General features: G+C 70.9%; 52 protein-coding genes (1 of these 52 only partly in view). 27 read left to right on the top strand and 25 right to left on the bottom strand.

The annotated features are described in order from the left end of the window. The coding region (locus WDW90_RS01600; protein ID WP_336485753.1) for a hypothetical protein at window positions 1–103 on the top strand (103 nt) is incomplete at its 5' end. 13 nt (window positions 104–116) lie between these two features. On the opposite strand, the gene WDW90_RS01605 is transcribed toward WDW90_RS01600, so the two are convergent. The 3 genes from WDW90_RS01605 to WDW90_RS01615 form a co-directional block, all read right to left on the bottom strand. Continuing rightward, window positions 117–1,598, bottom strand: a complete 1,482-nt coding sequence (locus WDW90_RS01605) for a glycosyltransferase (RefSeq protein ID WP_336485514.1) — start codon at window positions 1,596–1,598, stop codon at window positions 117–119. Between the two features lie 37 nt (window positions 1,599–1,635). Beyond that, on the bottom strand, window positions 1,636–4,716 hold the full coding sequence (locus tag WDW90_RS01610; protein WP_336485515.1) for a rhamnan synthesis F family protein: 3,081 nt from the start codon (window positions 4,714–4,716) through the stop codon (window positions 1,636–1,638). A gap of 568 nt (window positions 4,717–5,284) precedes the next feature. Further along, window positions 5,285–5,599, bottom strand: a complete 315-nt coding sequence (locus WDW90_RS01615; RefSeq protein ID WP_336485516.1) for a helix-turn-helix domain-containing protein — start codon at window positions 5,597–5,599, stop codon at window positions 5,285–5,287. A 741-nt stretch (window positions 5,600–6,340) separates the two neighbouring features. Between WDW90_RS01615 and WDW90_RS01620 the strand changes: the two genes are divergently transcribed. From WDW90_RS01620 to WDW90_RS01635, 4 genes are all read left to right on the top strand, one after another. Beyond that, window positions 6,341–8,095, top strand: a complete 1,755-nt coding sequence (locus tag WDW90_RS01620; RefSeq protein WP_336485517.1) for a type I secretion system permease/ATPase — start codon at window positions 6,341–6,343, stop codon at window positions 8,093–8,095. Window positions 8,096–8,112: 17 nt separating this feature from the next. Continuing rightward, window positions 8,113–9,537 (top strand): HlyD family type I secretion periplasmic adaptor subunit, encoded by a 1,425-nt coding sequence (locus WDW90_RS01625; protein WP_336485518.1) that lies wholly within the window; start codon window positions 8,113–8,115, stop codon window positions 9,535–9,537. A 217-nt stretch (window positions 9,538–9,754) separates the two neighbouring features. Next, window positions 9,755–10,408 (top strand): ABC transporter ATP-binding protein, encoded by a 654-nt coding sequence (locus WDW90_RS01630; protein WP_336485519.1) that lies wholly within the window; start codon window positions 9,755–9,757, stop codon window positions 10,406–10,408. Between the two features lie 82 nt (window positions 10,409–10,490). Continuing rightward, window positions 10,491–11,732 (top strand): KpsE/RkpR family capsule polysaccharide export protein, encoded by a 1,242-nt coding sequence (locus WDW90_RS01635; protein WP_336485520.1) that lies wholly within the window; start codon window positions 10,491–10,493, stop codon window positions 11,730–11,732. A gap of 106 nt (window positions 11,733–11,838) precedes the next feature. On the opposite strand, the gene WDW90_RS01640 is transcribed toward WDW90_RS01635, so the two are convergent. Further along, entirely contained in the window at window positions 11,839–12,576 is a 738-nt protein-coding gene (locus WDW90_RS01640) for a hypothetical protein (RefSeq protein ID WP_336485521.1), read from the bottom strand. A gap of 37 nt (window positions 12,577–12,613) precedes the next feature. Then, a complete protein-coding gene (locus WDW90_RS01645; protein WP_336485522.1) occupies window positions 12,614–12,973 on the bottom strand; it encodes a hypothetical protein in 360 nt (119 codons plus the stop codon). A 160-nt stretch (window positions 12,974–13,133) separates the two neighbouring features. Between WDW90_RS01645 and flhA the strand changes: the two genes are divergently transcribed. Continuing rightward, complete coding sequence (gene flhA, locus WDW90_RS01650) at window positions 13,134–15,284, top strand: flagellar biosynthesis protein FlhA (RefSeq protein WP_336485523.1); 2,151 nt, start codon at window positions 13,134–13,136, stop codon at window positions 15,282–15,284. A gap of 119 nt (window positions 15,285–15,403) precedes the next feature. Here flhA and WDW90_RS01655 read toward each other — a convergent pair whose 3' ends face one another. The 3 genes from WDW90_RS01655 to fliI all read right to left on the bottom strand — a co-directional run bounded on the left by WDW90_RS01655 (window position 15,404) and on the right by fliI (window position 18,453). Then, window positions 15,404–16,474 carry a lysylphosphatidylglycerol synthase domain-containing protein gene (locus WDW90_RS01655; RefSeq protein WP_336485524.1) on the bottom strand — a complete coding sequence of 357 codons (1,071 nt, stop codon included), beginning with the start codon at window positions 16,472–16,474 and terminating at the stop codon, window positions 15,404–15,406. A 150-nt stretch (window positions 16,475–16,624) separates the two neighbouring features. Beyond that, window positions 16,625–17,032 carry a flagellar export protein FliJ gene (gene fliJ / locus WDW90_RS01660; protein WP_336485525.1) on the bottom strand — a complete coding sequence of 136 codons (408 nt, stop codon included), beginning with the start codon at window positions 17,030–17,032 and terminating at the stop codon, window positions 16,625–16,627. A gap of 65 nt (window positions 17,033–17,097) precedes the next feature. After that, window positions 17,098–18,453 carry a flagellar protein export ATPase FliI gene (gene fliI / locus WDW90_RS01665; protein WP_336485526.1) on the bottom strand — a complete coding sequence of 452 codons (1,356 nt, stop codon included), beginning with the start codon at window positions 18,451–18,453 and terminating at the stop codon, window positions 17,098–17,100. A gap of 419 nt (window positions 18,454–18,872) precedes the next feature. On the opposite strand from fliI, the gene ctrA reads away from it, so the two are divergent. Together ctrA and WDW90_RS01675 are read left to right on the top strand one after the other, a co-directional pair. Further along, a complete protein-coding gene (ctrA, locus tag WDW90_RS01670; RefSeq protein ID WP_336485527.1) occupies window positions 18,873–19,574 on the top strand; it encodes a response regulator transcription factor CtrA in 702 nt (233 codons plus the stop codon). A gap of 252 nt (window positions 19,575–19,826) precedes the next feature. Further along, window positions 19,827–20,072 carry a DUF6894 family protein gene (locus tag WDW90_RS01675; protein WP_336485528.1) on the top strand — a complete coding sequence of 82 codons (246 nt, stop codon included), beginning with the start codon at window positions 19,827–19,829 and terminating at the stop codon, window positions 20,070–20,072. 19 nt (window positions 20,073–20,091) lie between these two features. On the opposite strand, the gene WDW90_RS01680 is transcribed toward WDW90_RS01675, so the two are convergent. The 6 genes from WDW90_RS01680 to chpT all read right to left on the bottom strand — a co-directional run bounded on the left by WDW90_RS01680 (window position 20,092) and on the right by chpT (window position 26,900). Continuing rightward, window positions 20,092–20,982 (bottom strand): CheR family methyltransferase, encoded by an 891-nt coding sequence (locus WDW90_RS01680; RefSeq protein WP_336485529.1) that lies wholly within the window; start codon window positions 20,980–20,982, stop codon window positions 20,092–20,094. Continuing rightward, window positions 20,979–22,139 carry a protein-glutamate methylesterase/protein-glutamine glutaminase gene (locus WDW90_RS01685; protein WP_336485530.1) on the bottom strand — a complete coding sequence of 387 codons (1,161 nt, stop codon included), beginning with the start codon at window positions 22,137–22,139 and terminating at the stop codon, window positions 20,979–20,981. Before WDW90_RS01685 ends, WDW90_RS01680 begins: the two co-directional genes overlap by 4 nt. Window positions 22,140–22,226: 87 nt before the next feature. Further along, on the bottom strand, window positions 22,227–22,607 hold the full coding sequence (locus WDW90_RS01690; RefSeq protein ID WP_336485531.1) for a response regulator: 381 nt from the start codon (window positions 22,605–22,607) through the stop codon (window positions 22,227–22,229). A gap of 20 nt (window positions 22,608–22,627) precedes the next feature. After that, the gene (locus tag WDW90_RS01695) at window positions 22,628–23,119 is read right to left on the bottom strand and encodes a chemotaxis protein CheW (RefSeq protein WP_336485754.1); all 492 of its coding nucleotides are present in this window, start codon (window positions 23,117–23,119) and stop codon (window positions 22,628–22,630) included. 43 nt (window positions 23,120–23,162) lie between these two features. Further along, on the bottom strand, window positions 23,163–25,859 hold the full coding sequence (locus WDW90_RS01700; RefSeq protein WP_336485532.1) for a hybrid sensor histidine kinase/response regulator: 2,697 nt from the start codon (window positions 25,857–25,859) through the stop codon (window positions 23,163–23,165). Between the two features lie 306 nt (window positions 25,860–26,165). Next, window positions 26,166–26,900 carry a histidine phosphotransferase ChpT gene (gene chpT / locus WDW90_RS01705; protein ID WP_336485533.1) on the bottom strand — a complete coding sequence of 245 codons (735 nt, stop codon included), beginning with the start codon at window positions 26,898–26,900 and terminating at the stop codon, window positions 26,166–26,168. A 159-nt stretch (window positions 26,901–27,059) separates the two neighbouring features. Here chpT and WDW90_RS01710 point away from each other — a divergent pair, with 159 nt between their 5' ends. Then, on the top strand, window positions 27,060–27,947 hold the full coding sequence (locus WDW90_RS01710; RefSeq protein ID WP_336485534.1) for a 3'(2'),5'-bisphosphate nucleotidase CysQ family protein: 888 nt from the start codon (window positions 27,060–27,062) through the stop codon (window positions 27,945–27,947). Here WDW90_RS01710 and WDW90_RS01715 read toward each other — a convergent pair. Continuing rightward, the gene (locus WDW90_RS01715) at window positions 27,922–28,443 is read right to left on the bottom strand and encodes a YHS domain-containing (seleno)protein (RefSeq protein WP_336485535.1); all 522 of its coding nucleotides are present in this window, start codon (window positions 28,441–28,443) and stop codon (window positions 27,922–27,924) included. The two genes, WDW90_RS01710 and WDW90_RS01715, sit on opposite strands and share 26 nt — an antisense overlap. A gap of 251 nt (window positions 28,444–28,694) precedes the next feature. Here WDW90_RS01715 and WDW90_RS01720 point away from each other — a divergent pair, with 251 nt between their 5' ends. From WDW90_RS01720 to lysA, 5 genes are all read left to right on the top strand, one after another. Continuing rightward, window positions 28,695–29,321 carry a DUF1134 domain-containing protein gene (locus WDW90_RS01720; RefSeq protein WP_336485536.1) on the top strand — a complete coding sequence of 209 codons (627 nt, stop codon included), beginning with the start codon at window positions 28,695–28,697 and terminating at the stop codon, window positions 29,319–29,321. A gap of 218 nt (window positions 29,322–29,539) precedes the next feature. Then, entirely contained in the window at window positions 29,540–30,298 is a 759-nt protein-coding gene (locus WDW90_RS01725; protein WP_336485537.1) for a hypothetical protein, read from the top strand. A 151-nt stretch (window positions 30,299–30,449) separates the two neighbouring features. Then, window positions 30,450–30,725, top strand: coding sequence for a 3',5'-cyclic-nucleotide phosphodiesterase (locus tag WDW90_RS01730; protein WP_336485538.1), 276 nt, complete (start codon window positions 30,450–30,452; stop codon window positions 30,723–30,725). A gap of 128 nt (window positions 30,726–30,853) precedes the next feature. Then, window positions 30,854–31,201: an LPS translocon maturation chaperone LptM gene (gene lptM / locus WDW90_RS01735; RefSeq protein ID WP_336485539.1), complete on the top strand. Its 348-nt coding sequence runs from the start codon at window positions 30,854–30,856 to the stop codon at window positions 31,199–31,201. An 18-nt stretch (window positions 31,202–31,219) separates the two neighbouring features. Further along, a complete protein-coding gene (gene lysA, locus WDW90_RS01740; RefSeq protein ID WP_336485540.1) occupies window positions 31,220–32,488 on the top strand; it encodes a diaminopimelate decarboxylase in 1,269 nt (422 codons plus the stop codon). A 132-nt stretch (window positions 32,489–32,620) separates the two neighbouring features. Here the strand turns inward: lysA and WDW90_RS01745 are convergent, their stop codons facing one another. Both WDW90_RS01745 and WDW90_RS01750 read right to left on the bottom strand, forming a co-directional pair. After that, window positions 32,621–33,670: a threonine aldolase family protein gene (locus WDW90_RS01745; RefSeq protein ID WP_336485541.1), complete on the bottom strand. Its 1,050-nt coding sequence runs from the start codon at window positions 33,668–33,670 to the stop codon at window positions 32,621–32,623. A 123-nt stretch (window positions 33,671–33,793) separates the two neighbouring features. Further along, entirely contained in the window at window positions 33,794–34,024 is a 231-nt protein-coding gene (locus WDW90_RS01750) for a hypothetical protein (RefSeq protein ID WP_336485542.1), read from the bottom strand. A 172-nt stretch (window positions 34,025–34,196) separates the two neighbouring features. Between WDW90_RS01750 and WDW90_RS01755 the strand changes: the two genes are divergently transcribed. From WDW90_RS01755 to WDW90_RS01785, 7 genes are all read left to right on the top strand, one after another. Then, window positions 34,197–36,869: a TIGR02302 family protein gene (locus WDW90_RS01755; RefSeq protein ID WP_431310949.1), complete on the top strand. Its 2,673-nt coding sequence runs from the start codon at window positions 34,197–34,199 to the stop codon at window positions 36,867–36,869. 78 nt (window positions 36,870–36,947) lie between these two features. Beyond that, window positions 36,948–37,133, top strand: a complete 186-nt coding sequence (locus WDW90_RS01760; RefSeq protein ID WP_336485544.1) for a twin transmembrane helix small protein — start codon at window positions 36,948–36,950, stop codon at window positions 37,131–37,133. A gap of 140 nt (window positions 37,134–37,273) precedes the next feature. After that, complete coding sequence (locus WDW90_RS01765; protein WP_336485545.1) at window positions 37,274–37,909, top strand: acyloxyacyl hydrolase; 636 nt, start codon at window positions 37,274–37,276, stop codon at window positions 37,907–37,909. A 24-nt stretch (window positions 37,910–37,933) separates the two neighbouring features. Then, window positions 37,934–38,506, top strand: a complete 573-nt coding sequence (locus WDW90_RS01770) for a cob(I)yrinic acid a,c-diamide adenosyltransferase (protein WP_336485546.1) — start codon at window positions 37,934–37,936, stop codon at window positions 38,504–38,506. Window positions 38,507–38,773: 267 nt separating this feature from the next. Continuing rightward, the gene (locus WDW90_RS01775) at window positions 38,774–39,523 is read left to right on the top strand and encodes an electron transfer flavoprotein subunit beta/FixA family protein (RefSeq protein WP_336485547.1); all 750 of its coding nucleotides are present in this window, start codon (window positions 38,774–38,776) and stop codon (window positions 39,521–39,523) included. Window positions 39,524–39,614: 91 nt separating this feature from the next. Further along, window positions 39,615–40,562: an electron transfer flavoprotein subunit alpha/FixB family protein gene (locus tag WDW90_RS01780; protein ID WP_336485548.1), complete on the top strand. Its 948-nt coding sequence runs from the start codon at window positions 39,615–39,617 to the stop codon at window positions 40,560–40,562. Window positions 40,563–40,735: 173 nt separating this feature from the next. Next, complete coding sequence (locus WDW90_RS01785; protein WP_336485549.1) at window positions 40,736–41,617, top strand: 3-hydroxybutyryl-CoA dehydrogenase; 882 nt, start codon at window positions 40,736–40,738, stop codon at window positions 41,615–41,617. A gap of 56 nt (window positions 41,618–41,673) precedes the next feature. Here the strand turns inward: WDW90_RS01785 and WDW90_RS01790 are convergent, their stop codons facing one another. The 7 genes from WDW90_RS01790 to WDW90_RS01820 all read right to left on the bottom strand — a co-directional run bounded on the left by WDW90_RS01790 (window position 41,674) and on the right by WDW90_RS01820 (window position 48,456). Then, window positions 41,674–41,973: a hypothetical protein gene (locus WDW90_RS01790; RefSeq protein ID WP_336485550.1), complete on the bottom strand. Its 300-nt coding sequence runs from the start codon at window positions 41,971–41,973 to the stop codon at window positions 41,674–41,676. Window positions 41,974–42,129: 156 nt separating this feature from the next. Beyond that, a complete protein-coding gene (locus WDW90_RS01795) occupies window positions 42,130–43,146 on the bottom strand; it encodes an NAD(P)H-quinone oxidoreductase (RefSeq protein ID WP_336485551.1) in 1,017 nt (338 codons plus the stop codon). A gap of 114 nt (window positions 43,147–43,260) precedes the next feature. Then, window positions 43,261–43,902, bottom strand: a complete 642-nt coding sequence (gene upp, locus WDW90_RS01800) for a uracil phosphoribosyltransferase (RefSeq protein ID WP_336485552.1) — start codon at window positions 43,900–43,902, stop codon at window positions 43,261–43,263. 156 nt (window positions 43,903–44,058) lie between these two features. Continuing rightward, on the bottom strand, window positions 44,059–44,529 hold the full coding sequence (locus WDW90_RS01805) for a DUF2852 domain-containing protein (RefSeq protein ID WP_336485553.1): 471 nt from the start codon (window positions 44,527–44,529) through the stop codon (window positions 44,059–44,061). A 93-nt stretch (window positions 44,530–44,622) separates the two neighbouring features. Beyond that, complete coding sequence (locus WDW90_RS01810) at window positions 44,623–45,249, bottom strand: TetR/AcrR family transcriptional regulator (RefSeq protein WP_336485554.1); 627 nt, start codon at window positions 45,247–45,249, stop codon at window positions 44,623–44,625. A 347-nt stretch (window positions 45,250–45,596) separates the two neighbouring features. After that, entirely contained in the window at window positions 45,597–46,823 is a 1,227-nt protein-coding gene (locus WDW90_RS01815) for a phosphopentomutase (protein WP_336485555.1), read from the bottom strand. Between the two features lie 4 nt (window positions 46,824–46,827). Continuing rightward, complete coding sequence (locus tag WDW90_RS01820) at window positions 46,828–48,456, bottom strand: ABC transporter ATP-binding protein (protein ID WP_336485556.1); 1,629 nt, start codon at window positions 48,454–48,456, stop codon at window positions 46,828–46,830. Between the two features lie 158 nt (window positions 48,457–48,614). Here WDW90_RS01820 and WDW90_RS01825 point away from each other — a divergent pair, with 158 nt between their 5' ends. The 4 genes from WDW90_RS01825 (at window position 48,615) to WDW90_RS01840 (ending at window position 52,960) form a co-directional block, all read left to right on the top strand. Beyond that, complete coding sequence (locus tag WDW90_RS01825; RefSeq protein ID WP_336485557.1) at window positions 48,615–49,601, top strand: lytic transglycosylase domain-containing protein; 987 nt, start codon at window positions 48,615–48,617, stop codon at window positions 49,599–49,601. A gap of 111 nt (window positions 49,602–49,712) precedes the next feature. Then, the gene (locus tag WDW90_RS01830) at window positions 49,713–50,621 is read left to right on the top strand and encodes an alpha/beta hydrolase (RefSeq protein ID WP_336485558.1); all 909 of its coding nucleotides are present in this window, start codon (window positions 49,713–49,715) and stop codon (window positions 50,619–50,621) included. A 375-nt stretch (window positions 50,622–50,996) separates the two neighbouring features. Beyond that, the gene (dctP, locus tag WDW90_RS01835; protein ID WP_336485755.1) at window positions 50,997–52,019 is read left to right on the top strand and encodes a TRAP transporter substrate-binding protein DctP; all 1,023 of its coding nucleotides are present in this window, start codon (window positions 50,997–50,999) and stop codon (window positions 52,017–52,019) included. Between the two features lie 464 nt (window positions 52,020–52,483). Next, a complete protein-coding gene (locus tag WDW90_RS01840; RefSeq protein WP_336485756.1) occupies window positions 52,484–52,960 on the top strand; it encodes a VOC family protein in 477 nt (158 codons plus the stop codon). Window positions 52,961–52,986: 26 nt separating this feature from the next. Here the strand turns inward: WDW90_RS01840 and WDW90_RS01845 are convergent, their stop codons facing one another. Continuing rightward, window positions 52,987–53,736 carry an AraC family ligand binding domain-containing protein gene (locus tag WDW90_RS01845; protein WP_336485559.1) on the bottom strand — a complete coding sequence of 250 codons (750 nt, stop codon included), beginning with the start codon at window positions 53,734–53,736 and terminating at the stop codon, window positions 52,987–52,989. A 106-nt stretch (window positions 53,737–53,842) separates the two neighbouring features. Here WDW90_RS01845 and WDW90_RS01850 point away from each other — a divergent pair, with 106 nt between their 5' ends. Together WDW90_RS01850 and WDW90_RS01855 are read left to right on the top strand one after the other, a co-directional pair. Then, window positions 53,843–55,039 carry an MFS transporter gene (locus tag WDW90_RS01850; protein WP_336485560.1) on the top strand — a complete coding sequence of 399 codons (1,197 nt, stop codon included), beginning with the start codon at window positions 53,843–53,845 and terminating at the stop codon, window positions 55,037–55,039. Window positions 55,040–55,176: 137 nt separating this feature from the next. Then, window positions 55,177–55,911: the 5' portion of an O-antigen ligase family protein gene (locus WDW90_RS01855; protein WP_336485561.1), read on the top strand. The gene runs 585 nt beyond the window's last position; 735 of the gene's 1,320 nt are visible here — the first part of the coding sequence; its start codon is at window positions 55,177–55,179; its stop codon lies beyond the right edge, outside the window.

A 55,911-nucleotide genomic window follows, 5' to 3' on the forward strand; every position in this document is an offset into this window, starting at 1 on the left:
CACCAACCCGGGCAAGATCCCGCTCGAGCTGATCGAGGTCCAGGTCGGATCCTACACCGGAGAAGACGATATCGTCCGCCTCGAAGACGTCTACGGACGATAAATCGCCAGCGCCGTCAGGCCGGCTTCGAGTTGCGGAGATCCTCGACCCAGCGCGTCGCGGAAGCGAAGGGCTTCAGGTCCCCGGTCTCGACCCGCAATTGCGGGTTGGAGCCAGGATCGTCGTAGAGGACGTCGCGCCAGCGTCGCACGAAGCGGGCGATCTCCGAGCCCGGCACCGGGACGTCGTCCGGAGCCGGGCGGACGAACTCCGCGAAGGGCGTGTAGACGGTCCGGTAGCCCAGAAGGCCCGTGCGCAGGCAGAGATCCGCCTCCGCGAGGAGACCCGAGAAGCCGGGATCGAAGCCGTTCGCCGCGTCCAGGACCGCCCGCCGGGTGGCGAGGATGCCGCCCCCGACCATCGCGCAGTCGCGCGGCAGCAATGCCCAGTCGCCGTAGGTCGGGGCGCTGGCGGGCTGCCCCCGCCACAACGCGCACAGCCCTTGCTCGGGATCACCGACGAGACCCGCCTGCACCACGCGGCCCGCTCGATCGATCGTGCGGGCGCCGACCACGCCGACGCTGCGGTCGGCCGCGTAGTTCACGAGCGCATCGAGCCAGTCGGGCGTGCCGGGCTCCAGGTCGTCGTCGAGAAAGACGATGAAGTCCGTCTCGGCTGCGCGCCAAAGGCCGTTCAGCCTCGCGGAGCTCGAGCGATCGGCGAGCGGGACCTCGCGCAGGCGGATCGGATCGCCGCGGCCCGGGGCGACGTCGGCTCCGTCGGCGACGAGAACCTCCAGGCGATCGGCCGGCCAGCGGCCTCGGCGGATCGCCTCCAGGATCCGGGCGAGCCCGAGCGCCTGATCCATCTCACGATGTTTGCCGGACACGATCAGCGTCACGTCCGGGTGATCGGCAAACCGGCGCTGCGTCCGCAGGGACGCCGGGACCCGCCCGGGCAGGAGCGCGACGTCCGCCTGCAGGCGGTCCATGCTCTTCACGAGCACCTTGCGACGGGCGGCGATCGGCGCTTCGCGGCGCGGGCCCGCGCAGGCCTGGAGCGTGCGCGGGATCCGGGCGACCGCCAGCCCGGCGGCCGCTGCCTGCAGGACGAGCTCGTACCACGCGCCCTCCCGCCGCCAGCCGACGGTGAGATCGATCGCCTTCAGGGCCGAGGCCCGCAGGATCAGCGGAAAGCCGATATAATCGGTGCTTTCGAGGAGCGCCCGGTTGAAGGCCGGCTTGCAGAACGTCGTGAGCGCATCGCCGGCCCCGATCAGGATCTCGTCCCCGTAGAAGATGGCCGCATCCGGTCTCTCTGCGAGGGCGCGCCGGACAACGTTCGCAATGTCCGGATGCAGGACGGCCTCGGCAGGCGCCACGAGGAGAATCCGCTCCGGGCCCTCCGCCATCGCGGTCAAGGCCGCTGGGTCGAGGGGACCGAGGCGCTCGTCGAGCGCGACGGGCACGAAATCGGGGGGCAACACGGCGCCGGACCAGCCTGGTCCGGCCGGACGATGCAGCGCTGGCTTCGTGAAGACGCGGTCGAGGAACGGCACGGAACGATCCTTCGTCGGCGCGCGGCGCGCGGGTCCTTCAGGCGAACAGGGCGCGGACATGGCGCTCGAGGCTGCGCCCGACCGTCTCGGCCGAGAGCTGCGCCCGGATCCGCCCGGCCGCCGCACGGCCGAGATCGCCCGGTCCGGCGGCTGCCTCGGCGGCGGCCGCGAGGGCGCGAGCGAGTTCCGCCTCGTCGACCTCGCCCCACAGGCTGCCGCTCCGGTAGGGCCCATTGTCCTCACCGAGCATGGTGACGGTCGCTCGCACGGGAAAGCCGCAGGCGGCATCGAGGACGTCGCGGCTCCCGCCGTAATCGGTCGCGACGACGACTTTCCCGAAAGCCATGGCCTCGGCGATGGTGAGGCCGAACCCCTCGGACGAATGGGGCGAGGCGTAGATGTCGGCGAGCCCGAGCAGGGTTTCGAGCTGATCCCGCGTCAGGGGACGGTCGATCAGCACGGTGTCGTGCTCCTCGCCGACGAGCCGCGTCAGGGCCTCGCCCTCGCTGCGCACGTGGAAGATGTGCTTGGTCTTGAGGACCAGCTGCCAGCCGCGGCGCGCGAGCCCCGCGGCCCGGAAGGCGCGGATCAGCGCGTAGGGGTTCTTGCGGGCGAGATAGCTCGACCCGTCGAAGATGTAGAGGACGATGCGCCGGTCCGGGTCGAGCCCGAAGGTCCTCCGAAGCCGCTTGGCGGCAGCGCGCGAGATCGGATCGGGGCGCTCCGGCTCGACGACGTAGGGCACGACATCGATGGGGCGGTCGGTATACTGCCGGAAGATGTCGGCGCAGAACGTGCTCGGCGCCAGGATCGCGTCGACCTCGCTCAAACCCCGCATCCAGTGGTCCGGCACGATCGAGGTTTCCCAGACGTACAATCCGACGCGCCGCGTCGCGGCCCCGATCTCCTGCCTCTGCCCGCCGGTCAGCATCACGTCCCAGGCTTCCGGGTTGAGATGCACCAGGGCGACGTCCGGGGGACCGGCGAAGTCGCGGGCCGTGCAGCTCGGCGCCGTGCGCTGATGCGTGCCCCAGGGCGGCTTGACCGGGTGGAAGGCGCAGGCGAGACCGGTTCGCCGCAGGGCCGAGACGTAGCTGCGGCTCGCCGCACCGAGACCGCTCGCGACGTTCCAGGGCCCGTAGAAGCCGACCCGGATGGGCTCGCGCGGCGCGGCCGCGACCGGCTCGAGGCGGCCCCAGACCTTCGGGTCGCTGCGCACCGCGGCATCGCGTGCGGTGCGGTCGATGCCCTGCGCCGCGACCCAGGCCTTCGCGGCCTCGCCGCCGAGATCCGCGTAAGCGCCCGCGACGAGAGAGGCCTTGATGAAGGGGAAGCCCTGCTCCGTCAGGCTCCTCCACGCGAACATCGAGCGGTTGCCGTCGCCGGGCGCGCTCGGGAACAGGGCCCGGCAGCGCAGGCCTGCCGCGCGCATCCGGCTCGCGAAGGCCAGCTCGTAGCGCTCGATGACCTCGGTCTTGTCGTCGAGGACGGCGATGTCGTGCAGGAAGCCTTGCAGGGCCCAGCTCGACAGGGCTCGCCGCTTCACGGCCAGGAAGAAGCTCTGAAGGTGCCAGCCATGCTCGTGGCTGTCGGTCGCCGCGACGATGTCGTCGTCCGATGCGCGGATCCGATCGAGCAGGCGCGGGAAGTCCGGTCCCGGCGCGGGGCCGAGCAGGCTGTCGTTGAGGAGATAGAGGATCGCGCTGTCGGACAGGCGCTCTTCCTCCTGCAGGACATGCGCCCAGGCCGCGAAGTCGAACCCAGCATTCTCGCGCAGGTAGACGGCGGAGCAGCGATCGAGCAGCGAGCGCGGGATGCCGGTGCTCGCCTGATCGGCTGCCACGACCAGCACCACGTCGATGCCGGCCGCTGCGAGCGCGGCGGCGTAAGGCTCGACATGGCCTTTGATCAGGCCGTTCGGCGCGTGCGTGACGAGGAGTGCGGCCTCGTCCGCGAAGGCCTCGGCGCGTCGCAGACAGACCATGCGGGCCCCCGCGGCCCGGCGCCGCGTCTCGAAGGCCGGGTCGAGGCTTCGGACGGCGCGCCCTTCGGAACGGCCCCGCTCGACGTAGTGTGCGAGTGGATTGTCCAGGCCGGGGCTCGCCTCCTCCGCCGGCTCGTACCGGAGCGCGTCGAAGTGGACCGAGGGGCTCGTGCGCGCGCCGCCCTGGTCCAGAAAATGCCGAAGCAGGCCGCCACGCGACGGCGGCACGGCGGCGGCGTCCGGATAGGAGGCGCGATACCACGCGGGATCGAACAGCGGAGAGGGCCGCAGGTCCGAGGCAAGGCCGCGGGCGATGTAGTGCCGGAGCGGATTCATGCCCGCCCGAACCGATTCGGGGTAAGATCGCGTGTACCAGTCGGTATCGAAGACCGGATTCGGGCGGTGGCCCGCCGCCGCGCCGCGGGTCACGAAATGCCTCAGAGCATCGCCGGTCCCCGTCACGGCCTCGGGATAGCGCGCGGCGTACCATGCCGCGTCGAACAGGCCGGATTCCCGGATGATCTCCATCGTCCGACGCAACGCACGATCCGGCATCCGACCGGCGCCATCCGTGTCCCCTGCCTGTGTTTGCCGGAAGCGATGCTCCAGGGCCGACATGCCCGCCGGGACCGCGTCGCGATTCTCGGCCAGGTAGCCCGCAAGATCGAAATTCTCCGACGGGCTGAGGCGTGTCCCGCCGTGGCGGGCATAATGGACGAGCGGGTCGGCGGCTGCCTCCGCGTCGCCCGAATTGGCGCGCGCGTACCAGGTGGGATCGAACAGCGGGTTCGGCCGCCGCCCCTCGCCGACACCGTGATCGAGATAGTGAAGCAGCGGGTTCGCGCCGGCGGCCTCCACGTCCGGGTACGCGGCGAGGTACCAGTCGGCGTGGAACAAGGGATGCGGCCAGCGACCCTCCCGCGCACCCCAGAGACAGAAATGGCGGAGCGGGTCGAGCCCGGCGGTCCGCACGTCCTCGTAGCGCTCGAGGTACCAAGCGGCATCGAACAGCCCGGATCGCGCCACGCGCTCGCACTCGGCCGCGCGCAGCCTGGCCCGCCGCTTCGCCGCGGCCGGCGCGGCGAGCCGCGCGACGGCCGCGGCGGCGGGGGATCGGCGAACCCGGATCGGCATGCGCGCTTCGGTTACCTTCCGCTCGCGGAGCCGACAGGTCGAACCACGCGGGCGGCCATGCCGGCACGGCGAGGCCGGCGTCCGCTTGGCCCGTCAACGTGCAGCGCGCTCGTATCGGATCCGGCAGCGATGTCCCGGAATTCCCGGAATCCGGGGTTCATCCTGCGTGACGCCCGCACCTGTGGTGTCCCGTTCACGTCGAGGCGCCGGACCGGGGTGAGGCTTCGCGGCAGGTGAATGCGGCCGGCGCCACCCCGCACGGCCGACAACCGTTGCGCTGCCGCGACCTGTTTCGGCATCGTCGCGGCGAGGACGGGCTTCGGCGCGTCAGAGGCAATCATGGCCGACGCCGCGCCGTCGCGATCCGGACCGCAATGTCTGCCGATCGAGCAGAACGATGACCATGCGTCGCGCTGAGATCCCTCACCGGCTCTCGCCCATTTGCTCGGGGCGCCGGCAGAGTGATGTGCCCCGAATGCGAGATCGGGGCAACCGGCCCGTCGCGGTCCGACGACAGGAGATCGCGCAGCGAACCCCTCTCGGACCAGCGAAGGACCTGCTCGGCGATTCAGGCGCTTCTGGTCTCGGACTCCCCGAACAGGATCTCGTGCGTGACGGGATCGTAGAACTGCATCAGGGTCTGCACGAACTCGGCCGCGTCGAGACCGAGAGCTTCGGCCCAGATCCGATAGCGGTCCGGCGGGATGCGACCGCGGCCAGTCTCGAGCTGCGAGACGAAGGTATAGTATTCCGCTCCGATCAGCGCAGCCAATTGCCGCTGCGAGAGACCACGCGCCTCCCGCAACTCCCGAAGCCAGCGCCCGCCCTCGCGGCGCAGCCCTTGGACCTCTTCCGAGGCGAGCCGTTGCTGATGCGCGTACATGGATCTTCTAAGCCCGACACGGGCGGCGAGAAGCACACCCTCAAAACTGAACAGTGAAGCCTATACATCTTCTGCCGAGTGCGTCCAGTCCCAAGTGCCTTTCGCACCGACTTTCGCGCGCGGTCATCGTCGCTTAGACGATTGAAACGACTTGTCTTTATGCAATTTCGGGTTGTGTTCCCGATGCGCAATCCGGAACGCGCCGACGCGGTACACCCGCGCCGCCAGGCCCGATTCGTCGGAAGGGTACCGCGACGGCAGCGCCGCCACCCATGCCAACCGCAGAGCTGGACCGGAAGCCCATCGAGCGGCGCCGGCATAGTCGAAGCAAGAATCAACCGCTTGTTGCATTTTTCGACGAGCAGCCTAGCTGAAGGCAGCGCCGAACGGAGGGTCCGGCGGACCTGAACGGGCGAGGCGACCGCCCGCTGTTGCTCCTGAGAGACAAAGATCGAACCATGGCTACCAGGGCTGGCGGAAACGTGATCAAATCCCTGTGGGGTATGGTCATAAAGCGAACATTCTGTTAGGTCAGTCGACCCGACCGGCAGCCACTTTTCAAGGCTGCGGCTGCTTGTCGGCGCTCCGGAGAACTCAGTTTTTCGGTATCTGGCGAAGGAAAGATTGCAGTCCGGCCAAGCTTGTCCGTTTGTGCGTTCAGCAAACCTTAATCCTTCGTACACTCTGAATCCTTCGACGTGTCGTCGATCGCCATAGGTCCACAGAATGAGCACTAGGGGCATGGGCGCAGGACCTTCGATATTGAAGGACGGCATCAAGGCGACGCGGCCGGTCTTCGTCACCGCCATCGTATTCAGCTTCTTCATCAACTTGCTGATGTTCGTCAGCCCGTTGTACATGCTGCAGATCTACGATCGCGTGCTCGGCAGCCGCAACGAAACCACCTTGGTCGGCATCACGGTCATCGCTGCGTTCGCTCTTGTCGTCTATGCGCTTCTCGAAATGCTTCGCTCGCGCCTGCTCGTGCGCGGTGGCATCCTGTTCGACGAGAAGATCGCGAGCCCGATCTTCGGAGCGGTCCACCGGGGCAACCTGCGCAATCCCGAGGGCGGGCACGCCGTCGCGCTGCGCGATGTCGATGCGGTGCGCGAGTTCCTGACCGGCAGCGGCCTCCTCGCCTTCTGCGACGCGCCCTGGACGCCGATCTTCCTGCTGGCCTGCTTCATCCTGCATCCCTGGTTCGGCTGGATGGCGATCATCGGCGGCCTCGTGATCTTCGCTCTCACCATCCTCAACGAGGTCGTGACGAAGCGCGAGCTCGCGGCAGCAGGCCAAGCCTCGAACGCGGCCGGGCAATACGCGCAGGCGACCTTCCGCAACGGCGAGGTGCTGCAGGCCATGGGCATGCTCGGCGCGCTGCGCAGCCTCTGGGGCCATCGCCACCGCGAGGTTCTCGCCCTCCAGGCAGTGGCGAGCGATCGCGCCGGCCTGATCGTCGCGTCGACGAAGTTCGTCCGGATGTTCCTGCAGACGCTGATCCTCGGCGTCGGCGCCTACCTTGCGATCCACCGGGAGATCTCGCCGGGCTCCATGATCGCCGCCTCGATCATCATCGGGCGCGCGCTCGCGCCCGTCGAGCTGCTCGTGGCGAACTGGAAGGGCTTCACGGCGGTGCGGGCGAGCTACGGCCGCCTCGTGCGCCTGATCGAGCTCGCGGGGCCCGAGCCCGAGCGCATGAACCTGCCCCGGCCGAAGGGGCAGATCGACGCCGAGAACCTCGTGGTGACGGCGCCGGGCAAGCAGCAGGCGATCGTCCGCGGCGTCAGCTTCCGGCTGGCACCCGGCACGATCGTCGGCGTCGTCGGCCCGAGCGCGGCCGGCAAGTCGAGCCTCGCGCGCGCCGTCACGGGCGTCTGGCCGATCATCGGCGGATCGCTCCGGATCGACGGGTCCGACCTGTCGCACTGGGACCCGCAGGCGCTCGGCCGCCATATCGGCTACCTGCCCCAGGACGTGGAGCTCTTTGCGGGGACCGTCGCCCAGAACATCGCCCGCTTCGAGGAGATCGACGAGGCGGCGGTGATCGCGGTCGCCCAGAAGGCGGGCTGCCACGAGCTGATCCAGTCGCTGCCGGACGGCTACAACACCCAGATCGGCATCGGCGGGCAGGCGCTCTCCGGCGGCCAGCGCCAGCGCATCGCGCTCGCGCGCGCCATGTACGGCAACCCGAGCTTCATCGTGCTCGACGAGCCGAACGCGAGCCTCGACGCCGCGGGCGAGGAGGCACTGATGCAGGCGGTGCAGGAGCTCAAGCGCATGGGCACGACGATCATGATCGTGACCCACAAGGTGAACATCCTGACCGCGGTCGACGCCGTCCTGGTCATGAACAGCGGCACCGTGCAGGCCTACGGGCCCCGCGAGGAGATCCTCGGCCGCGTCGCCGGCCCGCGGGTCGTCCCGACGCCCGCACCGGCCGTTGCCGGAGCGCCGGCGGGACGGCTCGGCATGGAAGGCCAGCGGGCAGCAGGTTGAAGGCCAGGTAGACGGTGATGAAGATCAAGCTTCCGGCGAAGATTTCGCTCCCGAGCGTCGAGACCCTGAAAACCGCGATCGAGCGGGTGCGCGAGCCCGTCGGCGAGCCGGCCGGCTCCTCCGCGGCCGTTGCCAACGCGCTGCGCCAGCCGCCGCGCCTGACCACCTGGAAGCACCACGCCATCGCGGGCTACGCGCTGATCTTCTCGACCTTCGGGGTGATGGGCGCCTGGGCCGCGGTGGCGCGGCTCGACCGTGCCGTGGTGAGCCCGGGCACGATCACGGTCGAGAACAGCCGCAAGGTCGTCCAGCACTACGAGGGCGGCATGGTCCGGGAGATCCTGGTCAAGGAGGGGCAGACCGTCCAGCAGGGAGAGACGCTGCTCCGCCTCGACCCGGTTCAGTCACGGGCGAGCGTCGACCTGTTCCGGGGCCAGCTCGACGCGACTCTGGTTCTCGAAGCGCGTCTGATGGCGGAGCGGGACGGGGCTCGTGCGCCGGAACTGCCGCAAGAGATCGTCGCCCGCCGCGACGAGCCCTTCGTCGCTCGGGTGATCAGCGACCAGACGAACCAGTTCAAGGAGCGGCAGGCCTCCCTCAAGGGCCAGATCGAGCTGCTCGAAGCGCGCGTCACGCAGCTCAACACCGAGATCAAGGGCCTCGCGGTCGAGAAGGCCTCGGTGGAGGAGCAGGTCGGCTTCATCAACCAGGAGCTGACGGGCCTGCGCTCCCTGCGCGAGAAGAACCTCATCCCGCTCTCGCGCCTTCTCGTGATGGAGCGCGAGCGCACCCGGCTCGAGGGCGTGATCGGCCGCTCGATGGCCGACGCCGCCAAGGCGCAGAACGGCATCGGAGAGGCGGGCCTGCAGATCACGCAGATCAAGCAGAAGTTCCAGGAGGACGTGGCCGGCCAACTTCTCGAGGCGCGCCAGAAGATCTCGGAACTCCGCGAGAAGCTCTCCGTGGCGCAGGACGTGCTGAAGCGCCTCGAGGTGAAGGCGCCGCGCAGCGGCGTGGTGCAGGCGCTGAAGGTCTACACGGTCGGCCAGGTCATCCGCTCGGGCGAGCCCCTGATGGAGATCGTGCCGACCGATGACAAGCTCGTCGTGCACGTGCAGTTCGCGCCCAACGACCTCGAGACGGTGCATGCCGGCATGCCGGCCGAGATCAAGTTCCCGACCTTCCACTCGCGCCGGATCCCGACGATCCTGGGCAATCTCGAAACCGTCTCGCGCGATCGCCTGATCGACGAGACGACGCGGCAGCCGTACTTCCTGGGCATCGTCGAGATCAGCAAGCTGCAGATCCCCGACATGATGAAGGACCGCCTCGTGGCCGGCATGCCGGCCGAGGTCGTCATCACGACCGGCGAGCGCACCGCCCTGAGCTACATCGTCTCGCCGTTCTTCGAAGCGATGGGGCGCTCGTTCAACGAGCATTGAGGCCGTCGGCCGGCCGCATCGGAGATCGCGGGCGCCCGCAGACTGATGGGACGTCCCCTCGACGGCGTGCAGGGCCGGCGCAATCGGCGGCCCATCCCGCTCCGGGCACGACGCCGCCGGCACCTGTGCGGGGCCTCCCCCTCATCCTCAGATTCGCCGCTTTCGCCCGGCACTCGCTGCCTGGGGCGCCGGCGGCGCCGGGAGTGAGCTTGCGTCCGTGATCCGCTTCGAGAACGTCACCAAGATCTACCGGACGGACGGCCATCGCCGCACCATCCTGGAACGGGTCTCGCTGACGCTCAAACCCGGCATCAGCTACGGCATCCTGGGCATCAACGGCGCCGGCAAATCCACCACCATGCGGCTGATCGGCGGGACGGAGGAACCGACGAGCGGGCGCATCAAGCGGGGGCTGCGCGTATCGTGGCCGCTCGGCTTCGGCGGCGGCTTCCACCCGCAGATGACGGGGCGCGACAACGTGATCTTCGTGGCTCGCATCTACGGGGAGGATCCCCGGCGCGTGCTCGAATTCGTGGAGGATTTCGCCGAGCTCGGCAGCTACCTCGACGTGCCGATCCGAACCTACTCATCGGGCATGGGCGCGCGCCTCGCCTTCGGGATGAGCATGGCGATCCCCTTCGACTGCTACCTCATCGACGAGGTGACGGCTGTCGGCGACGCGCGCTTCGCCAAACGCTGCAACGAGGTCTTCGCCTCGCGACGCGAGACCGCGGACGTGATCATGGTCTCGCACGACATGGAGACGATCCGGTCCTGGTGCAGTCAGGGCATCGTGCTGCTCAACGGCCGCGCCATCATCTACGAGGACGTCAACGACGCGATCGAGGTGTATCGCCGCCTCAACGCGTGAGAACGGACACGGTTTTGCCGCGCGAGGGTGCCACAGGGCATCGAGGATGCCTGCCCCGCAGGCAACGGAACCACCAGGACCGATGACCGTCGAGATCCGCAATCCGCAGGGCCAGCCGCTCACTACCGCGGACCGGTCGGCAGCCGTGGCCGATTCCCTGCGCCAGATCGCGCGGCTGTCGCGCTTCGCCGACCGCAAGAAGGGCATCCGCTCCTATCCGAGCCACGTGAAGAGCGATCCCTGGGTCCCGATCCTGTTCGGGCTCTGCTTCGTCCTGCCCACGCTGATCGGCATGATCTATTACGGCCTGATCGCCTCGGACCGCTACGTGACGGAGGCGCGCTTCGCCCTGCGGCCGGCCATCGGCTCCGTCGAGAAGGCGAGCCCGGACTCGGTCGGCACCAACAGCGGCGTGCCCCACCAGATGGTCGCCCAGGACACCCTGATCACCTACAATTACATCCTGAGCCGGCCGATGATCGAGGCCGTATCGGGCGAGATGCCGCTCCGGGACATGTTCACCCGCGCGAGCATCGACTACCTGTCGCGCTTCAATCCTGAGAAGCCGATCGAGAAATTCCTGAAGTATTGGCGCAGCCGCGTCGACGTCGAGATCGAGCAGGGCTCGGGGATCATGACGCTCAGCGTCAACGCCTTCGACCCGGCGGAGTCGCTCGCGATCACGCGGGCGATCCTGAAGGAGAGCGAGCGCATGGTGAATGCGCTCAGCGCGACGGCGCGCAATGATGCGGTTGCCGAGAGCAACCGCGAGTTGAAGCTCGCCGAGGAGCGCCTGACCAAGATCCGCATCGCGACACGCGATCTGCGCAACCGCGAGGGCGTGCTCGACGCGCAGAAGACGAACGAGACCAACCTCAAAATCATCCAGGAGTTGCGCACGGCGCGGATCAACCTCGCGGTCCAGCTCACCCTGGCCCAGCGCGATCTCGGCCCCGAATCACGCCGCATCCTCGACCTGAAGACGCAGATCAAGGACCTCGACGACAACATCGCCCGGATCGAGCGCCAATCCGCCAGCCAGGATCCCGAGCAGAAGCGCCTCCTCTCCGATGCGCTGACCCGCTTCGAGACGCTGGAGAACGAGCGCAAGGACGCGGAGAAGTACTATGCCAAGGTGCTGGCCGCGAGCGAGCGGGCCCGTATCATCGCGGCCCGCCAGATCGAGTTCTTCAGCCTGATCGTGGAGCCTGTCCTGGCGCAGTCGGCCCAGCAGCCCCGCACGCTCCTGATGATCAGCCTGATCGCGGCGGGCTCGGCCGTGATCTTCGCCGGCGCCCTGTTCGCCCGCAAGCAGATGGTGTGAGAGCGGGGATACGGCGCCGAGACGGATCCCGTACCCCACCCGATCCGCGCTTTTGCGGGGCGCGCACCGGGAGCCGGGCGGCGCGCCGATGCTGTCCGCCGGTCGCTCAGCGCCCGGTCGGATCGAGCGTCCGCTTCGAGCCCGCGCTTCCCGGCATCCGCCCCTGGTCGGCCGGGAACAGGGTATGGCCGCTCTCGGTGTCGAGGCCGGTCGTGGTCGAGCCCGCCGCTCCGATCGCGGTCGATCCGATCTCCTCCGTTGCCGGCCGCGCCGTGCCGCCGGTCCAGCCCTGAGCGCGCCAGTTCTGGGCGCGCTCGTCGAGGTCGATCGAGCCGTGCTCGTTGAGGAGCGCCATGACCCTGTCGGCCCGCGCCTCGTCGGCCCGGACCGTGACGAGCGTGCCGCCCTGCCGGACGCCCTCCGCATAGGTCTCCGCCTCATGCTCGCTCAGGCCCGCTCCCGTGAGCGCGCCGAGGAGACCGCCGGTCGCCGCACCGACGCCCGCGCCGGTGACCGCGGCGACGAGCCAGCCCGCCGCCACCACCGGGCCGACCCCCGGGATGGCCAGGAGGCCGAGGCCCGCCAGGAGCCCGGCGCCCCCGCCCAGGACCGTGCCGAGGGTCGCACCCGTCCCGGCACCGTCGGCGGCGTCGCTCTCCTCGCCCAGGCCCGGGCGCGAGGGGGTGCCGACCTCATCCGTCAGGCGCCCGGCATGACGGTCCCCCTCGTTGCTCGCCACGATGCTGATGTCCCCGTGCGGGATGCCCTCGGCCTCGAGCTTGTCGACGGCGCGCGCGGCGTCGTCGTAATCGTCGAACAGGGCGGTGATGGCTCGTGTCGCCATGATGCGTTTCTCCAACTGATGCCTGGCTCGATCGGGGCTATTGCGCGGCGACGTTGCCCTTGTAGTCCATGCCGACGCTGACCTCCTTGCCGGCATGAACGGCCTTGCCGCGCCAGATGCCCTGATCGTCCTTCGTCAAGTTCTTGATCTCGCCGAAACCCATCTTCTCGAAGCGCGCCTTCACCTGGCCCTCGGTGAAGCTGTTGGCGCCGGGCTCGAGCTTCTGGCCGGCGGCGCCGTGCGGCGCGGCGTCGATGTTGGTGTCGGCCTTCGCATCCGCCTTGGCGTCGGGCGCCGTCGTGGTCGCCGTGCCCGTGGTCTGGCCGGTCGTCTGGGCAGCCGCGAACCCGCCCCCGGCGACGGTCAGGAAGGCGGCGAGTGCCAGAGACATGCGCATGGAAGGACCTCGATGCGGTTGCAGGATCGTGTCCGTTCAAGCGGCGGGGTCCGGCCCGGGTTCCAGCTTGAGCGGGGGCGGCTCCGGTTAACGCAACGCTAACCCTATGCCCGGCAAATCTTGCCGGGTCCTTGGTGTGCGTCGGCGGGATGCGAACCTGATGAGCGATACGGCAACGGTGCCGAGTTCCGGTCCGGGGCTCGCGGGTCCGAGGCTTGCAGGCCTCGGGGGCTTCGCGCTGCCGGGCCGCAGCGACCTTCAGGCCCTGACGAAGCGCACGGACCTGTTCTTCGCCACCGCCGTGATGGGCATCCTCGTGGTGCTCATCTTCCCATTGCCGGCGATCCTGCTCGACCTGCTGCTCGCCGTCTCGATCATCCTCTCGGTCCTGATCATGATGACGGGGCTGTTCATCGACAACCCGCTCGAGTTCACGGTCTTCCCGACGCTGCTGCTGATGGCGACCATGCTGCGGCTGGCGCTCAACCTCGCCTCGACGCGGCTCATCCTCGGGCACGGGCACGAGGGCACGGCCGCGGCCGGCCACGTCATCGAGGCATTCGGCAACTTCGTGATGGGGGGCAACTTCGTCATCGGGATCATCGTCTTCGCGATCCTGATCATCGTGAACTTCGTCGTGATCACGAAGGGCTCCGGCCGCATCGCCGAGGTCGCCGCGCGCTTCACCCTCGACGCGATGCCGGGCAAGCAGATGGCGATCGACGCCGATCTCTCGGCCGGCCTCATCGACGAGAAGACCGCCAAGGCCCGGCGCTCGGCGCTCGAGGAGGAATCCTCCTTCTTCGGCGCCATGGACGGCGCCTCGAAGTTCGTCCGCGGCGACGCGGTGGCCGCGCTGCTGATCACCTTCATCAACGTGGTGGGCGGCATCATCATCGGGGTGGCCCAGCAGGGCCTCGATTTCGGCGCGGCCGCCAAGAGCTACACGCTGCTCACGATCGGCGACGGCCTCGCGTCCCAGGTGCCCGCCCTGATCGTCTCGACGGCTGCCGGCATCCTCGTGTCGAAGGCGGGCGTGAAGGGATCGGCCGACAAGGCGCTCGGCAGGCAGCTCGCCAACTACCCGAAGGCGCTCGGCATGTCGTCGGGCGTCATGGTGCTGATCGCGCTGTTGCCCGGCATGCCGATGCTGCCCTTCCTGGCGCTGGCCGGCGGCTCCGGCTACGCCGCGTGGCGGATCGCCAAGACGAACCGCGAGGCGCCGCCCGCGAGCGAGGGCGCGTCGGTCGAGGCCGGGGGCGCGGCCGGGCCGAAGGAGGAGACGGTCACCGATCTCCTCAAGCTCGACGACCTCAAGCTCGAGATGGGCTACGCCCTGCTGGCCCTCGTCAACGGCGAGGGGCAGGACCGGCTCACCGACCAGATCAAGGCGCTGCGCCGCCAGCTCGCGGCCGAGCTCGGCTTCGTGATGCCCTCGGTGCGCATCCTCGACAACGTCCAGCTCGATTCGAACGCCTACGTGGTCCGGGTGAAGGAGATCGAGGCCGGTACCGGCCAGATCTTCCCCGGCCAGTTCATGGCGATGGACCCGATGGGCGGCCAGGTCCAGCTTCCCGGCCAGCACATGCTGGAGCCGACCTTCGGGCTGCCCGCGACCTGGATCGACGCCAGTCTGCGCGACCAGGCCCAGCTGAAGGGCTACACGGTGGTGGATGCCGCGACGGTGGTCTCGACGCACCTCACCGAGATCATCAAGGCGCATGTGTCGGAGCTCCTGAACCACGTCGAGGTGCAGAAGCTCCTCAAGGAACTCTCCAAGGAGCATGCCGATCTCCTCAAGGAGGTGGTGCCGAGCCAGATCTCGACGACCGGCATCCAGCGCGTGCTGCAGTTCCTGCTCTCCGAGCGGGTCTCGATCCGCGATCTCGGGTCGATCATCGAGGGCGTCGCGGAGGTCGCGGGCTCGGTGAAGAACCCGCGCGACATCGTCGAGCACGTGCGCGCCCGCCTCGGCCGCCAGATCTGCGCGCAGTACCAGGGCCCGGACGGCATGCTGCCGATCATCACCCTGTCGCCGGCCTGGGAGCAGGCCTTCCTCGAATCGATCGTCGGCGAGCGCGACGAGCGCTACCTCGCCATGCAGCCCTCGAAACTGTCCGAATTCGTCAACACGGTGCGGGACCGCTTCGAGACCGCCGCCCGCATGGGCGAGATGCCGGTTCTCGTCACGTCGGTGCAGGCCCGGCCCTTCGTGCGCTCGATCATCGAGCGCTTCCGCCGGGAGACGCCGGTGATGAGCCAGGCCGAGATCCACCCGCGGGCGCGGCTGCGCACGGTCGGCTCGGTGTGAAGGCGCCTCAGCGCGGCGGCGGGACCGCGATCGGGAAGGTCCGGACGCCCCGGTGACGGGGAAGCGCGGCGCGATCGGCTCTCACCGGCTCGAGCGCCGGCCGCAGGGGCCGGCCCTCCTCACACCGCCTTCTTCTCCAGCCGGTGCTCGATCTCGTGGGCATCGAGGCCCGGGACGACGACGGGCGGTTCGGGGACGTCGCCCTCCCGGCCGCCCTCCCGTCCGCTCCTGCCGATCGCCACGGCGAGCCGCGACCGCTCGTAGAGCAGCACCACCACGACCGAGACCAGAGCCGGGATCCAGAAGTAGAAGATCCGGAACACGATGACGGCGGCCACGACCGCGTCCTTCTGGGCGGCGTCGGTGATCTGCATCGCCGTGATGAAGACGATCTCGAACACGCCGAGCCCGCCCGGGGCGTGCGAGGCGAGCGCCAGCGAGAACGAGGCCAGAAAGATCGCCAGCACCGTGATGAATCCGGGATTCATCGCCTCCGGAAGGGCGAAGTAGATGATGCCGGCCGCGCCGAGCAGCTCGAGCGGCGCGGCCAGGAGCTGACGACCCATGATCTGAGGCCGCGGATATTCGAGCTTGAACGAGCGGATGTGCAGCGGCTTCAGGTGCAGGACCGAGCCCGCCACGTAGAGCGCCACGAAGCCGAGGAGCCCGATGCCGACGACGAGCGCCGTCTTCGGGTCGGTCAGGAAGCCCGGCAGCTTGCCTTCGAGCCGCGCCAGGAGATTCGGGTCGACGACGAGCACGACGCCGCCGAGGAGCACCGTGCCGAGGAAGAAGGTGAAGGAGCACAGCGCCACCAGGACGGCGACCTGGGCGGCCGAGAGGCCCTTGGCCGTGTAGGCCCGGTAGCGGACGAGCGCGCCGGAGAAGACCGAGGCGCCGATATTGTGCGAGAGCGCGTAGGTGGTGAAGGAGCAGACCGAGACGAAGAACCACGAGATGTGGCGGACGCCGAGGTGCAGCAGCGCGATCCGGTCGTACCAGGCGAGCGCCGCGTAGGCGACGAGGGTCGAGACCGCCGCCAGGACGATGCGGTGGGGCGGGATGGCGACGATGGCGGCCCAGATGGCGGAGAGAGAGGTGGTCTTGAGTTCCTGGTAGAGGAAGTAGCCGGAGACGGCCACGGCGGCGAGACCGATGACCGGCCAGATGAATTCGCTGATCTTCTTCATGGAACCCGGACGCACCCTTGGGCAGACGGCCCCTGATGCGCCAGGATCGGACGCACCGCAAGCGCGGCCAGCCGGCCCACCGAGGCGATGCGTCATGTCACCGGATCGTGACGGTTTCGTGCCGACGCCCTGCGGAGCGCTGCGAGCGCGTCAGGCCCGCGCCCGCGAGAGGCCGATGCCGTCCATCGCCGCCTGATCGCGCTGGGCTTCCGCCGCGCGCTCGGCGCTGCGCTCGCGGTCCTCCAGGATCTCGACCTTCTTCAGCTCCTCGAAGGCCTCGCCGAGCTCGGCCTTGGCCTCGGCGAGCTGGCCCTCGAGGGCGGCGGCCGACTGGCGCATGTTGTCCCTGCGGCCGGCGGCCGCGCGGGCATAAGTCGGGTAGGCGAAGTGGGAGGTGTCGGAGATGCCGGCACGGCCCTCCTCCTGGGCCACCTCGCGGTCGAGCTCGCTCGCCATCCGGAGGAAGTCGGCCATCATCATCTCGATCTGCGTCACGCGCCGACGCTTCTCGTCGACCTGGAAGCGACGCAGACGGATCAGCGTGTCACGCGATTTCATGGGGACGCTCACTCCACGCAACGCCAAAGGGCGGGCTCGGCGCGAGGCCGCGCCGGCAACGCCTCTCACGGCTCGCCCACGATCTGCGCGAGCCGTGCGTAACCATCGCCGATGGAGGTTGCTTCTTCCTTACCCTGCCCCAGAAAAGCCTCAAGGTCCGGCATCAGCGCCACCGCCTCGTCGACCTCCGGCGACGAGCCCGCCCGGTAGGCGCCGAGCCGGATCAGCTCCTCCATGTCCGCGTAGGTCGAGAGGACGCGGCGCGCCCGCCGAACCACGGGCAGGTAGGCCGGATCGCAGGAGCGCGGCATGGTGCGGGAGACCGAGCGGAGCACGTTGATCGCCGGGTAGCGCCCGCGCTCGGCGATGGCGCGCTCCATGACGATGTGACCGTCGAGGATGCCCCGGACCGCGTCCGCCACCGGCTCGTTGTGGTCGTCGCCCTCGACCAGCACCGTGAAGAGGGCCGAGATCGTCCCCTCCCCCACGCCGGGACCGGCCCGTTCGAGGAGGCGCGGCAATTCGCTGAACACGGTCGGGGTGTAGCCCTTGGCGGTCGGCGGCTCCCCGGCCGCGAGGCCGATGTCGCGCTGGGCCATGGCGAAGCGCGTGATCGAGTCGATCATGCACAGGACCCGTGCGCCCTGGTCGCGGAAATGCTCGGCCAGGGCCAGGGTGACGTAGGCGGCGTTCCGGCGCATGAGCGCCGGCTCGTCGGAGGTCGCCACCACCACGACCGAGCGGGCGAGGCCCTCCGCCCCGAGGTCGTCCTGCAGGAATTCCTGCACCTCGCGCCCGCGTTCTCCGACGAGGCCGATGACGGCGACGTCGGCGGCGGTGTAGCGGGCGAGCATCGAGAGCAGCACCGACTTGCCGACGCCCGAGCCCGCGAAGATGCCCATGCGCTGGCCCGCGCACATGGTCAGGAAGGTGTTGATGCAGCGGACCCCGAGATCGAGGGGCCGGCCGACGCGCCGGCGCGCATGGGCCGGCGGCGGATCGGCGCGCAGCGGGTAGATTTCGGGCCCGGCCGGCAACGGCCCGAGCCCGTCGACGGGCCGGCCCAGCGCGTCGACGACCCGCCCGAGCCAGGCGGCGGAGGGCCGGATCGCGCCGGCGGCCTCGTCGCGGACATAGGCCGGGCAGCCCCGGCGCACGCCCTCGAGCGAGCCGAACGGCATGGCGAGCGCCCGGTCCCCCTGGAAGCCGATGATCTCGCAGGGGACGAGGCCGGCGCGGCCCGCCCCCTCGATGTCGAGCCGCCCGCCGAGCCGCATGGCGGCGACCGGACCGGCGACCTCGACGAGCAGGCCGCGAATCGCGACGACCCGCCCGAAGGTCTCCAGCGTCTCGATACGCTCGAGGGCGGCGCGGGCCGCGGCCAGCGTCGTTCGCGCGGCTCCGCGCTGCTCGTCGGGCATCCGCGCCCCCTTCAACCCTTCATTTACCTCCCTCCTTAACACTGCGGTCATCGGGCTTGTAGCGGTCCGCTCACGTGTCGGATGAAGGCGTTCCTTCGAGCCTCCGAGACGCGGCGCGGACGTGTCTTCTGGGCCACAGAGCGCGCCGAATCATTGTGGGTGAAGGACTTGGCAAGGGGTGTGAGCAGGGTGCGCGAACGCGATCGGGGTCTTCGTGAGAACAGACCACCAACGATTTTCGCTTCGGCACTTCGTGAACACGCAACGAGCGCTTGCCAGCGAGAATCAGGTTTTGTTAACGATTAACGAATAGCGTTCCACGTCAATGACGAGGGTGCGCCCGTCCACAGGCCGGTGGCGGGTGTGTGGCGGGGACGTGTCCGAACGCTGAAACGGCCGGGCTGGGCTGGGGACCGACGATGCGGGTACTTCTGATCGAGGACGACAGCGCCACGGCGCAGAGCATCGAGCTGATGCTGAAGTCCGAGAACTTCAACACCTACACCACCGATCTCGGTGAGGAGGGCGTCGATCTCGGCAAGCTGTACGATTACGACATCATCCTGCTCGACCTGAACCTGCCCGACATGTCGGGCTACGAGGTGCTGCGTTCCTTGCGCGTCGCCAAGGTCAAGACGCCGATCCTGATTCTCTCCGGCATGGCCGGCATCGAGGACAAGGTGAAGGGTCTCGGCTTCGGCGCCGACGACTACCTGACGAAGCCCTTCCACAAGGACGAGCTCGTCGCCCGCATCCACGCCATCGTGCGACGCTCGAAGGGCCACGCCCAGTCGGTCATCACCACGGGCGACCTGATCGTGAACCTCGACCAGAAGACCGTCGAAGTCTCGGGCTCACGGGTCCACCTGACCGGCAAGGAGTACCAGATGCTGGAACTCCTCTCGCTCCGGAAGGGCACGACGCTCACGAAGGAGATGTTCCTCAACCACCTCTACGGCGGCATGGACGAACCCGAGCTGAAGATCATCGACGTCTTCATCTGCAAGCTGCGCAAGAAGCTCGCCAACGCCTCGTCCGGCAAGAACTACATCGAGACGGTCTGGGGCCGCGGCTACGTCCTGCGCGAGCCGCTCGACGGCGAGGAGCGGATCGCCGTCTGACCGTACCCGCGGCCGAGCCCCCTCCCCTCTCGCGAACAGGCCCCGCTCCGGCGGGGCTTTTTGCTGAAAGGGCGGCTTCGTCGGCCGGCGGCGCGAGGCGCTCTCCACGCGATGATCACACATCTGTGATCCGGGTTATTGCCGAGGCGCCGCGTTTGCCCCTAACGCGGTGAGATCCGGCCGAACCGACGGGGGCGTCAACGGCCGAGCGCCCGCGACGGGCTCCCTTACGATCGCCAGCGGAAGGCCGCGGTGCCGCGCTATTTCTTCGACATCGACGACGGTCGCCTGCTCGTGCACGACAGCGAGGGGACGGAATGCGCGAGCGTGCTGGAGGCCCGCGCCGAGGCGATCCAGGCGCTGGCCCAGATCATGAAGGACGACACGCCCGAGCGGGACAACGTCCGCTACAGCGTGACGGTGCGGCGGGCGGACGGTGCACCGGTCTATCGGACCAGTCTCTCGCTGGCGGGAACGTGGCTGCCTTTGCCGCGCTGACGCGGGATCGGCCGCGTCGTCAGCGCAGGGCGGCGACTCGCAGGGGGCGATGGCCCGTCGGCGCGAGGGCCGGGCCGGGCGTCGTGGCGCGGCCGAGTTCCGGCGGATGGCCGTAGAGGCCCCGGTGCTCCGGGTTCGGAGCGAGCTTGTCGGTCAGCCCGATCACCGTCTCGGCGGCGCCGAGGAGCAGCGCTCCGTCCGGCGCGAGGCTCGCGGCGAGGCGGGCCAGCACGTCGCCCTTCGTCGGCGCGTCGAAGTAGATCAGCACGTTGCGGCAATAGATGATGTCGAACTGACCCAGGGCCTCGAAGCCGTTGAGCAGGTTGAGCTGGCGGTAATCCACCATCGAGCGGATCGTGGGCGCGATGTGCCACTGCTCGCCGACCTGGGTGAAATACTTGAGCAGAAGTTGCACGGGCAGACCGCGCTGCACCTCGAAATGGCTGTAGAGGCCGAGCTTCGCCTTCTCGATCACCTCGGTGGAGAGATCGGTCGCCACGATATCGACGTGCCAGCCGGCGAGGCGCGGGGCGGCCTCCTGCAGCAGCATGGCGAGCGAGTACGGCTCCTGGCCCGTGCTCGAGGCCGCGCACCAGATCCGCAGGCGGCGCTGGGCCGCCCGCCGTGCCATCGCCTGCGGCAGGAGCACGTCGCGGAACAGGTCGAAGGGCGCACGGTCGCGGAAGAAGAAGGTCTCGTTGGTCGTCATCGCCTCGACCACCGCCCGCTCGATGCCGCTGTCTCGCGAGACCTTGAGGGCGCCGACGAGGTCGCGCAGCGAGGCGAGCCCGAACCGGCGGCAGACCGGGCCGAGGCGGCTCTCCACGAGGTAGCGCTTCTCCGCCGTCAGGGCGAGGCCCGAGCGCTGCTTGAGGTAGGCGCGCAGGAAGTCGAATTCGAGGTCGGTCATGCGCCGCTCCCCGCGATGAGGGTGCGGAGGGCCGGACCGATCTCGGGAAGCGGCAGGACGGCCTGCGCGAGCCCGGCCTTGGCGACGCTGCCGGGCATGCCCCAGACGGTGCTGGTCGCCTCGTCCTGGGCGAGGACGGCGCCCCCGGCCTCGACCAGGGCGCGGGCGCCGTTGGTGCCGTCCGAGCCCATCCCGGTGAGGATCACCGAGAGGGTCGCGCCGCCGTAGAGGGCGGCGGCATCCTGGAACAGCACGTCGACGGCGGGGCGGCAGAAATTGACCGCCGGCCCGTCGTCGAGGCGGATCGCGAGGTCGCGGCCGGGGCTGCCGGCGAGGCGCATGTGGCGGCCGCCCGGCGCCACGTAGATGCGGCCGGGCAGGACCGGCTCGTCCATCTTGCCCTCGGCCGCCGGGATGCCGGTGCGTGCGCCGAGATGCTCGGCGAAGACCGCCGTGAAGACGGGCGGCATGTGCTGGACGATCAGCACCGGCAGCTTGCGAAGCGTCGGCGCGCCGATCTTCTCCAGGACCTCCCCGACCGCGCGGGGCCCGCCCGTCGAGGATCCGATCAGGAGGACGCGCGGGGGCAGCCCGCCGCGCGGCTTCGGCCGGAGCGCCACCGGCGCCGCGGGCCGGGCCGCGGCGGGCGCGGGAACGGGAACCGCGCTCGGACCCGCGGGCGCGGGGCCGCGCCGGCGGGCGCGGGCCGCGCCGAAAACGCGCACCCGCTCCACGAGCTCGGAGCGGAACGCGTCGGAGGTGGTGACCCCGCGATTGCTCTCGGGCTTGGCGAGGTAGTCGACAGCGCCGAGGGCGAGGCATTTCAGGGAGATGTCGGCGTTGCGCGTCGTCAGTGTCGACATCATCACGACCTGGAGGCCGGGACTGCGCGCGAGCATCAGCGGCAGGGCCTGCGTCCCGTCGAGCTCGGGCATGTCGATGTCGAGGAGCACCACGTCCGGGTCGGAGCGGCCCATCATCTCGAGGGCGATGCGCCCGTTGGCGGCGGTGCCCACGACGTTGAAGCCCGCCTCGCCGATCCAGCGGGCGACGAGGCCGCGCACCACCGCGGAATCGTCGGCGATCAGGACCTTGATCCGGCCGGGGGCGCCGGCGGCAGCCCCGGAGGCCGGTGTGGTGGCGGTCGCTGCCAGCATGGGGTTACGCCTCGAATACGCGTCTTGGAACGGCCGGCCCGCGCCGCGGACCGGTGGGACTGGGATCCGGCGGGGCCGGGAGCGCGGTCAGGCCGCGCTCGCCTCGGCCAGCCCCACCTGCTCGAGCTTGGCCGTCAGGATATCCCGGTCGAAGGGCTTCATGATGTACTCGTCCGCCCCCGCGTGGAGGGCGCGCGCGATGGCGCCGACATCGTTCTCGGTGGTGCAGAACAGGACCTTCGGCCGGTCTCCGCCCGGCGCCTGGCGGAGGGCCCGGAGAAAGGCGTAGCCGTCCATGTTCGGCATGTTCCAGTCGAGCAGGATCACGTCGGGCATCGCCTCGGAGCACTGCTCCATGGCCTTGGCGCCGTCCTCGGCCTCGCGCACGTTCAGGTCGAGATTCTCGATGATGCGGCGCGCCACCTTCCGGATGACGGCGGAATCGTCGACGATGAGGCAGGTCTTCATGGCGTTCGACCGCGATCCGCTCAGGCCGCGCTGGCGCCGAGGCGGTCGGCCCCGAAGACCAGCAGCTTGTCGACGTCGAGCACGACGAGGAGGCGCCCGTCGAGGCGATGGACCCCCAGTGCGAGGTCGCGCCAGCGGGCATCGAGGTTGATCGGCACCGCCTCGTGGGTGTCGGCGCCGAGCTTGAGCACCTCGCCGACGCCGTCGACCACGAGCGCGAAGGTCTCGCCGCCCTGCTCGAGGCCGATCGCCATCTTGCTGCCCTCCCCCGCCGCCGGGGGCAGGCCGAGGCGGCGTCGCAGGCACAGGGCCGTGACGACGCGCCCGCGCAGGTTGAGGAGGCCGACGATCTCGGCCGGCGCCAGCGGCACCGGGGTGACGCCGGCCGGGATGAACACGTCGTGCACCCGGTTGATGGCGAGCCCGAACATGGTCTCGCCGACGAAGACCGTGACGTAGTCGGAGGTTGTGCCCGCGTCGGCGGGCGAGGCGTTGCTGTTGGCGGCCTGCATCATGGTGGCACTCCGGAGGGATCAGGCAGCGATCAGGCGGCGATCAGGCGGCCTGGGCGAGGGTGACGGTGTCGATCTCGGCGAGCGCCGCGATCAGGCCGCTGCGGTCGAACTTGGCGACGAGGTCGCTGATCGCCAGGGCCCGGGCCCGCTCGACGGCGTCGGCACCGACCGAGGCCGACAGGGCGACCACGGGCAGCCGGGCGAGGCGCTGGTCGGCGCCGCGCATGGCGGAGACGAGGTCGAAGCCGCTGCGGCCCGGCATCTCGAGGTCGGTCACCACCACGTCGATGCGGGGATTGGCCTGGAGGGCCGCCATCGCCTGCTCGGCGCTGGAGGCCGGGATCACCGCGTAGCCGGCGGCCTTCAGGACCGGTGTCAGCATGTCGCGGAAGAAGGCCGAATCGTCGACGAGGAGGAGCGTGGCGCCCTTCTTGTCGCCCTTGCGCGGGCCCCGTGCCCAATCGTCGTAGGCGAGCGGCAGGAAGTGGGCGATGTTGATGATGTCGGTCGCCCGGCCCCGCAGGACGGCCGATCCGATCAGGTCGGGCCGCTCGGCCGTGATCTCGATGTCGAGCTTGTCCTCGACGATGTCGACGATCTCGTCGACCACGAGGCCCATGGCGCGCTCGCCGTCGGAGAACACCACGAGGGCCTGCGTCCCCTCGCTGCGGATCGTGATCGCCTCGTCGGCCGGCACCAGCGGCATCAGGCGGCCGCGGTACTGGATGAGCGGGCGCCCGCCGAGCCACTCGACCTTGGCGGCGTCGATCTCCTCGAGCCGCGTGACGAGCGAGAGCGGCACCGCCTTGAAGGTGTTGTTGCCGCCCTTGAAGACGAGGAGCGTCGCCTTGGCGTCGGCGCTCTCCGTCTCCTCGACCTCGGCATCGACCGGGATCGAGCCTCCCTGCGAGCCCTGGCTGACCTGGCGCGCCACGCCGTTCGGATCGACAATGAGCACGACGGCGCCGTCGCCCAGGATCGTGTTGCCGGCAAAGAGCGGGATGTGGCGGAGCTTGGAGGACATCGGCTTCACGACGATCTCCTCCGTGTGGAAGACCTCGTCGACGAGGATGCCGAAGCGCTGGCGGCCGACCTGGGCCACCACCACGAAGCCGGTATCGGCCTCCGCGCCGTCGCCCTGGCCGAGCAGGCCCGTCAGCGTCACGATCGGCAGGAGGCGCTCGCGCAGGCGCAGGACCGGGGACCCGTTGATGCGCTCGACGCGCTGGCCCGTCGTCTTGTCCACCCGCACGAGCTCGAGCACGGCCACCTGGGGCACCGCGAAGCGGTGGTCGCCGGCCTTGACGATGAGGGCCGCGACGATCGCGAGCGTCAGCGGGATCTTGATCGTGAAGGTCGTGCCCTTGCCGAGCTGGGTGTTGATGTCGATGACGCCGCCGATCGTCTCGATGTTGGTCTTGACGACGTCCATGCCGACGCCGCGGCCCGAGACGGAGGTGACGGCCTTCGCGGTCGAGAAGCCGGCATGGAAGATGAACTTCGCCACCTGGGCGTCCGTCATCTTGTCGATCTCGGCCTGGGAGGCGACGCCGCGCTCCACCGCCTTGCGGCGGATCGCCGAGAGGTCGAGGCCCTTACCGTCGTCCGAGATCTCGATCGTGATCGTGCCGCCCTCGTGATAGGCGGCGAGCCGGATCGTGCCGCGGGCCGGCTTGCCGGCGGCCTTGCGCTCGGCCGCCCCCTCGATGCCGTGATCGGCCGAGTTGCGGACCATGTGGGTCAGCGGGTCCTTGATGACCTCCAGCACCTGACGGTCGAGTTCCGTCTCGGCGCCCTGCATCACGAGCTCGATCTGCTTGCCGAGCTCGGAGGAGAGATCGCGCACCACGCGCGGCAGCTTCTGCCAGGCGTTTCCGATCGGCTGCATGCGCGTCTTCATGACGCCCTCCTGCAGCTCGGCGGTGACGTGGCTGAGGCGCTGCAGCGGCACCTTGTAGCTGGTGTCGTCGTGCCGCCTGGCGATCTCGAGCAGCTGGTTGCGGGTCAGCACCAGCTCGGACACCATCGTCATCAGGTGCTCGAGGGTGTCGACGTTGACCCGGATCGTCTGAACCTTTGAGATGCCGCCCTCGCCCTCGCCGGACGAAGCCTCGGCCTTCTGGGCCGCGGGCGCGGCCGAGACGGGCGCCGGCGCCAGGACGGGCTCCGTCACGGGCGCGGGGACGGGCGGCGTGACGGGTGCGGGCTCGGGAGCGAAATCGTCGGGGCCGGGCGCGGCCAGGAAGGCGGCTTCAAGATCGTCCAGCGAAACCTCGCCGGGCTTCAGCTCGCGAAAGACCGGCTCCGGCAGGGCGGGCTCGGGCAGAGCGGGCACGGGGGCGGGTACGGCGGCCGCCTCGGCGGGGCCTTCCGACATGCGCTCGAGGGCGCCGATCAGGTCGTCGTCCGAGCCTGCGGGCTCCGAGCCCGTGGCCTCGAGGTCGGCCAGGATGGCCTTGAGGCGGTCGAGGGTCGCGAGGATCAGAGTCACCGAGTCCGCGGTCGCCGGAAGGCCGTCGCGAAACCGCCCCATCAGCGTCTCGGCCGCGTGCGCCAGCGCCTCGAGACGCGGCAGCCCGAGGAAGCCGCAGGTACCCTTGATGGTGTGGACGAGCCGGAAAATGTTGCGCAGGATCTGCTGGTTGTTCGGCTCCTGCTCGAAGCGGACCAGCTCGGTATCGACAGTGTCGAGATGCTCACTGCTCTCGGTCAGGAACTCACGCAGCAAGTCATCCATGACAGTTCTCGGTTCAGATCCGCACAAAGTCCGTGCTGAACCGACTGTGACCGGGATGGGTTAGGGAACCGTTGCCGCGGGATACCGCTCACCGGAATTTAGCCCTGTCCTCTGAACGTTTTCGCGCGTCCTTTTGCGCCGAAACCGCTCACCTGAAACGCGTCGAGAGGCCGCGTCCGAAGAGCGGTTCGGGCACACCGTCGAGCGCGGCCGCCCCGCGAAGCCGGCCGGATAACCCCGCCGGGACATGAACCATTTGCGCTCAGTGGCCGGAAGGCCGGCGAGGCGCCGGCCGGGGATTTCCGATCAGGCGAGCGCGGTGTCTGAGGATTCGCTGTCGGAGGGGCGCGCCTCCTCCGGGCTCGCCGGGGCGGCGGGCGCGGCCGGCTCGGCCGTGACGGCGTTCGGCTCGGAGCGGATCGTGACCTCGTCGCCCGAGATCGAGAAGCGCACGCCCATGCCGGCGGCCCGCGCCACCATGCCGGCATAGTAGGCCAGGATGCCGTGGGCGTCGACCGTGCCGCTCTCGGGCGCGCCGGCGAGAAGATCCTCGACATGGGGCGGGATGCGGGCATGCGAGCCCTTCGCCTTGAGGAGCAGGGTCGGCGCCTCGCCGTCGCCGCTGACCGCCACGTCGATCAGGCCGCCGCGCGGGATCGCGCTCGTGGCGATCATCACGAGGTTGAGGAGGAGCTTGACCTTGTTCTTCGGGAACAGCGCCTGGGGCGCGCTCCAGGTGAGCTGCGTCTTGTCGTCGGCGAACATCCCGCGCGAGACCTTCTCGGCGTCGGCGAGGTCGATCGAGGCGCCGGCCGATCCCGCCGCCCCGAAGGCGATGCGGGCGAATTGCAGCCGGGCCGAAGCCTGGCGGGCGCTCTTGCGGATCAGGTCGAGGGCGAACTCGCGCATGGAGGCGTCGTTGTCGTCCTCCAAGACCTCGAGGCCGTTCACGATCGCGCCCACCGGGCTGATCACGTCGTGGCAGACGCGCGAGCACAGGAGGGCCGAGAGATCCAGGGCGTCGAGGTTCACGGTGGTCATGGCGCGCTCCGCGCGAGGTTCATCGGAGGAGATCGAGGTCCGGGCGCATCCGCGCCGGCCAGGTCGGCACGGATAGACGCCGCGTCCCGCTTTGAAAAGGTTTCGGGCCGTCACGGTCCTCGGGTCGACAATCCCGAGGGCCTCGGGCATGACGGCCGGATGACACTCTCGGACACGCAGCGCGACCGCATCGCCGCGACTCTGGCGGAGATCGCCTGCGAGGCCGGAGAGATCCTGCGGGCCCACCACGGCGGCGACTGCCCGCACGTGCTCAAGCCCGACGGCTCGCCCTCGAGCGTCGCCGATCTCCAGGCCGAGCAGCTGATCCTGGCGGCGCTCGCACGGACCTGCCCCGGCATCCCGGTGGTCGCCGAGGAGACCTGCCACAACGTCCCGCCCGCCGACCTGTTCTTCCTCGTCGACCCCCTCGACGGCACCCGCGATTTCCTCGCCGGCGATCCGGAATACTCGGTCAATATCGGCCTCGTCGAGGGCAACCGGCCGGTGGCGGCGGCGCTCGCCGCGCCGGGGCTCGGACGGGTCTGGTACGCGGGCACCGGCGCCTTCGAGGCCCCGGTCCGCGCCGGACTGATGGAGGCGGCCCTCCCGATCCAGGCGCGCCCCGCCCCCGCCGCCGGGCTCGTGGCGCTGGTCAGCCGCCGTCACGGCGACAGCGAGACCGAGGCCTGCCTCGCGGCCCTCCCGATCGAATCCCGGCGCGGCGCCGCCTCGGCGCTCAAGTTCTGCCTGATCGCCTCGGGCGAGGCCGACATCTACGTGCGCTGCGGCCCGACCATGGAATGGGATACCGCCGCCGGCGACCACGTGCTGACGACGGCCGGCGGCTGCGTCGTGGCGCCCACGGGCCGGCCGATGATCTACGGGCGCCACGCCCTCTCCTACCGCAACGGCCCCTTCGCGGCGCTGGGCGACCCGGCCTTCGCCGAGCGCCTCGACCTGCCGGATCGCGGGCCGCAGACGCGCCCCCAGACGCGCCCCTTGGCCGACGAGGCCGACCGCCTCAATCCGGAGGCGCCGCATCCGTGAGCGTGCGCAGGCCCGGCCAGCGCGCCTCGGCCTGCCGGGTCAGATCCGGCTCGGACAGCGCCCGCGCCCGCCGCCCCGCGTCCCGGAACAGGTAGAGCCGGTCCCCGACGACCGCGAAGATCAGGGGATCGGCGTCGACCAGTCGGTTCTCGGCGACGCCGAGCGGATCGTATGCGCCGAGCCGGGGCGCGTAGGCTGCCGGGTCGCGCCGAAAGGCGTCGCGGTTGCCGGCCGTGGCGAAGCGCCAGACGCGACCGCGCCAGGACCATTCGAGCGACGCCTTGCCCGCGACGGGGCCGCCGGGCAGGCGGTAGCTCACCGCATCGAAGCCGCGCAGGGCGAGGAGGTCGGCCGGGGGCAGCCCGTCACGCTTCGGGGCGGCATTCCCCGGGACCTGCGGCGGCGCCGGCGGCGCGCCCTCCGCGCTGAGCGCCGCCGGGACCAGACACGTCAGTACGGTGGCGATCAGCCTGTGTTGAGGCGCCGTTAACCACATCCTGTGACTGTCCTCGCCAAAGTCAACGAATCGCGGGTGCGCCCGGCGAGCCCCGCGAGGGCCGTCTTCGAGCGCACCCGGCCCTGCAATGCAATCCCGGGGCTCGGGCCGAGCTCCGGATCTCTGGTTTGCCGCATTTCACCGGATGAGATGCGGGCGCTTCGCCGGAACGCTCAGGGTTTGTTCCGGTCGCCACCCCGGCCGACCGGCGCGACGGCGTCGGGCGGCCCCGACGCGGGCGAGGAGGAACGATGTCGAAGACCCACGCTGTCCAACGCGCCGCATCCCGGTGCCGCAACCTTCCCGCAGCGCTCGCGCTGAGCCTCGCGCTCGCCGTAGGGCTCGCCCTCGGCGGCGCAGCCGTCGCGCGCCCCGGGGACGATCCCGGCAACCCGGATTCCTTCCGCGCCTCCGAGATCGTCGATTCGGGCCACCGCTTCTTCGGCTCGGTCTCGCGCGGCCTCGCGCTCACCGTGCAGGAGGCGACCCGCCGCTGGGGCGAGCCGAACGGCTACATCCTGGGCCAGGAGGCGTCGGGCGCCATCGTGGGCGGCCTGCGCTACGGCGAGGGCACGCTCTACACCCGCAATGCCGGCCAGCGACGCGTCTACTGGCAGGGGCCGACCCTCGGCTTCGACGTCGGCGGCGAGGGCGCGCGCACCATGATGCTCGTCTACAACCTCACCTCGGTCGAGGACCTCTACCGCCGCTTCGGCGGCGTGGACGGCTCGGCCTATCTCATCGGCGGCTTCGGCATGACGGCGGCCACCGCCGACGGCATCGTGGTGGTGCCGATCCGCACGGGCGTCGGCGCGCGCCTCGGCATCAATGTCGGGTACCTCAAGTTCACGGGGCGCCCGACCTGGAACCCCTTCTGATCGGGGCGTGACGGGCGGAAAGCCGATGCCGGCATTCCTGCACGTGCCCGCGATGCCGGCGAGATCGGGCCGGCCAGGGCGGCCACGATCGACGCGAATGCAAAATTTGCCCAAGGGCCGCCAAGATGGGCTAAAGACGGGGATCGGCCGGAACGGGCGCGGCGGAGGCGGCCCCGTTCGCCCGCGCCCTGTCCGACCCGTTGGATGAGCATGCCCGCGTGATCGAAACCGTGATGATCTTCGCGCTCGGCTTCCTGGCCGCGAGCCTCGTCGCCCTGCTGATCCTGCCGGCGGTGGATGCCCGCGCGACGCGCCTCGCACGGCGCCGGACGGAGGCGATGTTCCCGCTCTCCGCGGCCGAGATCGCCGCCGAGAAGGATTTCCTGCGCGCCCAGTTCGCCGTGCAGCAGCGGCGGCTGGAGCGGACGGTCGAGACCGTGCGGTCCAGGCGCCATGCCGACATGGCCGAGATCGGCGCGCGCACCATGGAGATCGCCGCGCTCGCCCGCGACGTCGAGGCGCGTGACCGGACGCTGGCCGAGCGCGCGGCCGAGATCGCCGGCACCCTGGAAACGCTTGCCCGCGTCGAGGGCGATCTCGGAGCCGCGCGCGACGAGGGCGCGGCGAGCCTTGCCACCCTGCAGGCCCTGGAGGAGGCGCACGGCGAACTCCTCGATACGCTCGTTTCCACCCGCCGGGAGCGGGACGCGGCGCGCCTCGCGACGGAAGACGCGGCTCCTCCCGATGAGAACGAGCTCGGCGCGCAGCACGCGGCGCTGGTGGTCGAGCGCGAGGCCCTGCGGGCGAGCCTCGCGGCCGCGGAGGACGCGCTCGCGCAGGCACTCACCGACAGGGGCGAGAGCCTGCACCGCGAGAATGCCGAGTTGCGCCGCCGCATCACCGAGGTGGCCGACGCCCTCACGCACCGCGACCGCCTGCCCTCGGCCGATGCCTACGCGCTGACGGCCCGCAGCTGAGACGCGCGGCCCCGCGCGGCGGGCCGGGACCGGACGCTCGCGAATCGCGCCATCACCTGGGCTGTGCCTTGGGGCTATGCCTTGTTTCGACCACGCAAAGGCATCATCCGGTCGGCATCCTTCCATCCAGACAGAACGGAACACGAGATCCATGCCTCTGAAGCTGACGTCCCTTGTCCTCGCGCTCGGCGTCGCGGCGTCGCTCGCCGCGCCGGCCCTCGCCAATCCGGTGCCGCAGACGAAGCGCGGCAACGAGACCCTGAAGAAGTACTGCACCGGCGACTACCTCACCTATTGCGGCAACCTGGCGCCGGAGGATCCCGCCGTGGACGCCTGCTTCGAGACCAACTGGAAGAAGCTCTCGGAGAATTGCCGCCGCGCCATCGACGCCTACCAGCGCACGACGCCCCCCAGCAAACGGGGCTGAGGCCGTCCGCTCCGGAGGCGCGGGCGCCCGGCTCGGCTGTTGCGCGCCTGCGCTCGCCTCCTGTATCGGCAGGCGCTAGAGTGGGACGCCCGTCACGGGCCCCCGAATGCGTGCCGGACCCCGCGTCGATGCTGCCCTCCCGTTTCCTGAAGATCCTCGCCGCGGCCGGTCTCGTGGCGCTCGCGGTCTCGGCCTGCGGGCGGCGCGGCTCCCTCGAGCCGCCGAACGCGAGCACGAAAACGACGGCGGGCACCGCCGGCCCGCAAGGTCCGGCCAGCTCCCGCTCCCTGCCGGACAGCGTCGGCCTCGGCGGAGGCGCGCCATCCCCCGATCCGGCCGCGGTCCGGGCCGGGGACGAGCTGCCGCTCTCCGCCATCCCGCCCTTCGGGACCGATGCGCCGGTGCAGACCGAGCGCGGCGCGAAGCGCGGCTACACGATCCCGAAGCAGCCCTTCCTTCTCGATTCCATCCTTTAGGTCGCCGACCGTCACCCGATGCATCATTTCCACTACCGAGCGGGCCGCCTGCATGCCGAGGACGTCGACCTGACGCGCCTCGCCGAGGACGTCGGCACGCCACTCTACTGCTACGCCACGGCCACCCTCGAGCGGCATTACCGGGTCTTCGCCGACGCCTTCGCGGGCGACGGCGCGCTCGTGTGCTTCGCCATGAAGGCGAACTCGAACCAGGCCGTGCTGCGCACGCTCGCGCGCCAGGGCGCGGGCATGGACATCGTCTCGGAGGGCGAGCTGCGCCGGGCGCTCGCCGCCGGCGTCGATCCGCAGCGCATCGTGTTCTCGGGCGTCGGCAAGACCCGCGCCGAGATGGCGGCGGCGCTGGAGGCCGGCATCTACTGCTTCAACGTCGAGAGCGAGCCTGAACTTGCCGCCCTCTCGGAGGTCGCGACGAGCCTGAACCGGACGGCGCCGGTCTCGATCCGGGTGAACCCGGACGTCGATGCGGGCACGCACGCCAAGATCTCGACCGGCAAGTACGAGAACAAGTTCGGCATCCCGATCACCCGGGCGCGGGCCGTCTACGCGCAGGCCGCGCGCCTGCCGGGCCTGACCGTGTCCGGCGTCGACATGCATATCGGCAGCCAGATCACGGACCTGGCGCCCTTCGACAACGCGGCGCGGCTCCTGGCGGGTCTCGCCCGCGACCTGATGGCCGAGGGCCACGCGCTCCGTCACATCGATTTCGGCGGCGGTCTCGGCATACCCTACCGAGACGACAACGCGCCCCCGCCCGACCCGGTGGCGCTCGCCGCCGTGCTGCGCCCGCATTTCCAGCCCCTGAACCTGCGCCCCGTCTTCGAGATCGGCCGGATGATCGCCGGCAATGCCGGCATCCTGCTGACCCGGGTGATCTTCGTGAAGCACGCGGAGGGGCGGACCTTCGTGATCGTCGACGGGGCGATGAACGACCTGATCCGCCCGACCCTCTACGAGGCCTTCCATGCCCTTCGGCCGGTCGCCGAGCCCGCCGCGGACACGCCCCGCATCACGGCGGACGTGGTCGGACCCGTCTGCGAGAGCGGCGACTACCTGGCGCTGAACCGCGAGATGCCCGAGGTCGCCCCCGGCGACCTCATCGCCGTGATGACGGCAGGCGCCTACGGGGCGGTGCAGGCCGGCACCTACAACACCCGGCGCCTCGTGCCGGAAGTGCTGGTGCGCGGGGCCGAGGCCGCGATCGTGCGCCCGCGCCAGAGCTACGAGGAGCTGATCGGCCTCGACCGGATGCCGGGCTGGCTGGGCTGAGGGTCAGGACTCGGCATCCGTGCTCCCGTCGTCGCCCCGGGGGGCCGCGAGGCGGTGCCCGGGATCGAAAGCCGCCGACGGCGCCGGGCCCGGCATCGGCGCCGGATCCGGGTTCCGGGGCGCCCCGGTGCGTTACGCCGCACGATCGAGCGCCACGTGCCGCAGGTCCCGGATCAGTTCCGCGACGCGGTCCGCATCGGCGTCCCAGGCGAACATGAAGCGGGCCCCGCCGCCGATGAAGGTGTAGAAGCGCCAGCCACGCCGGCGCAGGGCCTCCATCCGGTCGGGCGGCATGCGCAGGAAGACGGCGTTCGCCTCGACCGGGAACATCAGCTCGACCCCGGGCAGGTCCGCGATCGCCGCCGCGAAGGTCCGGGCGCAGGCATTGCCGTGGGCCGCGTTCCTGAGCCAAGCGCCGCTCTCCAGCATGCCGACCCAGGGCGCGGCCAGGAACCGCATCTTGGACGCGAGCTGCCCCGCCTGCTTGCAGCGGTAGCCGAAATCCTCCGCGAAGTCGGGATCGAAGAACAGCACCGCCTCGCCCGCATGCATGCCGTTCTTGGTGCCGCCGAAGCAGAGCACGTCGATGCCGGCCTGCCACGTCATCTCGGCCGGGCTGCAGTTGAGGCTCGCGCAGGCATTGGCGAAGCGCGCCCCGTCCATGTGCAGGCTGAGCGCCTGCTCGCGACACGTGGCCGAGATCGCCCGGAGCTCGTCCAGGCTGTAGACCTGCCCCGTCTCCGTCGGCTGCGTGATCGTGACCACGCGGGGCTTCGGGAAATGGATGTCGCTGCGGTTCGTCGCGACGGCGCGGATCGCCTCCGGCGTGAGCTTGCCGCTCGAGGTGCGCACGGTGAGAAGCTTCGACCCGTTCGAGAAGAACTCGGGCGCGCCGCACTCGTCGGTCTCGACATGCGCGGATTCCGCGCAGATGACGCTGTGGTAGGACTGGCAGAGCGAGGCGAGCGCGAGCGAGTTCGCGGCCGTCCCGTTGAAGGCGAAGAAGACCTGGCAGGGCGTCTCGAACAGGGCGCGGAAGCCGTCCGCGGCGCGCGCCGTCCAGGCGTCCTCGCCGTAGGCCGGAGCGTGGCCGCGGTTGGCCGCCTCCATGGCGGCCCAGGCCTCGGGGCAGATGCCCGAGTAATTGTCGCTGGCAAATTGCTGCGCGCCGTCGCTCGTCATGGCTGTCCGCGTCCCTGCGCCGCCCCGGTCTCCGCGAGACTGTACGCCGTCCCGGCCCCGCGATCGAAACAAGCGCGCGCGAGGCTCGGGGCGGTCGTGGGGCGCCCTCGACCCGGTCCCCGCTCAGATCGCGACCGCGCTGTCCTCGTCCATCCGCAGCGACCACGCCATGTGGCCGTCCGGGCCGACCAGCCAGGCGAGGTTCGTGCCCTCGGTCAGGAGCTGCTGGGACCGGGCGAGGGCGACCGTGATGGCGTCGCGCAGGCTGGGCGCCTCGATCGGGTCGTCGCACAGCGGCGGCCGGACGACCCCGCTGTCCTCCCGCCACGCCACACGGAGGTGATAGATCGGCATGGTCCTCGCTCGACCGTCAATGACCGCGGCAGGGCCGTTGCCTCGGCAACAGGGGTGATAATCCGGCGCGGCGCGTTTGAACAGGCGGATCCGCGCCGGCCGGTCCCTGGGCGGATTTGACCCGCTGGCGAGGCGTGGTCACCATGCTAGCTTCCGCGGCGGCCTGCGCGGGATGGCGCGGCCGGACTTCCGGACGGCGCGAGCGAGGCACGGGACGAACACGGGCGTGAGAACGGATCCTCCGAGAACGGCCGACACCGCCGTGCGCGCGCGGCTCGACCGGCTCGTGGCGCAGGCCGGCGCGGCCGATCTGTGGGAGCGGGCGTGGCCCGTGCTGTGGCGCGGGCTCGCGGTCGTCCTCGCGTTCCTGGCCGTCTCCTGGCTCGGGCTCTGGCTCGACCTGCCCCCGCTGTGGCGGATGATCGGACTCGGCCTGTTCGCGCTCGCCCTCGTCGGCGGCCTCGCGCCGCTGCTGCGCACCGCGCGCCTCGACCGCCGCGAGGCCCTGGCGCGGATCGACCGCGAAGCGGCGGGAGGAAGCGGCGCGCTCGCGCACAACCCGGCCTCGGCCATCGAGGACACCCTGGCCCTCGGCGCCGGGGACCCGGCCACCCGCGCCCTCTGGGCCCTGCACCAGCGCCGCGCCGCGGAGGCTGTCGCGGGGCTGCGGGTCGGGCGCCCGCGCCCGATGATGGCCCGCCACGACCCCTTCGCGCTGCGCGCGGCCCTCGCCGTGACGGCGGTGGCGAGCCTGTTCGTGGCCGGTCCCGAATGGCGCGAGCGCATCGGCAGCGCCTTCGACTGGCGCGAGCCCCCGGCGTCCGGCCCGAATTTCCGGGTCGACGGCTGGATCGACCCGCCCCTCTACACGCGCATGCCCCCGCTCATCGTCACCATGAACGGGGCCGAGCAGCGCCTGCGGGCACCGGTCAACTCGCAGCTCATCATCCGCATCGCCGGCGAGGGCCAGGCGACGCTGACGCCCAATCCCGGCCTTCAGGCGCTGCCCGGCAAGGAGGCGCGCGCCGACCTGCGCGAGGATCGCTTCCAGATCACCGGCCCGACGGCCGAACTCGCGATCACCACCGGCGCGCAGACGCAGCGCCTCGTGGTCGAGGCCATTCCCGACCATCCGCCCGAAGTCAGGAGCGTCGGCGCGCCGGAGGTGAACGGGCGCGGCACCTTCAATCTCACCTACCGGGCCAAGGACGATTACGGCATCGCCTCGGCGGAGGGCCTGGTCGAGCCGCTGCGCCCGGGTCGCTCCCTGGTGCCGCCGCCCCGCATCGCGCTGGCGCTGCCCTCGGACGCGTCGGGCGAGACCGACACCAAGACGCTCGTCGATCTCACCGACAATCCCTGGTCGGGCGCGCGGGTGCGCTTCACGATCGTGGTGAAGGACGAGGCCGGGCAGGAGGGCCGCACGGCGACCGTCGAGATGACCCTGCCGGCGCGGCCCTTCCGGGACCCGCTCGCCCGCGCGCTCGCCGATGAGCGCCGCCGCCTCGTGACGGGACCGGACGAGAACCGGGTTCGCGTCCAGACCGCCCTCGACGCCCTCCTGATCGCGCCGGAGCTCTTCACGCCGCAGCCGGGCGTCTTCCTCGGCCTCAAGACCGCGACCCGCCGCCTGCGCCGCGCGGAGAACGACGAGGGCCTCACGGAGGTCGCCGACCTCCTCTGGGAGATGGCCCTGAAGATCGAGGACGGCGATCTCTCGGATGCCGAGAAGCAGCTTCGCCAGGCCCAGGACCGTCTCAAGGACGCGATCGAGCGCAACGCGCCCGACGACGAGATCAAGCGGCTGACGCAGGACCTGAAGCAGGCCCTCGACCGGTTCATGAAGGAATTCGCCGAGAAGCAGCGCAAGGAGCCGCGCGATCCCTCGCAGAAGAGCGAGGGCCAGCAATCCTCCAAGAGCGTGACGCCGGACGATCTCGACAAGATGCTGCAGGACATGGCCGATGCCATGAAACGCGGCGACACGGCGGAAGCGCAGCGACTGATGGAGCAGCTGCGCAACATCCTGGAGAACCTGCAGAGTGCGGAGCAGGGCGGCAGGTCGGACCCGACCGCCCGCGAGATGCAGAAGCAGATGAAGGACCTCGATCAGATGGCCCGCGAGCAGCAGGGCCTGCGCGACGAGACCTTCCGCGAGGGCCAGGACAAGCGCAACGCCGAGCAGGGACAGCGCGGCCAGCGGCCCCAGCAGCGCGGCCAGCCCCAGCAGGGCCAGCGCGGCCAGGGTCAGCAGGGCCAGGGACAGCAGCAGGGCCAGGAGCAGGGACCGCAGCAGGGCCAGCAGGGGCAGCGCGGCCAGGGCGGTCGCGGCCAGCAGGGCGAGGGCAGCGTCGGCGAACGCCAGCAGGCCCTGCGCCAGCGTCTCGAGGATCTCCAGCGCCGCATGAAGGAGAACGGCATGCGCGGCGAGGAGGGCCTCTCCGACGCCGAGGATGCCATGCGCCAGGCCGAGAACGCCTTGCGGCAGGGCAAGGAGGGCGAGGCGGTCGACGCGCAGGGCCGCGCCCTCGACGGGCTCAAGCGCGGCGCCGAGGGCATGGCGCAGCAGATGCAGGAGATGGCCGAGGGCGAGGACCAGGGCGAGCAGGAGGGCGGCCAGAACCCGAGCCAGCAGGGCCAGGCCGGAGCGCGCGACGACGACCCCCTCGGCCGCCCGACCCGCGGGCGCGACATGTCGGATGGGCGCGTCAGGGTGCCGGGTGCCGACGAATCGGCGGTGCAGCGCGCCCGCCGCATCATGGAGGAACTGCGGCGCAAGCTCGGCGACCCGAGCCGGCCGCGCGAGGAGCTCGACTATTTCGAGCGTCTGCTGCGGCGCAACTGAGCGAGGTGTGCCCCTGCCGGGGCATTCCGCGAACGCCTATCTCAGGCAGACCAGTGCCGATCCTGAACCGGTGATTCGATGTCCGCCAACACCCTCGTCCTCGTCGCCTGCCTCGCGGTGGCGGTCATCCTCCTCCTCGGCCTCGCCAACATGATGCGGGGCGGCAGCGCCAACCTGTCCCAGCGCCTGATGCGGCTGCGCGTGCTGCTGCAATTCGTGGCGATCATCATCATCATGGGCGTGGTCTGGTGGCGCTCGGCCTGACCGGCCTGTGTGGCGGCGAGGCCGCACCGGTCCGCTATCGCGCCGCGTGGGGATGAATTCCCGCGCTGGCTGCAATCCGCCGCCTGCCGGCCCCTGGGCCGCCATGCTACGGACATCCGGTTCAACCGGATTCGTCCTGCATGACTGCCACGCTCAAACGTCTCCTCGCCGGCGCCCTCGCCCTCACGGCGGCCCATTCCGTCGAGGCGGCCGATCTCGGTTACGCCCCGCAGCCGCGCGCGGCCTACATTCCCCCGGTCCAACCGATGAGCATCGTCTCGGAGGTCCGCATCGGCGGCGCCGTCCAGGACCCGGGCAGCGCCGAGGGCAAGGCTCGCGGCTTCAGCACCGAGAACGTGAACGGCGAGATCCTGTTCGCGAAGCCGCTCATCAGCGCCGATCCGTTCTGGCAGGCCTTCGTTCCGCGTCCGACGGTCGGCGGCAGCTACAACACCGGTGGCCGCACCAGCTACGCCTATCTGGGCGCCACCTGGACCCTGGAGATCTTCCCCGGGACCTTCAACAACCGCGTCTTCCTCGACGGCTTCTTCGGCGGCGCAGCCCATAACGGCTATACCGGGCCGAAAGCCACGACGCCCTACGGCTTCAACACGCTCGGCTGCAATCCGCTGTTCCGCGAGGCGGCGGCGCTCGGCTTCCGCCTGACCGAGCATTGGAGCATCATGGCGACCGTCGAGCACATGTCGAATGCCGGTCTCTGCGCCAACAACCGCGGCCTGACCAATTTCGGCGGCAAGCTCGGCTACACGTTCTGATGACGTAGGGAGCCCGCGGCGCCGGTGGTCACGCTCAACCGCATCTACACACGCACGGGCGACAAGGGCACCACCGCCCTCGCCAACGGCGAGCGCCGCTCGAAGGCGGACCTGCGCATCGAGACCTACGGCACGGTGGACGAGACCAATGCCTGCATCGGCCTCGCGCGGCTCCACGCGGAGCCTCGCCTCGACGCGATGCTGGCGGCCATCCAGAACGACCTGTTCGACCTCGGCGCCGACCTCGCGACCCCGCCGAGCGCGGCGCCGCCGGCCTACGAACCCCTCCGGGTCGTGCCTCAGCAGGTGAAGCGGCTCGAGGCCGATATCGATGCGCTGAACGCCGACCTCGCGCCGCTCAAGTCGTTCGTGCTGCCGGGCGGCTCGCCCGCGGCGGCCGCGCTCCACCTCGCCCGCACCGTCTGCCGCCGGGCCGAGCGGCTGGCGGTGCAACTCTCGATGGTGGATGGCGAGACCGTCTCGGCGGAAGCACTGCAGTACCTCAACCGCCTCTCCGACTTCCTGTTCGTGGCGAGCCGTACCGCCAACACCAACGGCGCCGACGACGTGCTCTGGGTCCCCGGCAAGAACAGGTAGGGGCGGGCATCGCGCCTTCGTTCAACTCCGTACCGGCTTTTCAAAACACGGGACCGCCACCTCCGCAGCCCACGCCGGGGATGTTGCCGCAGGCGCGTTGACAAGGCGGAAATGTGGCCGTTACGGTCCGCCGCCCTGACTGGTCGGGGCCTGATCCCGTGCGGTCCGCTCCCCGGCCCATGGAATCGAGCGAGATCGAGAGCGAAGCCGCGCCGCTAGACGCGTCGGCTCGTGCGCCCATGTCTCCTGCGGAGGATTGTGACCGCCATGAAGGTTCTGGTGCCGGTGAAGCGGGTCGTCGACTACAACGTCAAGATCCGGGTCAAGGCGGACGGCTCGGGCGTTGAGCTGTCGAATGTCAAGATGTCGATGAACCCGTTCGACGAGATCGCCGTCGAGGAAGCGATCCGGCTCAAGGAGAAGGGCAAGGTCACCGAGATCGTGGCCGTCTCGATCGGCCCGCAGCAGGCCCAGGAGACGCTGCGCACCGCGCTCGCCATGGGGGCGGACCGGGCGATCCTGGTCAAGACCGAGGTCAATTGCGAGCCGCTGGCGGTGGCCAAGCTCCTCAAGGCGGTGGCCGAGAAGGAGGCGCCCCAGCTCGTCATCCTGGGCAAGCAGGCGATCGACGACGACTCGAACCAGACGGGCCAGATGCTGGCCGCGCTGCTGGGCTGGCCGCAGGGCACCTTCGCCTACAAGGTCGCGTTCGGCGAGGGCCAGATCGAGGTCACCCGCGAGGTCGACGGCGGGCTGCAGACGGTGAGCCTGCAGCTGCCGGCCATCGTCACCACCGATCTGCGCCTCAACGAGCCGCGCTACGCGTCGCTGCCCAACATCATGAAGGCCAAGAAGAAGCCGCTGGAGGAGCTCGCGCCGGACGCGCTCGGCGTCGACGTCACGCCGCGGCTCAAGGTCCTCAAGACCGAGGAGCCCCCGGGCCGGCAGGCCGGCGTCAAGGTCGCCTCGGCGGCCGAGCTCGTGCAGAAGCTCAAGGTCGAGGCCGGCGTCATCTGATCGCTCTGGAGCGGGCCGCGCCCCCCGCCCCTCTCACGCCCGCCGGCCGGCCCGAGGCGCCCGCGGGCCCGCACTCTTTTCCGAGGATCCCATGGCCACCCTCCTGTACATCGAGCACGAATCCGGCACGGTCAAAGACGCGTCTCTGAAGGCCCTCACCGCGGCCCAGCAGATCGGCGGCCCCATCCACGCGCTGGTGCTCGGCTCCGGCTCGAAGCCGGCCGCCGAGGCCGCGGCCCGGCTCGAGGGCGTCGAGACGGTGCTGCTGGCTGAGGACGCGGTCTACGATCACGCGCTGGCCGAGCCGACCGCGGCGCTGATCGCGGCCATCGCCGAGCCCTACGAGGCGATCGTGGCGGCGGCCACGACCACGGGCAAGAACGTGCTGCCGCGGGTGGCCGCGCTCCTCGACGTGGCGCAGGTCTCCGACATCATCAAGGTGGTCGCGCCCGACACGTTCGAGCGGCCGATCTACGCCGGCAACGCGATCCAGACGGTGCAGGCGCCGGGTCCGAAGCGGGTGATCACGGTGCGCACGGCGGCCTTCAAGGCGGCGGGCGAGGGCGGCGCGGCCGAGGTCCAGGCGGTGTCGGCGGCCGCCCCCCAGGCCGGCGGGGCATCGTTCAAGGGCGAGGAGATCGCCAAGTCCGACCGGCCCGAGCTGGCCTCGGCCCGCATCATCGTGTCGGGCGGGCGCTCGCTCGGCTCGGCGGACAAGTTCCGGGAGCTGATCGAGCCGCTGGCCGACGCGCTGGGGGCGGCGGTCGGCGCCTCGCGGGCGGCGGTCGATGCGGGCTACGCGCCGAACGACTGGCAGGTGGGCCAGACCGGCAAGGTCGTGGCGCCCGACCTCTACGTGGCGGTGGGCATCTCGGGCGCGATCCAGCATCTGGCCGGCATGAAGGACTCGAAGGTGATCGTGGCGATCAACAAGGACGAGGACGCGCCGATCTTCCAGGTGGCCGATTACGGCCTCGTCGGCGACCTCTTCCAGGTCGTGCCGGACCTGCAGGCCGAGATCGCCAAGGCCAAGGGCTGAACGGTCGAGGACTGACGAACACGCATTCCCGCGCGGCGATTGGGCTCCACCGCCGCGCGGGAATGGTCTAAGGAATTGACGTGACGCGCGTTTGGCGAGCCTCGAACGCCGGCCGCGTCGACGGGAATCTTTCGGCGGCCGGTCGGGCCGCGCGTCGGGGGCGTGGTTGCGACATGGGCATCGATATCAAGCGGGTCGGGATCATCGGTGCGGGCCAGATGGGCAGCGGCATCGCCCAGGTCTGCGCGGTGGCCGGCATCGATGTCTTGCTGAATGACCGCGAGGCATCCCGCATCGAATCGGGGCTCGCAACCATCGACGGCAACCTCGCCCGCCAAGTCGCCAAGGCGCATCTCGATGAGAGCCAGCGGCGCGACGCCCGCGAGCGGATCGCCCCGGCGGCGAGCTTCTCCGATCTCGGCGCCTGCGACCTCGTGATCGAGGCCGCCACCGAGGACGAGGCGACGAAGCGCCAGATCTTCTCGACCCTGTGCCCGATGCTCGGCCCGGACGCGCTCGTGGCGACGAACACCTCGTCGATCTCGATCACGCGGCTCGCCGCTGCGACGGACCGGCCGGAGCGCTTCATCGGCATCCACTTCATGAACCCGGTGCCGGTGATGCAGCTCGTCGAGCTGATCCGCGGCATCGCCACGGAGGACGCGACCTACGAATCGGCCAAGGCCTTCATCGCCAAGCTCGGCAAGACCTCGACCATGTCGGAGGACTTTCCGGCCTTCATCGTCAACCGCATCCTGCTGCCGATGATCAACGAGGCGATCTACACGCTCTACGAGGGCGTCGGCTCGGTCGAGGCGATCGACACGGCGATGCGCCTCGGCGCGAATCACCCGATGGGCCCGCTGCAGCTCGCCGACTTCATCGGCCTCGATACCTGCCTGTCGGTGATGCAGGTCCTCTACGAAGGCTTGGCCGATTCCAAGTACCGCCCCTGCCCGCTCCTCGTGAAGTACGTCGAGGCCGGCTGGCTCGGCCGCAAGACGAAGCGCGGCTTCTACGATTACCGCGGCGAGCACCCCGTCCCCACCCGCTGAACCGGCGCCGTGCCGGCCCGGCACGGTGGCCGAGCCGGAGGTTGCGTCCCGCGCCGCTACTTGTTCCCGTTCGCGCTCGGCTGGGCCGGCTGCGGGTAGGCCGGGTTGGCCGCCGGGACATTGCCGCTGTTCGAGGAGGACGGCGCGTTGGACTGGCCGGTCACCGAGCCGGTCACCTCGCGGCGCGACGCATCCTGGCTCTGGCTGGCGTAGTCGTTCGGCGACTTGGCGCCGTTCCAGGTCAGCAGCCCCACCGTCGCGATCGCGAGCAGGACGAGGCTCGCCACCAGCACGTACAGAACCGGCTTGCCCCGCGAACCCTGACGCGCCTTTTCATCCGGAAGCCGTTCAACCATCTGCAACCTCGCCTGTGCGCCCGTTCGGGCGGTTCGTGTCCGATCCGACCGATCCGACACGTCCATGTGACCACGTCCATGTGACGGCCGGAAACGCGGCGTTGCAGGCGCAAGTTCCTCGCGCGGGCGTGATCGGCTGGGGATCGGAACCGCGGATCAGCGCCCCGTGACCAGCAGGATCTTGCCCAGATGCGTGCTCGATTCCATCAGCGCATGCGCCTCGCCGGCCTTTTCCAGCGGGAAGGTCGCGTGGATGACGGGCCTGATCGCGCCCGACTCGAGATCGGGCCAGACATCGCGGCGCAGACCCTCGGCGATCTCGGCCTTCTCGCTCTTCGGCCGCGGCCGCAGCGTCGCCCCCGTGAAGGTCAGGCGCTTCAGCATGATGGGGGTGATGTTGAGCCCGTCGACCTTGTAGCCGCCCATCAGGGCGATCATCACGAGCCGGCCCTCGACCGCGAGCGCGGCGAGGTTGCGCGGCAGGTAGCTCGCCCCGATCATGTCGAGGATCACGTCCACGCCCTTGCCGTCGGTGAGGCGCTTCACCTCCTCGGCGAAGTCCGCCTCCCGGTAGTTGATGGCGGCATCTGCCCCGAGATCCTCGCAGAAGCGGCATTTCTCGTCGGAGCCCGCCGTGGCGAAGACATGGGCGCCGTGCTGCTTGGCGATCTGGATCGCCGTCGAGCCGATCCCGCTCGACCCGCCATGCACGAGGAAGATCTCTCCGGGCTGGAGGCGCCCGCGCTGGATCACGTTGGAATAGACGGTGAAGAACGTCTCGGGCAGGCCCGCCGCCTCGACGAGCGAGAGGGGCTTGGGCCTCGGCAGGCACTGGGCGGCCTCGGCCACCGCGAACTCGGCGTAGCCGCCGCTGATGGTGAGCGCGCAGACCTCGTCGCCGACGTTGAGACCCGTGACGCCCTCGGCCAGCGCCACGATCCGGCCGGCAACCTCGAGGCCCGGGATGTCAGTGGCGCCCTTCGGCGGCGGGTAGCTTCCTTTTCGCTGCATCACGTCGGGCCGGTTCACGCCCGCCGCCGCCACCTCGATCAGCACCTGGCCCGGGCCCGCCTGCGGCAGCGGTGCCGTCTCGACCGTCATGACCTCGGGCCCGCCCGCGCCGTCGAAGCGGATCTGGCGCATGGTCTCGGGCAGGGTCGGCGTGGCTGACATCGGGTTCTCCTTGAAGTCCACCCCTAGTTGCGGCCCGGCCGCCGCTTGGCAAGGCCCGGGCCGCTGCCGGCGGCCACGTCCCGGCCGGTCGGCATGCCGGCCGGCACGGCCGCCCTACCGGGTGCCGTACATCCGGTCGCCGGCATCGCCGAGGCCCGGGACGATGTAGCCGTGGTCGTTGAGGTGGCTGTCGATGGCGGCAGTCCAGATCGGCACGTCCGGATGGGCGGCGCGGAGGTGGGCGATGCCCTCGGGCGCCGCCAGCAGGCAGACGAAGCGCAGGTCCTGCGCACCGCGCTGCTTCAGGCGCTCCAGGGCGGCGACGGCGGAGTTCGCGGTCGCCAGCATCGGATCGAGCACGAGCACGGTCCGGTCGGCGAGGTCCGACGGCGCCTTGAAATAATACTCGACCGCCTCAAGCGTGTCGGGATCGCGATAGAGGCCCACATGCGCGACCCGCGCCGAGGGCAGCAGCGAGAGCATGCCGTCGAGGAAGCCGACGCCGGCGCGCAGGATCGGGGCAAGGACGAGCTTCTTGCCCTGGATCTGGCGCCCCTCCATCGCCTGCAGAGGCGTCTCGATGGTGACCGGCTCGAGCGGCAGGTCGCGGGTGACCTCGTAGGCCAGCAGCATCCCGATCTCGTTGAGGAGCCGGCGGAACCCTTGGGTCGAACGCCTCTGGTCGCGCATCAGCGTGAGCTTGTGCTGAACCAGGGGATGATCCACCACCGTCACCGAAGCCGCCTGTCCCTGCATGGCCGATCCTCCCGTGCCGCGACGGCCCGGCGACCGTCACGTCTCAGGGCCACATGGCACGAAAGGCGCTGCCGCGGCCACATCCAAGGCTGCCCATGCAAGAAGGGCCCCCGCCTTGCGGCGGGAGCCCTCGATGACGCGGCGCGGCCGGCGGGATCAGGCGCCCGTCGTGCCGTCGCCGCCCTGCTGGCGGCGCTTGGCCATGAAGGCGTCGAACTGCTCGCGGTCCTTGGCGCGGCGCAGTTCCTCGACGAACTCGGCGAAGGCGCGGCTCTCCTCCTGCAGGGCGCGGCGCTGGGCGTCGAGCCGGTCGAGTTCGGCCTTGCGGTACTCGTCGAAGGCCCAGTTGCCGGTATTGCCGCCGGCATTGGCCGCCTCGAAGGCGCGGGCGAAGCGGGAGGCCGGCCGGCCCTCGCCGGTCCACGAGCCGGCGCCGCGCCGGGCGAGGTCGCGCAACTCGGTGAGCGCCGGATAGCCCGCGAGCTTCCAGGCGACGTAGGCGACGGCGAGCGGCCACCAGTAGATGAAGCTCACCACGATGGCACCGATCTCGAGGGAGCGGCGCGGGAACGGGCCGCTACGGCAAACCTTGCCGCTCGCCCAAGGGGAAGTGGAGGAAAAGCTCACGGTTCACGGCTCCGATGTTAATGTGAACCACATTCACATGCGGGTCCGCCGGCCCCGTTTCAAGGGTCGGCCACGCGAGATTTCCCGCGTGCCTCATCCGGGCCTCGCCGCGCCCGCTCCGTGCACGAGCGCGAGCACGCCGGCCCTCAGCAGCTCGTACTTGTCGGGCGTGCCGGGCCCACGCGGCAGCTGGCCTGCGGCCGAGAGCGTGGCGAGGCCATGGGAGAGCGCCCAGACCTCGAGGGCGATGAAGCGCGGGTCGACACCGGCGAACCCGTCCGGGAACGTCGCCTGCAGGGCCTCGACCAGCAGATCGAAGGGGCTCGGACGGTCGGGCAGCCCGGTCCCGAGATTGGCGCCGCGCGTCTCGAAGATCGCCGCGTAGTAGCCGGGCTCCTCCTCCGCGAAGGTGAGGTAGGCCTCGCCCATGCGGGTGAAGCGCTCGAGCGGGGTGCCCCGCGAGGTGAGCGCCCGGGCAAGCCTCTCGGCGAGATCCGCGAAGCCGCGGCCCGCCACCTCTTCCAGGAGCGCTTCGCGCCCGCGGAAATGACGGTAGAGGGCAGCCGGCGTGACCCCGACGAGCCGGGCCGCATCCACCAGGGTGAAGCCGCCGACGCCGCGCTCCGCGATGAACCGGCGCGCCGCCTCGATCAGGGCTTCCTTGAGGTTGCCGTGGTGGTAGCTGCGCCGGTCGCCCGGTCCTTCGCGCCAGGGTCGCAACGGGTCCTCCTCGCAGGCGCCCCACCGAGAACGGCGCGTGCCGTTTCAGGAACGTATCCCTCCCTAACACGGGAGCGCGGCTTTTCGACCCTGTTCGCGCTCCGCGCTCCACGGCCGTGGCTCGAATGTCCGCACGCCGCCCCGCGCACGGTTCCCCTCGGCCCTGCGCGGTACGGCTCCCGGATCCACGCGTCGCGGTGAGAGACCGGGGTTCGAAGCACGAGGCGCCTCCCTCGCCATGCGGGCCGGAGAGCCGCGTAGCGATGCGGGACCCTGCAGGCCTGCACCGATGGCCTTGCATCGACTGCCGCCCCCGGGGCGGCGCGCCGGGTGGAGGCGCCCATCGCTCAGGTGAGCGGGAAGGCCTGGCCTGCGGCGAGCGGCGGCAGGCCCAGGTGGCGCGCGACCGCCTGGCCGATATCGGCGAAACTCGCGCGCCGGCCGAGATCGCGGGCCGCGAGGCCGGGGCCGAAGGCGAGGACGGGCACCTGTTCGCGGGTGTGGTCTGTGCCGGCCCAGGTCGGGTCGTTGCCGTGGTCGGCCGTGATCAGGCAGAGGTCGCCGGGCGCGAGCGCCCGCTCGATCCCGGGCAGGCGGGCGTCGAAGGCTTCGAGCTCGGCCGCGTAGCCCGGCACGTCGCGGCGGTGGCCGTGCTCGGTGTCGAAATCCACGAGGTTGAGGAAGACGAGGCCGCCCTCGGGCAGGTCCCGGAACGCGTCGAGCGCCGCCGTCAGGCACGAATCGTTGCCGCCGGGCTTGACCTCGCGGCCGGTGGCGCGGTGGGCGAAGATGTCGCCGATCTTGCCGACGCTCACCACCGCGCGTCCGGCCTGCGCGCAGGCATCGAGGAGCGTGCGGCCCGGCGGCGCGACGGCGTAGTCCCGGCGGTTGCGGGTGCGCTGGAAGCCGGCCTCCGCCGAGCCGACGAAGGGCCGCGCGATCACGCGCCCGACCCGGTAGGCGTCGCAGAGCTCCCGCGCGAGCGCGCAGAGGTCGTAGAGGCGCGCCAGCCCGAACGCCTCCTCGTGGGCCGCGATCTGGAAGACGCTGTCGGCCGAGGTGTAGCAGATCGGCCTTCCCGTGCGCAGGTGCTCGGCCCCGAGCGCCTCGATGATGGCGATGCCCGGGGCGTGCACGTCGCCCAGGATGCCGGGCAGGCCGCCGCGCGCGATCAGCTGCCGCGTCAGCGCGTCCGGGAAGGCGGGGTGCGTGTCGGGGAAGTGGCCCCACGGCTCCAGCACCGGCACGCCCGCGATCTCCCAATGACCGGAGGGCGTGTCCTTGCCGGCAGCCGTCTCGACCGCGTGGCCGTAGGCGCCCCGCGGGGCGCCGGCGGGTTCGAGACCCGGGGGGAGCCGGCCGGTGGCGCCGCGCGCCGCGAGGCCGAGGCCGAGCGCGGCCAGATGCGGCAGCGCGAGCGGGCCCCGGCGCAGGCCCTCGCGGTCGCCGCGCCCCGCGGCGCAGGCCTGCGCGATGTGGCCCAGCGTGTCGGCGCCCGCGTCACCGTAGCGGGCGGCGTCCGGGGCGCCGCCGATGCCGACCGAATCGAGCACGATGAGCAGTGCGCGGGCCATCGCCTCAGGCGGTCTCGGTGTCGGCGAGCGTCTCACTCTCCATCGCGAAGGCGGCGGAGAACAGGGTGCGGGTATAGGCGGTCCTCGGCCGGGCGAAGATCTCCTCGGCAGGCCCCTCCTCCACGACCTGCCCGTGCTGCATCACCAGCACGTAGTTGGCGAGCGCCCGCACCACCTTGAGGTCGTGGCTGATGAACAGGTAGGCGAGCTTGCGCTCGCGCTGGAGGTCGCGCAGCAGCGTCACGATCTGCGACTGCACGGAGCGGTCGAGCGCCGAGGTCGGCTCGTCGAGGACGACGAAGCGGGGCTTGAGCACCATCGCCCGCGCGATCGCGATGCGCTGGCGCTGTCCGCCGGAGAATTCGTGCGGATAGCGGTCCATCGACGCCGGATCGAGCCCGACATCGGCCAGCGCCTGCGCGACCACGGCCCGGCGCTCCGCGGCCGAGCGGATCTCGCCCTGCACCACGAGCCCCTCGGCCACGATGTCGGCCACCGACATGCGCGGCGAGAGCGAGCCGTAGGGATCCTGGAAGACGACCTGCATGTCCCGCCGCAGGGGCCGCATGGCGGCGACGCCGAACGCGTCGATCGCCTGGCCCAGGAACACGACCGGTCCCTCGGAGCCCGTCAGCCGCAGGAGCGCGAGCCCGAGCGTGGTCTTGCCCGATCCGGATTCGCCCACCACCCCCACGGTCTCGCCCTCGCGCACCAGGAGCTTGACGCCGTCGACCGCCTTGATGTGCCCGGTGGTGCGCCGCAGGAGACCCTCCTTGATCGGGAACCAGACCTTGAGCGGGCCGGCCTCGACGAGGAAGGGCGCGTCCGTCGGCACCGAGTTGGCGCGCCCGGCCGGCTCCGAGCTGATCAGGCGCTGCGTGTATTCGTGGCGCGGATTCCCGAAGACTTCGGCCACCGGTCCGGCCTCGACGATCTTGCCCCGCAGCATCACGCAGACGCGGCCGGCGATGCGCTCGACGATGCCGAGATCGTGGGTGATGAACAGCATCGCCATGCCGAGCCGCCGCTGCAGGTCGGCGAGCAGCGACAGGATCTGAGCCTGCACGGTCACGTCGAGGGCGGTGGTGGGCTCGTCGGCGACGAGCAGGTCCGGCTCGCAGGCGAGCGCCATCGCGATCATCACGCGCTGGCGCTGGCCGCCCGACAATTCGTGCGGATAAGCGCCCATGCGCCGCTCGGCGTCGCGCAGGCCCACCAGTTCGAGGAGTTCGAGGATGCGCGCGCGCGCCTTCCGGCCCGTCAGGCCGCGGTGGAGCGCGAGAACCTCGCCGATCTGCCGCTGGATCGAGTGCAGCGGGTTGAGCGAGGTCATGGGCTCCTGGAACACCATGGTGATGTCGGCGCCCCGCACCTCGCGCAGGGCGCGCTCGGGCAGGCCCAGGAGATCGCGCCCCTTGAACAGGATGCGCCCGCCCGGATGATGGGCCGCCCCGTCGAGCAGGCGCAGGATCGAGAGCGCGGTCACCGACTTGCCCGAGCCCGATTCGCCCACCAGCGCCACTGTCTCGCCGGGTTCGATGGTGAAGCTCACCCCGTCGACGGCCCGCGTCTCGCCCTCCCGCGTGCGGAAGGCGACCGAGAGATCTTCGACGGACAGGAGCGGCTCGGTCATCGGGCTCTGGATTTCGAGGGGCGCATGTCGGGAGGCAGTCGGCGCGGGCTGGTGCGGCCTTGCCGGTTATAGCGCGGGCGGCCGGCTTGGGCGAACCATGCGGCGACGCGCGCACGGACCGGATTGAACCGCGGCCGCGCCACGCTAGAACCGGGGCCGTGACCAAGCTCCCGCTCCGGACCTGTGCCGCCGCTCTCGGCGCGCTCCTGCTCGCCGCGCCGGCCTCCGCCGCCCCGTCCGAGGGCGCCACCGAGACCGTCGAGCAGGCGCTCTGCCGGCTGATCGAGGGCTCGGCGAGGACGCAGGGGCTGCCCGTGCCCTTCCTGACGCGGCTGATCTGGCGCGAGAGCAGCTTCCGGGTCGGCGTCGTCAGCCCGGCCGGCGCGCAGGGGGTGGCGCAGTTCATGCCCGGCACGGCGCGCGAGCGGGGCCTCGTCGACCCGTTCGACCCCGAGCAGGCGATCCCGCACGCGGCGCATCTGCTGGCCGATCTCAGGCGCCAGTTCGGCAATCTCGGGCTCGCGGCGGCCGCCTATAACGGAGGCCCGACGCGCGTCTCGAACTGGCTCGCGGGCTCGGGCGACCTTCCTGCCGAGACGCGCGCCTACGTCTACGCCATCACCGGCCAGCCCGCCGAGGATTGGCGCGGGGGCGCGGGCAGCGTCGAGTTGGGACCGTCCGAGGGCAAGCCGCCGGACAAGCAGGCGCTCGACAAGCAGGGACCGGACAAGGCTGAGGCGAAGCCGGACGGCGCCCGGCGGGAAGCCGCCGAGAAGGCCGAGGCGGCGGAGCGGAAAGCGGAGGCGCCGCGGACCTGCCTGCAGGTCACGGCGGCGCTGCGCATCCCGTCGCGCGGGGACCGCTTCGCGCTCGGCCTGAACGAGGGGCCGGCCGCGCCCTGGGGCATCCAGCTCGCCGGCAACTTCTCGAAGGCGCTCGCGCTGCAGAGCTTCTCGCGGGCGCGGGCGGCCTACGCGCAGGTGATCGGCGAGGTGCGCCCGATGATCATCGGCACGCGCCTGCGCAGCCGCGGCACCCGCGCCTTCTACCGCATCCGCATCCCGGCCCAGAGCCGGCAGGCGGCGGACACGCTCTGCGGCAGGATCCGCACCGTCGGCGGCGCCTGCATCGTTCTCAGGACCTGAGCGCCCGCGTCCGCCTCCGCACCGCCACGCTCGCGACCGTCCGATTTCCTACCTTCGTCATGAATCCGCCCCGACCGGCATGCGATGGGGATGTGCGCAACCGAGAGACGCATGACCCGAGCCCTCACCGCCATCGCCAGCCTGGTCTGCCTCGCGCTCGCGGCGCTCGGCATGACGGCCTGCTCGCCGCTCGCCCTGTTCGACGCGATCGGCCCGCGCGATGCGGGCGGACGGCAGGCGCTGAAGAACCAGCCCTTCGGCCCGAACCCGCGCCAGCGCCTCGACGTGTTCGTGCCCGTATCGGCGCCCGAGACCGCGCCGGTGCTGGTCTTCTTCTACGGCGGCTCCTGGCAGAGCGGCGCGAAGGAGGATTACGCCTTCGTGGGCCAGGCGCTTGCCGCGCAGGGATTCGTGACGGTGGTGCCCGATTACCGGCTCTACCCGGAGGTGCAGTTCCCCGGCTTCTTGGAGGACGGCGCCGCCGCGATCGCCTGGGTGCGGGACAACATCGCGGCCTATGGCGGCGACCCGCGCCGGATCGTGCTCGCGGGGCATTCAGCTGGCGCCTACAACGCCGTGATGCTGGGTCTCGATCCGCACTACCTGCGGTCGGCGGGCGTCGACCCGAAGGTGGTGCGGGCGGTGGCCGGCCTGTCCGGCCCCTACGACTTCCTGCCCTTCGACCAGGAGACCGCGCAGCGCGTGTTCGGGCAGGCGCCCGACCCCGCCGCCACCCAGCCCGTCGCCTTCGTGGGTCCCCACTCGCCGCCGGCCTTCCTGGCCACCGGCGCGGCCGACACGGTGGTGCGCCCGCGCAATACCCAGAGCCTCGCGGCGAAGCTCCGCGCCGCCCGCGTGCCGGTGCAGGAGCGGATCTATCCGGGCCTCGACCATTCCGACACGCTGCTGGCGCTCTCGGTGACCTTCCGGTCGAAGGCCCCGGCGCTGGCCGAGATGGCGGCCTTCCTGCAGGGCCAGGCCAACCCGCGCGTCCAGGCTGCGGCCCGCGCGCGGCCCTGACCGGCCCCGCGCGCAGGCGCGCTACCGCGCAGATTCGGTTCCGCGCGGTCGAGCGCGTTTCCAGCCACACCGATCAGGCTCTCTCGGCACGGGGAAGGATGCAGGAGCTGCATCCCGGATCCTGTCCCGCATGGCCTATGGCCGGGGTCGCCTCGCGGCCGGCGCCCGGCGCGGAAGCGCGTCGTCATCGACGACGAGATGCGCGGCGGGCGGGAAAGCGCTCACCCACGGGCTCGTGAAGGGCGGCTCGGTCGATCGGCCGCGCCGACACGTTGACGGCGAGCGCGACCGCATCTTGACCTGAGCGAACGATCGGGACCACTCGAACACGGGCCGCGGACGCAGAAAGCCGCGGCACTGATCGGAGGAAACATGATGATCACGCGACGCACCCTGCTCGGCACGGCTGCGGCGGGCACTGGCCTCCTCGCCTGCCCTGCCATCCTGCGGGCACAGGCGCCGAGGGTGCTGAAGCTCTCGCACCAGTTCCCCGGCGGCACCCTCGAGGAGGGCGATGCGCGCGACCGCATCTGCCGCCGCTTCGCGCTGGACATCGAGAAGCGCACCGGCGGCAGCCTGACGGTCCAGGTTTATCCGAACTCGTCGCTGATGAAGACGCTCGCCCAGTTCAGCGCCGTCCGCAAGGGCGCGCTCGACCTGAGCCTCGTGCCGCTCTCCTACGCCGGCGGCGAGGTGGTGGAGGCCAATCTCGGCCTGATGCCGGCGCTCGTGTCGAGCTACGACCAGGCCGCCAAGTGGCGGACGGCGCGGATCGGCGAGGAGCTGGCCAAGGCCTTGAGCGACAAGGGCGTGATCATCGTGACCTGGATCTGGCAGTCGGGCGGCATCGCCTCCCGCGTGCACCCGATCCTGGTGCCCACGGACGTCAAGGGCGTGAAGATCCGCGGCGGCGGGCGCGAGATGGACATGATGTTCTCGAGCGCGGGCGGCATCGTCTCCACCATGCCGTCGAGCGAGATGTATATCGGCATGCAGACCGGGGCGCTGGAAGCCGCCGTCAGTGCCTCGACCAGCCTAATCTCCTTCCGCCTCGACGAGATGACCAAGAACCTGACCGCCGGGCGGGGCCGCTCGTTCTGGTTCATCCTGGAGCCGCTGATCATCTCCAAGGCGACATTCGATGCCCTGACGCCGGAGCAGCAGAAGGCCGTGCGGGAGGTCGGGCTGGAACTGGAGGCGTTCTCGTTCGCGGCGGCCAGGCACGACGACGAGGAGATCACCCGGATCTACGCGGCGCGCGGTGCCAAGATCCACGATCTCACGGGCGAGCACATCGACAAGTGGCGGGAGCTCGCCCGCGAGACGGCCTGGAAGGACTTCGCGGGAAAATCCGCCCGGACGGCCGAGCTCCTGAAGCTGGCCGAGCAGGTGCCCTGAGCCGGGCCGGGACGGCTTCGACGCAAGGTCGCGGCCGGCGGTCGCTGCCCGCGAACGGGTCGGCCGGACAGGGCCTCATGCCGTCGCCGGCCGGCGAGTTCGGCTTCCCGGCTTCGCAGCGCGTCCCCGCCGCTCGCGGGCCGGAGCGGCATCCCCGGTCGGCTTGCATCCCGGTGGTCGGACCTGACGCTCGGTGCCCGTAGCCAAGGGCTGCTTGCGAGCCGTTGCGGATCGTCGCCTGTCGTCCTGAGCCGCCGCTTTGGAGCGAGCGGATGAACCCGCTGAACGGCCGAGATGGGCGCGAAGCCATTGCCACCTCGGCGACGGGCGGATGTCGGTCGCCATCCTTCGCAAGCCTTACCTTTGCAAGCCTTACGCCGGATGGTTGGATGAACGGGATGCTGCGGCATCCATGCGAGTCGAAGGCGATGCCCGATCGCCGGCAGCGCGAGGTAGGAGCCACCATGGTCGCCAAGAACACGATCTGCCTCTGGTACGACAAGGACGCCGAGGCCGCCGCCCGCTTCTACGCCGAGACATTCCCGGAGAGCGCGATGGGGGCCGTCCACCGGGCGCCGGCCGACTACCCGTCGGGGAAGGCGGGCGACGTGCTGACGGTCGAGTTCACGGTGGCCGGCATCCCGTGCATCGGCCTGAACGGCGGGTCCGCGTTCCGGCACAGCGAGGCCTTCTCGTTCCAGATCGCCACGGACGACCAGGCGGAGACGGACCGTCTGTGGAACGCGATCGTCGGCAATGGCGGGCAGGAAAGCGCCTGCGGCTGGTGCAAGGATCGCTGGGGCATCTCGTGGCAGATCACGCCGCGCGTGCTCACCGCCGCGATGGCGGCCGGCGGCGAGGAGGCGAAACGCGCCTTCACGGCCATGATGACCATGCGCAAGATCGACGTCGCGGCGATCGAGGCGGCCCGGCGCGGATAACGTATGTCCGCAGCCGCGTTCCGGTCTCAGGCCTCGCGCCGCGTCAGGCGCTCGACCCGGCCGCGCAGGGCCTGCAGGCTGCGATAGCCGACCGCGGCCGAGATCTCGCGCGGGGCACGCCCGTCGGCGGCGAGCGCGAGCGCCCGCACGACCCGCGCCCGCGCCCGCCACGCGGCGAAGCTCAGGCCCGTCTCGTGACGGAACCCCCGGGTCAGGGTGCGGCGGCTCACCCCGCCGTGCTCCGCCCAGGCGTCGATGTCGAGGGCCAGGGCCGGGTCGTCGATCAGCCCGAGGCAGATCCGCCGCAGCCGGGCATCCTGCGGCAGCGGCAGCGTCAGGGGCGTCTCGGGCGCCCGCGCGATCTCGTCGAGCACCAGGGCCGCGAGATGGCCGCCGCGCCCGTCCTCGTCGTACAGGACCGGTTCCCGCGTGAGCGCGGCGAGCGCCGCGGCGAGGAGCGGCGAGACCTCGATCACCTGCGCGCGCGCCGGGAATCCCGCGACGGCCTCGGCGGCGAGATAGGCGGAGCACATCGAGACGGCGCCGTGCATCACCACCGCGTGGGGCAGGCGCGGAGGGATCCAGAGGGCGTGCCCTTCGGGCACGACCCAGGTGCCGTCCTCGGCGCTCGCCATCATCAGGCCCGCCGTCGCGTAGAGGAGCTGGGCCCGCGGATGGAAGTGCCGCTCGGTCCGGCTGCCGGCCGCGAAGGTCTTGGGCATCACCGCGACCCGGCGCGGCACGTCCTGGTAATCCTCGGCCCGAATCGATCGCATCGCCGCTTCCTCGGCCGTCACCTTGGCCCGATCGCGTACATCTTCGGCCCGACAGCGTCCATCGGGTCAGGTATGGACGGGGCGAGACCACGGAGATGCCGGCCCAATGGCGCCCGAGACCCTGTCCCGCCGCACGCTGCGCTTCGTCAACGTCGCGCACGCGCTCGACCATTACGTGCTCCTGATCTACCCGACCGCCGTGATCGCCATCGCGGCGCAGACGGGCCTGAGCTACGGCGAGCTGATCGGGCTCGCCACGGGCGCCTTCGTGGCCTTCGGCCTGTGCTCGCTGCCGATGGGCTGGCTCGCCGACCGCTACGGGCGGCGCACCCTGCTGGCGATCTTCTTCTTCGGCTACGGGCTGTCCTGCCTCGGCGTGGCGAGCGCGGCGACCCCCGCGGCCTTCGCGATCTGGCTCTGCGTGCTCGGCCTCGCCTCCGCGATCTATCACCCCGTCGGCTCGACCATGCTGGTCAGCCACGCGCGCCGGCTCGGGCACGACCTCGGGGTGAACGGCGTCTGGGGCAATTTCGGCGCGGCCACCGCCTCCGGCGTCACGGCCTTTCTCGCCGCCGGCCTCGGCTGGCAGGCGGCCTTCGTGCTGCCCGGGCTCGTGTGCCTCGCCTGCGGCACGGCCTTCCTTGCGCTCGTGCCCGGCGACGGCGACGGCGGCGCCCGCAGGGGCGGCGGCGCGCCGGTCATCCCGGTCTCCCGCCCGCTCGCGCTGCTGGCCGTGTTCGGCATCGCGATCGTGGCGGGCGGCATGACCTTCAACATCACCACGATCGCGATGCCGAAGGTGATCGACGAGCGCGTCGGCGACGGGCTGCCGCTCGCGCTGATCGGCTCGCTCGCGACCCTCGTGTTCGTGTTCGGCGCCCTGACGCAGGTGCTGATGGGGCGCCTGATCGACCGCTACAGCCTGCCGACGCTGTTCGTCGGGCTCGCCGTGCTGCAGCCGCTCGGGCTCGGCATCGCGGCGGCCGGCTCGGGGCTCCCCCTCCTCGTCGGACTCGTCCTCACCATGGCGGCGCTCTACGGGCAGGTCGTCATCAACGACGCGATGGTGGCCCGCTACGTGCCGGTCGCCTACCGGGCCCGGGCCTATAGCGTGCGCTACTTCCTGGGCTTCACGGTCGCGGGCTTCGTGGTGCCGATGATCGCGCTCCTGCACGAGCGCGGCGGCTTCGGGCTCGTGCTCGGGCTCGCGGCCGCGTTCGGGTTCGTGATCTTCGCCTCGGCGCTCGGCTTCTTCGGGCTGACGCGGCGCGACGGCGCGCGGGCCCTCGCGCCCGCCGAGTGAGCCGCCCGCATCAACCTTAAGGCGCGATAAACGGGCGCAAGCCGCGCGCCCGGCCGGCCGCTCGCGTCTTTCCCGGCTAGGATGGCGCGTCGCCGGCCCGTTCGGGCCCACGCGACCTCCCCGCCATGAGGCCGCCCGTGTCTTCGGCTGCACCGATCGACGTCGTTCCCGCCGCGCCCGCCGCGCCGGCCGCCCGCGACATCCCGGACTGGATGCGGGTCGGGCTGAACGTCGCCGTCTTCGTGGCGTTCTGGAACCATCTCTGGCTCGTCGACATCAGCGACCGCTCGCTGCTCGAAGCTTCCGAGGGCGGCAGCCTCGGCACGCAGGCGATCTTCGTGGGCCTCGCGCTCGCCATGGGCGCGGTGCTGTGGCGGCTCGGGCTCGGCCGCTTCCGGGCGCTCGCGACCTGGCCGTTGCTGCTCTGCGCCGGGTGGCTCGGGCTCACCGTCCTGACCTCGGTCGAGCCGATGCTGTCAATCCGGCGCGTGCTGTTCCTCCTCATCACGGCGTTCCTCGCCGCCGGAGTGCTCGTCGTCGCGCGGGACCGGCGCCAGTTCGCCGTGACGCTGGCGATCGGCGCCGCGATCATCCTGGCGTCCTGCTACCTGGCGGTCGCGCTCGTGCCGAACCTCGCGGTGCATTCCGCCTTCGACGTGGAGAGCGACCCGTCCCATCCCGGCCTGTGGCGCGGCATCTACCCGCACAAGAACATGGCCGGCGCCGGCATGGTCATCCTGACGATCGTCGGCCTCTACGTCGCGGCCGTCCTGAGCCGTTTCCTCGGCTGGCTGATCGCGGGCGCGGCCGCGATCTTCCTGCTCGGCACCTTCTCGAAGACCTCCCTCGCGCTGCTGCCGATCATCCTGGCG

It is taken from the genome of Methylobacterium nigriterrae (assembly GCF_037106235.1).
GTDB lineage: Bacteria > Pseudomonadota > Alphaproteobacteria > Rhizobiales > Beijerinckiaceae > Methylobacterium > Methylobacterium nigriterrae.

Coding starts and splice junctions, on each gene's coding strand:
- WDW90_RS01690 (WP_336485531.1), bottom strand. CDS start 22,607: ATGAAGACCTGCCTCATCGTCGACGATTCCGCCGTCATCCGGAAGGTG.
- WDW90_RS01610 (WP_336485515.1), bottom strand. CDS start 4,716: ATGCCGATCCGGGTTCGCCGATCCCCCGCCGCCGCGGCCGTCGCGCGG.
- WDW90_RS01830 (WP_336485558.1), top strand. CDS start 49,713: ATGACCCGAGCCCTCACCGCCATCGCCAGCCTGGTCTGCCTCGCGCTC.
- upp (WP_336485552.1), bottom strand. CDS start 43,902: ATGCAGGGACAGGCGGCTTCGGTGACGGTGGTGGATCATCCCCTGGTT.
- WDW90_RS01715 (WP_336485535.1), bottom strand. CDS start 28,443: ATGTGGTTAACGGCGCCTCAACACAGGCTGATCGCCACCGTACTGACG.
- WDW90_RS01840 (WP_336485756.1), top strand. CDS start 52,484: ATGGTCGCCAAGAACACGATCTGCCTCTGGTACGACAAGGACGCCGAG.
- WDW90_RS01695 (WP_336485754.1), bottom strand. CDS start 23,119: ATGCAGGCCGCCAACAGCAACGCCTCGCCCGCCGACGCGGGCACAACC.
- lptM (WP_336485539.1), top strand. CDS start 30,854: ATGCTGCCCTCCCGTTTCCTGAAGATCCTCGCCGCGGCCGGTCTCGTG.
- WDW90_RS01785 (WP_336485549.1), top strand. CDS start 40,736: ATGGGCATCGATATCAAGCGGGTCGGGATCATCGGTGCGGGCCAGATG.
- WDW90_RS01775 (WP_336485547.1), top strand. CDS start 38,774: ATGAAGGTTCTGGTGCCGGTGAAGCGGGTCGTCGACTACAACGTCAAG.
- WDW90_RS01745 (WP_336485541.1), bottom strand. CDS start 33,670: ATGACGAGCGACGGCGCGCAGCAATTTGCCAGCGACAATTACTCGGGC.
- WDW90_RS01640 (WP_336485521.1), bottom strand. CDS start 12,576: ATGGCGACACGAGCCATCACCGCCCTGTTCGACGATTACGACGACGCC.
- WDW90_RS01820 (WP_336485556.1), bottom strand. CDS start 48,456: ATGACCGAGCCGCTCCTGTCCGTCGAAGATCTCTCGGTCGCCTTCCGC.
- WDW90_RS01765 (WP_336485545.1), top strand. CDS start 37,274: ATGACTGCCACGCTCAAACGTCTCCTCGCCGGCGCCCTCGCCCTCACG.
- WDW90_RS01645 (WP_336485522.1), bottom strand. CDS start 12,973: ATGCGCATGTCTCTGGCACTCGCCGCCTTCCTGACCGTCGCCGGGGGC.
- lysA (WP_336485540.1), top strand. CDS start 31,220: ATGCATCATTTCCACTACCGAGCGGGCCGCCTGCATGCCGAGGACGTC.
- WDW90_RS01795 (WP_336485551.1), bottom strand. CDS start 43,146: ATGTCAGCCACGCCGACCCTGCCCGAGACCATGCGCCAGATCCGCTTC.
- WDW90_RS01790 (WP_336485550.1), bottom strand. CDS start 41,973: ATGGTTGAACGGCTTCCGGATGAAAAGGCGCGTCAGGGTTCGCGGGGC.
- WDW90_RS01685 (WP_336485530.1), bottom strand. CDS start 22,139: ATGCTGGCAGCGACCGCCACCACACCGGCCTCCGGGGCTGCCGCCGGC.
- WDW90_RS01730 (WP_336485538.1), top strand. CDS start 30,450: ATGCCTCTGAAGCTGACGTCCCTTGTCCTCGCGCTCGGCGTCGCGGCG.
- WDW90_RS01680 (WP_336485529.1), bottom strand. CDS start 20,982: ATGACCGACCTCGAATTCGACTTCCTGCGCGCCTACCTCAAGCAGCGC.
- ctrA (WP_336485527.1), top strand. CDS start 18,873: ATGCGGGTACTTCTGATCGAGGACGACAGCGCCACGGCGCAGAGCATC.
- WDW90_RS01710 (WP_336485534.1), top strand. CDS start 27,060: ATGACACTCTCGGACACGCAGCGCGACCGCATCGCCGCGACTCTGGCG.
- WDW90_RS01780 (WP_336485548.1), top strand. CDS start 39,615: ATGGCCACCCTCCTGTACATCGAGCACGAATCCGGCACGGTCAAAGAC.
- WDW90_RS01635 (WP_336485520.1), top strand. CDS start 10,491: ATGACCGTCGAGATCCGCAATCCGCAGGGCCAGCCGCTCACTACCGCG.
- WDW90_RS01845 (WP_336485559.1), bottom strand. CDS start 53,736: ATGCGATCGATTCGGGCCGAGGATTACCAGGACGTGCCGCGCCGGGTC.
- flhA (WP_336485523.1), top strand. CDS start 13,134: ATGAGCGATACGGCAACGGTGCCGAGTTCCGGTCCGGGGCTCGCGGGT.
- fliI (WP_336485526.1), bottom strand. CDS start 18,453: ATGCCCGACGAGCAGCGCGGAGCCGCGCGAACGACGCTGGCCGCGGCC.
- dctP (WP_336485755.1), top strand. CDS start 50,997: ATGATCACGCGACGCACCCTGCTCGGCACGGCTGCGGCGGGCACTGGC.
- WDW90_RS01655 (WP_336485524.1), bottom strand. CDS start 16,474: ATGAAGAAGATCAGCGAATTCATCTGGCCGGTCATCGGTCTCGCCGCC.
- WDW90_RS01615 (WP_336485516.1), bottom strand. CDS start 5,599: ATGTACGCGCATCAGCAACGGCTCGCCTCGGAAGAGGTCCAAGGGCTG.
- WDW90_RS01750 (WP_336485542.1), bottom strand. CDS start 34,024: ATGCCGATCTATCACCTCCGTGTGGCGTGGCGGGAGGACAGCGGGGTC.
- WDW90_RS01850 (WP_336485560.1), top strand. CDS start 53,843: ATGGCGCCCGAGACCCTGTCCCGCCGCACGCTGCGCTTCGTCAACGTC.
- fliJ (WP_336485525.1), bottom strand. CDS start 17,032: ATGAAATCGCGTGACACGCTGATCCGTCTGCGTCGCTTCCAGGTCGAC.
- WDW90_RS01815 (WP_336485555.1), bottom strand. CDS start 46,823: ATGGCCCGCGCACTGCTCATCGTGCTCGATTCGGTCGGCATCGGCGGC.
- WDW90_RS01755 (WP_431310949.1), top strand. CDS start 34,197: ATGGCGCGGCCGGACTTCCGGACGGCGCGAGCGAGGCACGGGACGAAC.
- WDW90_RS01720 (WP_336485536.1), top strand. CDS start 28,695: ATGTCGAAGACCCACGCTGTCCAACGCGCCGCATCCCGGTGCCGCAAC.
- chpT (WP_336485533.1), bottom strand. CDS start 26,900: ATGACCACCGTGAACCTCGACGCCCTGGATCTCTCGGCCCTCCTGTGC.
- WDW90_RS01760 (WP_336485544.1), top strand. CDS start 36,948: ATGTCCGCCAACACCCTCGTCCTCGTCGCCTGCCTCGCGGTGGCGGTC.
- WDW90_RS01700 (WP_336485532.1), bottom strand. CDS start 25,859: ATGGATGACTTGCTGCGTGAGTTCCTGACCGAGAGCAGTGAGCATCTC.
- WDW90_RS01625 (WP_336485518.1), top strand. CDS start 8,113: ATGAAGATCAAGCTTCCGGCGAAGATTTCGCTCCCGAGCGTCGAGACC.
- WDW90_RS01620 (WP_336485517.1), top strand. CDS start 6,341: ATGGGCGCAGGACCTTCGATATTGAAGGACGGCATCAAGGCGACGCGG.